Consider the following 57,671-nt stretch of genomic DNA (forward strand, 5'->3'; position numbering starts at 1 on the left):
TGCTTTCCAACGGGCAATGGCCTCATCTATATAGTCAACCGGCTTTCTCCCTGCAATAATATTGGCGATCGCTTCATTAAAATCAGCTGCCAGATCTTTTGAACGCTCTTGGAAGGTTGGCGAATCAATCGTATAAGGATCCCCTGCATCCGTCCAGACTGATGGATATTGATCAACCGCTTTCTGAAATTCAGCATCATATTTTTCTTCTTCTGGAGTCCAGCCGTGAACATTAAATTCATCATCGTTTGCCCGGAATAACCAGTTATTTAATAAACTGATTTGTTCCTCATAGGTTTCTCCTTTTTCTGTTAATACAATTTCATCTTCTGCATTTTTCTCCCAAATCTCCCCTTCTGGTCCATCTTTCATAACCACAGTCCCTTCATCCGTAATCCACCAATCGAGCCATTCTAAAATTCGATAAATTTTCTCTTCATCCATTTGAGCGTTTAGAACAAGCTTACCTCTCCCTTGGACAGGCACGATTAGGCCAGATTCCCCATTAGGCCCTGTTGGTGGATATGGAATCATAACAAACTCCGCATTTGGATCAATCTTTTTTAATGCTTCTTCCCGTTTTTGAATCTCACCTGGACTAGCGATCTCCCAGCCAAGCTTATTACCCTCCACTAATGCCTCGATGTCACTTCCAATATTTGTGGCGAAATTATGATCAAATACTCCCTCTTCATAAGCTTTGCTTAAAAATGTTAATAATCCTTTCCATTCTTCGTTTTGTTCCTCTAGTTTTATGAGTCTGCCATCCTGTTCCTTCCATTCATAAGCAAGACCGTATGCAGCTTGAAGAAATGCATTTCTATTTTTCCCTAAACCAGTGGAGGTTCCAAATTCATTCGTAAAACCGACTGTATCGTCTTTTCCCGTTTCATTTGGATCTTGTTCGACAAAAGCTTTTGATATTTCGTAAAACTTCTCAATCGTAAATTCCTCTGGACTTGGAATCGATAACCCCAACTTGTCCAACCAATCTTTTCTAACCCACAGACTGTTACTATATTTCATCGTATATTTGGGAAAACCATATATTTTTCCTGGTTCATTAAATACTTCAACTGCTTCTTGTGGGAACTCACTTGCTAATTTTGGAAATTCTTTTAAATAGGGCTTGAGATCAACAAAAGCTCCTTGCTTTTGCCACTTCCTAAATTGAACCGGTTCATTGACCATGTAAATGTCAGGTAGATCCTTTGAGGCAGCCAAGCTATTTAATGTATTTTTATAATCATTGCCTCCTGGTACCCAACGGATATCTAAGTCAATATTAAATTTATCTTCAATATACTTGATCGTAGGATGGTCTTTGTCTTCCCATCCTCCCCCTTGCTGTACTGGTACAATCATGGAAATGGTCATTTTTTTGCTACCATCATCGACTTCTTTTCCACTTGGTTCTTTCCCGCCAGAAGAATTTTTCGAACAACCCGCCACTATGATAAGACCGAGAATAATGATAAAAAACAATGATAACTTTTTTTGCACTAGAAGCCCCCCTTATATAAAAAAGCGAAAAGACTATGAATATAGTTAAAATCAGAGGTCGTATTTTATTGCTTATCATAGTAGTAGATTTTATAGCCTCTCCATTGTATTTCTTATAGAAATATATTCAGCAAGGCTTGTTTAAGAACCCCATTTTGAACAAAGAGCGACCCAGAAGGCAATCCATCCTTATTAAAAAGCTGCACATTGAGTTTTTATTGCTTTTTTCCTATCAGTTATTACGTATTTTCTAGCCTAATCAATTAAAAATTTGCTTGACAACCGCTAAAAGTGAGTGTAATCTGTAAATCGTAATGATTTCGATTTAGGTTAAATAAGAAAGGGATGGATATATTAGAGAGATTCACTTTTGTACATATTTTGCTAAAGTATTAATTTAGCAATCTGTCAAAATACAGGTGAACAAACAGCTTCTTCTGATCTAACCTTAATCAGATAAGCCTTACTTTTATTATTAATTTTTTAACAAAGGAGAATCTATTTATGAATCGAAAGTGGCTTTATACTTTATTGCTCTCTCTTATTTCGGTGGTAACCCTCGTTGGATGCCAATCAAAAGATACCGCTGGGAAAGATACCGCTAGTAATGAGGAGAGTGAAATTTCTGTTATTACTTCCTTTCTACCTATGTATGAATTCACACAGCAGGTAGCTGGAGATCGGGCAGATGTACAACTTATGCTTTCAAATGGTCAAGATCCGCACCAATATGAGCCTAGTGCAAAAGATGTTGCGGCTGTCAATGAAGCAGATGTGTTTGTATACAGTAGTGAACAAATGGAGTTTTGGGTAGAAAGCTTATTAGATACCGTTGAAAATGAGGAGCTTGTTGTCGCTCGGACCGCAGATGGACTTGAGCATGAGGAACATGAACATGAACATGATCATGAACACGAACATGATGACCATGATCACGGGGAAGCAGATCATGATACTGCAGCAAGTATATCAATTGAAGGAAAAGCAGATCACTATCATACTGGTGGCGAGATTGAATTGACAGCTAATTTATCGGAAGATGTCGATTATGATCACTGGCATTGGTATCAAAGAGCTAACGCTGATGAGGAATGGGAAGTGATTTCGGGACAAGGTACGGAAACATTAACCCTTGAGGTGCCAGAAGAGAGCTTCGAAGTGCGCGCCGTACTTTACGATGAGGACCATAACACCTATGCAGAATCTGAACCTATCGAACTTACAATTGATAATCATGATGATCATGGCCATGGTGAAGAAAGTGATCATGCAACTGAAGAACATGACCATGGAGACCATGCTGAATCAGAAGGTTCTGAAGCAACAGAAACAGTAGAGATTGTTGGACTCGCGGATCATTATCATACGGGTGATATCGTGTCACTAGCTGCTGAGTTGGAAGAAGAAACCGATTATGATCACTGGCACTGGTTTATGAGAGAAGACGCGGATCAGGAATGGGAAGCTGTACCAGATCAGATGACCGATCATCTTGAATATCAAACAACCGGGGAAAGCTTCGAAGTACGAGCCGTGCTTTATGATGAAGACCATAACGCCTATGCAGAATCTGACCCCGTTTCGGTAGTCATTAACGATCACGGACATCATGATCCTCATATTTGGCTTGATCCGGTTTTGGCACAAGATCAAGTCCTTATCATTCGTGACGCCTTAATTGAGGCAGATCCTGATGGAAAAGAGATTTATGAAGAAAATGCCGAGAATTTTATAGAAGAACTACAGGCTTTAGATGAAGACTATCAGACCGCCTTTGAAGGAGCAGAAAACCGATCCTTTTTCGTACAGCACGAAGCATTTGGCTATCTCGCAGACCGCTATGATCTAGAACAAGTAGCCGTCGGTGGACTGTCTACTGAAGTCGAACCAAGCCCCTCTCGTATTGCCGAGATTACAAAATTAGTACAAGAACATGATGTACCAGTTATCTATTATCAGCAAGGAGCAAACTCCTCCATTGCTCAAACTGTCGCGGAAGAAACTGGAACCGATACAGCTGCACTATATGATTTAGAGGTACTTTCTGATGAGTTAAAAGAAGAAGATTTGGGATATATAGAAGCAATGCGTCATAACTTAGAGACATTACAAATCAGTATTCACTAGTAAACAAAAAGGAACAAGCTCTATAAAGTGAAACTTCAATCAGTGGGTCTTCTCACCCCAGTTGATGGAAATCTCAATTTATAGGGACTTGTTGCTTTTTCCTTGTATTGTAGGAAAGTATTAGGAAAGGTAGATAGAACATGTACTACATTAAAGTAGATGACCTTGCTTTTCATTATGAAAAGGAACCTGTATTAACAAATATATCTTTTGAAGTAAACCCCGGTGATTTTGTGATGCTGACAGGTGAAAATGGGGCAGCCAAAACTACCCTACTCCGCAACATCTTAGGCTTGCTTAAACCGACAACAGGCCAAGTCACATTACCGGACAAAAATTGCTTTGGAAACAAATTAACTGTTGGCTATGTGCCTCAGCAAGTTGCTTCCTTCAATGTTGGCTTTCCCAGCACCGTATTAGAACTCGTCAAGTCTGGTCGTTATCAAAAAAATAAATGGTTTAGAAAATTAGATAAAGCCGACAACGAACACGTCAGACGCTCCCTTGAATCGGTAGGCATGTGGAATATGCGTCATAGGAAAATTGGAGAATTATCAGGCGGGCAGAAACAACGGATATCGATTGCTCGTGTATTTGCCACCGATCCAGATTTATTTGTCTTGGACGAACCTACTACCGGAATGGATATCCATTCACGGGAAGAATTTTATAAGTTGTTGCGGCATAACAGCGAACAGCACAGCAAGGGAATCCTAATGGTCACACACGATCACGAAGAACTGCGGCATTATTGCAATAAACATATCGAACTCGTACGAAAGGAGGGATTGCCTTGGAGATGTTTTTCCATGGATTCATGCAAAGAGCTTTCCAAGCCTCATTTTTCATCTCTTTAATCGCACCTTTATTAGGGTTGTTTTTAATATTACGAAGGCAATCACTCATGGCAGATACCTTATCACACGTTTCCTTAGCTGGTGTGGCATTAGGGCTATTAATCAGTATTAATCCGACATGGACCAATATCTTAATGGTAGTTGTCATTGCTGTTTTGCTGGAATACTTGCGCATGCTCTACCGCAGCTATTCCGAGGTATCGATTGCAATCCTCATGTCAACGGGAATGGCCTTAGCCTTGTTTTTGATGAGTTTAAACCAAGGAAGTACCACTTTGAATATTAACCAATTCTTATTTGGGTCGATTGTAACAATTAGTACCGAGCAAGTTTGGATGCTGCTCCTGCTGACTATCCTCATTATCGGTTTGTATGCCATCTTCCGCAGAGCAATGTATGTTTTAACATTTGATGAGGATACGGCTTTTACGGCAGGCTTACCAACCAGGACCATGTCTATCCTATTTAATGTTTTAACTGGTGTTACCATCGCTATTATTATGCCAATTGTAGGTGCACTGCTCGTTTCGGCGATTATAATTTTACCTGCAGCCATCTCGATGCAAATAAGCAAAAGCTTTAATGGCACCATCTTGATCGGTATCCCCCTTGCTTTAATCGGTATGTTTAGTGGACTGGTCACTTCTTATGAGTACGGGACACCGCCTGGGGCAACGATAACATTAATCCTTGTCACTATATTCATCCTCACAATCGTCTTTAAGAAAATAAATAAAGGAAAACAAAAAGAAGCAACCAGCGAATAGACTAGAAGCTTTGCCTGCATGGCTATAAGCTCCTTCCCCTCTACTTTTGTCAGCCGCACAAAAAAATATCCTTCTAGCTTATTTGCGAGAAGGATATTTTTAAATCAGATTGTTGTTCCAATTATACCTCATATTCCCATTCGTCTTTTAAATGTAAATAAATAATCAATAGCATATTTTCTAATTCTTGTTTATCTTTATTTTGCCATTCTAATCCTAATTTAGGAAAGATGATTCCAGCAACTTGTTCAGTCAATTGTAACCGATCTTTGACGTCTAATTGTTTAAGGCGGTTTGCATATGTACGAACTAAATTCCAATCCTTCATTTCGATTGATTTTAAATTCCAAGTATCTATGGTCACACTTTCTTTGGTTAGACCTCTCTCCTGAATTTCCCTTTCAATCGCTGATTGCTTCTGTTTGGACTGACTACTTTCATCATAAACCACAATTGTTCCTGCTAGTAAATCCCCTAACCGTTTCTTTTTTGGATGAAAGAAAACCATTAAAAGTCCTACTAAATAATAAGGTAATGAATCAATCAGTAACAATAGATTACGAATGAAGCTAGATAAAAAAGTGATGCTTTGGCCATTCTCCTGTATGACTCTAATCCCCATGATCTTTTTTCCGATTGTTTTCCCTCCCCAAAAGAATTCAAGAATCATAAAATAGCCGTAATTGAGGAGAAACACACCGATTAATATAAAAGCAACAAGATAAGATTGAGCCGTTCCCATAAAAGCTATATCAGGAAAGGCGAACAATAAAAGAACGCTTATAAGCGTTATAATCATCATCACAAACATTAAAATAACGTTATCTATAATGAAAGCAACAGTTCTTGATCCTAATCCTGCTAGTTGAAATTGCAGGGATATATATTCAGGCGTTTTCACGCCGACTTTTTCTTGGTCCAACGAGATCCCTCCAAAGACTTTTTTTGTGAAAGTGTTTCTATTTAGATCAAAGATTATTATAATAAGAAGCATTGATCCAATTGATTGAGATAATAGGCAGGTGTCATAATGAATATTAAACAGTTTACGCAAAGGTATCGTGAAAACTGGAAAGAACTTGAACATTTAACAACTATAATTGGAAAAAGCAAAAAAAATGTGACCGCAAAATCTATGAAGCAATTTTACCAGCTATACCAAAAAGCTTCACAGAATCTCTCTTATAGCCAAACAAATTTCCCTAACGAAAAATTAACAGGCTATCTTAATGAGTTAGTCGCAAGAGCTCATAATGTGTTATATAAAGACCAAACGACGAGTGTGGGACAGTTCCGTCACTTTTTTACTACCACCTTTATTGGTCTATTACTAGAACAATGGAAAGCGATAGTAGTAGCTATGAGATTATTTGTTTTAGGCATGGCAGGAAGCTTTTTCTCTGTGATCGCTGACCCACTTCATATTTACACAATTTTACCGAATGATATTGTTCAATCGGTTGATCCTAACCAACTAGGAAGTAGTGATGGAACGGTTGATTCACCGACTATGTCAGCCTCGATTATGACGAATAATATTCAAGTTGCTTTTCTAGCTTTTGCAGGTGGCATAACGTTTGGTTTACTGACAGTATATGTAATGGTCTATAACGGTATTATTGTTGGCGCACTTGCCGGACTCTTTTGGGCACATGGAAAATCCTTCGATTTTTGGGCTTATATTGTTCCACATGGTATGATCGAATTAACCGCTATATTCATTGCCGGCGGAGCCGGTCTATTAATGGGTTATAAGCTATTTGTACCTGGTCAATATTCAAGAGGATTTCAACTAAAGACACAATCGATCCGCTCTGTACAACTGATTATTGGGACGATCCCGTTATTTATTATCGCCGGAGTAATAGAAGGTTTTATCACCCCGGCCGCGTTTTCCTTAGAAGTAAAATATTTTGTTGCTTTTCTCACGATTATTGGATTAATTCTATATGTTTTAATCGGAAAACAATTATTAAATCGTCACCAAGCTATAAGAGGTGTCGATTCATAATATCAATATAATGGGAAACAGCGGTTGTTGCTAAATATTCCCCCTTGGCCTCCATCATTTGGAGGCCTTGACTTTCCCATTTATTTTTCTCCTTTTGAATAAAAAGAATTTCTTGTTGGGCAATGCTTTTTTCCATTGCAATATCTGCATATGTTGGTTGCATTGTCGCCTTTTCTACCAATTGTTGATCTTCAATTCCAATCATAAAAAATAAATGGCGTCTACGCAGGCGTTTTAAATAGTTCAAAGCTGATTCTTCATGTAAAAACGTGCGAATATCACTAAATAGCAGAATAAGACTACGTTTTTTTTGCATTGTATCTAGAAAAGAGAACACTGTTCCATAGTTAGATTCAACAGCATCGACATGCAAATTGTAAATAGCATGGAGAATGGTTTGGAGATGCTCCATTCCTTTTGCAGCTGGAATATATTTTTTTACATCCTTTGAAAAAGCTAGGACAGAAACATAATCCCCCTTTTTTAAAGCAGCCGCGGCTACAGTTAAAGCTGCTTCCATAGTTTTTTCAAGCTTATTTCCCTTTTCAAGCTCCGCTCCCATGATCCGCCCACAATCAATCAAAATTGTAATATATTTCCCATGTTCTGGTTCATATTCATTTGTCATCAACTCATGAAGTTTCGCTGTTTGACGCCAATTAATTTTTCGTGGGTCATCTCCTACAACATAATTCCTAATTTGGGCGAAGTCCCCCATCCCACTCTGGAATCTTCTAATTTTTTCTCCATCGTATAATAAAAACTTCTGTGCATCTTCTAAAAAGGCTCTTGTCTCCGTTAAATCTGGGATGACTTTTATATGCTTTTCTAAATCGACAAGCATTTGCTTTTCCCATAATCCCCATGTACTCCGGTAGCGAAAATATAAATATTTCAGTTCGTAATTTCCTCTGACATGCGCCGTTGTTTCATATGTAACCTGATGAACGCTTCCTTTCTCACCCTTCCCTCTCACGGGGAAGGGACGTTGAAACGATAATGGTAAGCTATCAACAAAGGCATATGTAAAAGCATACTGAGTACGATTATTTATTTCGATGATCATCTCGTACGGTAGTCCTCGTTCTAATTCTTCTGTGACGATACGGTTGAAGTGAATTTGTTTCCGTTTAGGGATAAAAAAGAGGTCTATAAAGCTTAGTAACAGCACTAAAGCATTGAGTCCGATGACAAAACGCCAAGAAATCCCCCAAAAACTAAACAGCAATAACACTCCACTTAATATCCCATACACAATAAGTAATCGTTTCGATGGTAAAATACCCTTATCTTGGAACAGGAACCGACCCCACCAGCTCTTGGATGACTTGATCAATGGACGCTCCCTCCAATTCTATCTGTGGAGATAACTGTACTCGATGCCGTAAAGCTGGTTTTGCTACCATTTTTACATCATCGGGAGTAACATAATCTCTTCCCTCCAAATAAGCCCATGCCTTACTTGCTTTCCCGATAGAGATGGCTGCTCGTGTACTAGCCCCAAAACGAATCGATTCAACCTCCCGGGTCTTACGTACAATTTTCATAATATAATCGAGTACACTATCCCCTAATATAATCTGTTCAATTTCCTGTCTAATTTCCAAAAAGGAATCTAATTGCATTACAGCATCCACTGCTGTTTTTAACGGCGATTGTTCAAGCATTTGTTGAAGAACTGCTTTTTCTTCATCAAAAGAAGGAAAGTCAATGTAAAGTTTAAATAAAAAGCGATCTTGTTGGGCTTCTGGTAAAGGATAAGTTCCTTCGAATTCAATTGGATTCTGTGTCGCCACCACAAAAAAGACATCTGGTAATGCATAGGTTTCCCCTTGAATCGTTACTTGCTTTTCCTCCATCGCCTCTAATAAAGCAGCTTGTGTTTTCGCTGGTGTTCGATTAATCTCATCTGCCAAAAGGATATTGGTGAAAATCGGACCACGTATCGTTTCAAATTTTCCTTCTTGCAAATTGTAAATACTACTTCCCGTTATATCACTCGGCAAAAGGTCTGGTGTAAATTGAATTCGATTAAAACGACCATTTAACAATTCTGCTAACGTCCGAACGGTTTTCGTTTTTCCTGTCCCTGGAACACCTTCTAACAAGACATGGCCATCTGTAAGAATAGCAGATAAGAGTAGTCGTAAATTGGTTGTTTGTCCCATTATTTTTTCTTCGTATTTTTCTAATAAGGATGTTAATTCTGGTTTCATCCTTCCTCCACCTCTTTCCTTAAGCGATCAATGTTTTTTGACCAATATAGATATTCTTGGTTACTTATATCCTTTTTGGCTAAGACATATGTTAGTTTGCTTATAAATGTTGTAAGATCTGTACCAGGTATGTTTATATCCCTATATGCAAGATCATCAGAAATATCTGCCCAATCTTTTGCAGTAGATATTCCCCAACGTTCTTGCATCAATGTTCGGACATACTCTGTCTGTGTAAGCAAACTATCTTGATATAGTTTCCCTTTTAAATACCAAGAGGATAATGCTCGTAGCCTTTCATCACTAAAGCGAACAGATTCTTCTCTCAGAATGAAGGTAGGACCAAATCTTTTTCCTGTATACCATAACCATAATATCGCTAGAAATGTTCCTTGAATCATGATTAAAATAAACCATTGAGGGTAAGCATGCGCAGTAGTAAGTGGAGACTGGCTTCCATGTAAGTATTCATCAAATAATACTTCGTCTGGCGCAATATCATTCAACAATGAAATCATGATCGGAATATGGTCCGCAGTTAATATTTCTTCATTAGCTAGCCATTTCGGTGAATTCACGACATACAATTGCCCGTGGCCATAGGAGCGCTTTAAGCCTATCGCTCCTTCTTTGTCATGAAGAAGAATCTGATCAGCCGCTTCTGTTACAAGTCGTAAAGGATTGGTTATGACTGCTTGATGTTCGCTGCCATTTTGATCCGTGACAATGTCAATTTCATCTATTTTGTTCCCGTTTGTTGGCTCGGTCATCAGTTCAAAAAAATCATCAGGCGTTTCCGACATCAACAGAATGGAATTTCCAGCCTCCATATAAGCTTGGTATTCTTCCATCTCCGGACTGTCCGGCATGATAAAAGGTTCAATGATGATAAGCAACTGATTTTGATCCGCCATTGGTAATTGTTCTGAAGAATAGTGAAATCTTTCGACTGAATCAAACTCTTGATCTAAGTATGTATAAAATGCCTTCACTCCAGTTGGAGAGGGTGACTGGGAAACGAAGTCAGGATATTCTTTTTGGTTAGGTGTATAAAAGAGATAGCTTAAGACGACGAAAATAATGAGCAGAGCGGTCATCCATATCCATATTCGTTTTTGACTGGATTGTGGCTGCAATTCCTATTTCCCCCCTTTCTTTCAATCTTCTGAAGCGTGCTGTTTTTCTTCTAGACCAGCTAGAATATCTTTCTTATAATGCTCGTATTCTATTTCTTCAATTTGATGTTCACCATAGGTCACTTTATCGAAAAAATGAGCTAAACTGTAAAATTTTTGCGCCCATGCTGGATGGGTTCTTTTTAATTCTGCATAATATTCCCAATTGGTTTTCCAGATTTTCGCTTCAAGCCAACGACATTGATTGAAATATAAGAGTAAAGCTAAAAATAAATGGCGTGTAGCCTTCCTATAATCCCCAACTTCTTCTAGTTTTTTTGTTTCAGCTAGATGACGCTGATAAGACCATTCCATCTCAGATAAATTTTGTAATGGTTTTTGATGGCGAAACCTTCTTTTTCGTACACGAAGACGGATGAATAATGTGATGGTGATTGCTAATAGCAGAACAACAATCACAATAAGGGTAATAAGTAAAATGTTTGCTGATGTATCTATCGTTTCGATTGAAGGAAACAACTTTTCGAGTTGATCGATTAACCATTGCTTGGCTTTAGACCACCAAATTTGCAATATATTTTGCGTATCTTGGTTGTACACCTGATACTCTTTGCCATTCAGCACTTCTTCTAGATCTTGTCTCGCTTTCTCTGGATCTAACATATTTCCATCACCTAACCTATTCAGGTCCGTTATGGACGAACATTATATTCACTAATTAAACTTTTTAAATCTTCAGCTTCAAATCGTAATTTTAAATCATAATACATAACAGAATAGCCAACTGCAAAAATCATACTGGTAAATAAATTGACAACCCCAGTAATGAGGGTAACCAATACACTATTCCCTAAAATGATCGCAAATGAAAATTCAACCGAATAAGTAATACTGGAAATAATCAGGAAAAAAACAATATAGAGCCCAAATAGTGTCCATACGCGGCTTTTTGTCATTTTCCAAGATTTAGAGAATCCGAGTGGTTCTTCCCCAAGAATAACGGGACCAAAATAAAAACTCCATCTCGTCAGTAGATAGCCTACTCCAATAATCATTCCGAGTATCATTAGAAGGGCAAGGATCACACCAATAGCAGGATGAATGAATCCACTAAGGATTGCGACAGTACTAATGAAGATGATCGGAACAAAAATTAAGCCAAAAGAAATCAGTCCAAACAAAAAACTACTTGCCAATAAATAGCCGTAGCGAGGAAAAACCTTCTTCAACACTTGCCCCAATGTGAATGTTTCATTTTTGCGGATATGATTAATCATTAACATAATTGTTCCTAATGTCACTGGGTATAAAAAAATACTAATAAAACTTACTAGACTAATGCCAAGATCTGCCATTATATTAGCAGGTGTCTCTTCAAAACTCATAATGGTTTGCTCAAACCAGAACTCCCCTTCTCCAGTCCCTTTAAAAAATCCTGCACCTGTCACAAGTTTAATCAAGGCTTGCAATAAAAAAATAGGCCCCATAAAGAGTAAGAAAACGGTGAAAAATTGTGCAAAGTGCTTTTTTCCTAAACTGAATGAATGATCTAAAATTTTTCCAAATCCCTTAGGACTATTAAATTTAGTATCCAACGATATCCCCCTTATTACACTCTATAAAGTAATCATAAGCATTATTTTAACATTAATCGAACTTAAGAAGGGAAAGGTTTTTTATTTTTAGGGTAAAATTCCTGTTTTGAGAATGTTCAAAAAGTCCGGTCGTTTTATAGTCTCGAATATATAGAACAAAAGCGCAAGCGCCCGTTTAGGGACGTACAAACTTTTTAGGGTTCTGACGAGATACAGGAAACACGGCGAAGAATGAGCCGATGTTGACTTATCGTAGGAAGAAGCTGAAAGTTTGCTAGTCGCTGGGCGCTGGAGCTGGATGTCAAACCGCAACGTAAACAGTTATCCACAAGCGACAATTTTATAATTGCCTAAATAACAAAAAATCAGACAGGTTTTTGTTTTCCCCTGTCTGATTTTTTAATAGATAAGCTTACTCATCACCTATGATTTTAACCTCAGTTTCTAAGTCTACGCCAAATTTATCTTTCACTGTTTTTTGCACATATTGAATGAGCTTAATATAATCAGTCGATGTTGCATGATCGACATTGACAATGAAGCCCGCATGTTTCGTTGATACCTCAGCTCCGCCAATTCTAGTTCCTTGTAAGCCGCTGTCTTGAATTAGTTTTCCTGCATAGTGATTAGGCGGACGTTTAAAAACACTTCCACAAGAAGGATATTCTAGCGGTTGTTTTGATTCACGTAAAAATGTATTCTCATCCATTTTCGCTTTAATGGCTGTTGGATTTCCCATTTTTAACTTGAATGTAGCGTCTACAATGATATATTTGTTCTTGGCAAATACACTATTTCGATAGGCAAAATCGAACTGATCTTGTCCGAGCGTTAAGATTTCCCCTGAAGGTGTCACCACTGTAGATTGGATGAGCACTTCCGAAATTTCTCCACCATACGCGCCCGCATTCATAATCAGAGCTCCACCAACTGTTCCTGGAATGCCACAAGCAAACTCGAGGCCAGATAATTGCGAATCAAGAGCGGCTCTTGACACATCAATAATACTAGCACCGCTGCCACAATAAATTTCTTCATCACTTATACTAATCTTGTTAAACTTCTCCAAACTTATCACTATTCCACGAATTCCTGTATCTCTTATAATTACATTTGTTCCTCTACCCAAAATCGTCAAAGGGGTTCCGTGTTGATCTGCATATTGGACAATCGCTTGTAATTCCTCAATTGTACAAGGTATAGCAAAAATATCACTATTCCCACCCGTTTTGATAAAGGTGTGGCTTGATAATGGTTCCGAGCATAAAAACTCAACCAATGGTAATTTTTTTTGTAAATCCTTCATCATATTCAAAATTTCTTCCATTTTATTCTGCCTCTTATAAATTATTTGCGAAAATTCACATCAAAAAAAGTGACCCGCTCGCAACGGTTCAAAATTCATTATACTAAAATGTCGAATTGATTGCAGTATAAAGTAAAACCTTATCCCAATCTGAAGGGGGCTTTCATCCCCGCACCTTCTTGGGCTATCCATTATCAACATATTCAGCACGCTTAAATCCGTTCTAAATAGGGATTTCACCTAAGTTCACATTTGTTTTGGGGCCTGTATTCCCAATAATCTAAGACCTTCTTCTAACACAATTATCATGGACTTAACAAGGGCCAAGCGGGTTGCAAGATAGTGATCATCATGCAAAATCTTAATATGGGCGTAATATTTATTAAAATCTTGAGATAGTTGGATTAAATACTTTGAGATTTCGAATGGTTCATTACGCATATAACTTTTTTCGACGATCGCAGGAAATAACATAAGCTGTTTGACAATCATCCAGCTTTCTTCTTCTAGTTTTCCTGTTATATCCTTAGTGTAATCTAAGCGATCCGCTTTTCTCAAGAGTGAACAGGCTCTTGCGTGAGTATATTGCACATAAGGACCTGTATTCCCTTCGAACTTTAACATTTCCTCAAGAGAAAACTCAATATTATTTTGTTTTTCGTGTTTTAAATCATGAAAAATAATCGCTCCTACTCCGACCATTTTCGCTACTTCTTCTTTCAATGGTAAATTTGGATTTTTTTCTTCAATATTTTTCTGGGCAAGTTGAATGGCTTCTTCCATTACTTTTTCTAATAACACCACTTTGCCTTTTCTAGTGGACATTTTTTTCCCATCCTTTAAAATAAAACCAAATGGGACATGAGCAATATTTTTAGCCCACGGGTGATTCATTTTTTCTAAGACACGGATTACTTGTTGAAAATGCAGACTTTGTTCCTGCCCCACTACATAGTAGGCTTTGTCAAAGTGGTAATGATCGTGACGATAAATAGCAGCAGTTAAATCCCTTGTCGCATATAAAGTGGCACCATCCGATTTCTGAATTAAGCACGGGGGTAAATTGAATTCTTTTAGATCGACAATCTGGGCGCCATCCGAGAGTTCGAGTAGCTGAAGCGAAGCTAGCTTGTTTACCGTTTCTTCCATTTTATCATTATAAAAGGCTTCTCCTTGATAAGAATCGAAACGAACATGTAACAAATCATAAATCTTAGTAAATGCATGAAGCGATTCCTCCCGAAACCATGACCATAGTTGAGAGGCTTCCTTATCACCATCTTCTAGTTTCTTAAACCACATTCTAGCCGCCTTTTCGAGTTGTGGGTCCTTCTCCGCTTCTTCATGAAACTTAACATATAAGGATAATAATTCCATGATCGGCTGTTGTTTCACCTGCTGCTCAATTCCCCATAGCTTATAAGCGACAATTAACTTTCCAAATTGCGTTCCCCAATCACCGAGATGATTAAGACGGATCGCTTTATACCCACACTTTTCGGCAATGTAAGCTAATGAATTTCCAATGACGGTTGATCTTAAATGCCCCATTGAAAAAGGCTTAGCAATATTGGGAGAGGAAAAATCCACTACTACGTTTTTTCCTTTTCCGAAGTTCCATGTGCCATAATTTCTTCCTTCTTGAATAATTTGTTTTAAAATATGCTTAACAACCGTCTCCTTATGGAGGAAAGCATTCACATAAGGACCTTTCGCCTCAATTTTGCTAAATAAAGGATCTGCTAACTTCTCAGATAATTCTCTAGCTATTTCTTGCGGAGATTTTCGCCACTTTTTGGCAAGAACAAAACACGGAAAAGCTAGATCACCTTGTTTTTCATATTTGGGAATTTCGATTAATTCTTCGATTTCTTCATAAGATAAAGTATCATCCAGTTGCTCTGTAATTTTCTTCGCATATTCTTTTGTAAAATATACCATTGCCACTTCACACTCCCCATTTTTAAAATAAAAAAACTCGTCTCTAAAATTAAGAGACGAGTTGAATCGCGGTACCACTCTGATTGTTCATATTGAACCTGCTTTTATGTTATAACGGAAATTCTCCGGCTAAACCCTACTATACCTTCAGGCCGCTCCTCAGAAGTGCGTTTCATGAACAAACAGACTGCTAGGCTTTCACCATCCCTAACTCGCTCATGCCGTATTGATCATTACTCTCTTCATCAAAGGATTTATCCCGAATCAACTGCCAGTTGATCCCCGATTAGTGAAACTTCAATCAGTAGGGGATGAAGAAAATCCCCACTGATTGAAGTTTCACTTTATTAATTAATTTTCGTTATTATAATGGATTATTTGTAGAAAAGCAACCTCTTTCCTCCCAAATTCCACCTCAATATTAATCAAGCAGATTTCCTAATTGGCTATAAATTTCTTTCATTTCTTCAAGACTCATTCGCACAAGACCACTCGTTGAAGGGGCCACAAAATCAATCACCCCAGGAATCGTTTGATCTGGCTGACTCCCCCATTCTGCTTTTCTTTTCCCTGAAAATTGTAAATAAACTCCTTTTCCTACGAAACAGACGATTTTCGGTCGATAAAAGCGAATTTTTTCTTCTAATAGGTCTTTCCCTTTTCGATATTCTTCCTTTGTAATTTCTGCAGCATTCCTCGTTGGTCTCGGAACAATATTTGTAAATCCATATCCTTGTGCAAAAAGGGCGTCCCCTTCACCTGGGAGGTATCTTCGTTCCGTAAGTCCTGCTTCAAATAGAAGCTTCCAAAACTTATTCGTCGGATTGGCATAGTGATGACCGGTTTCACTTGAACGAATACTAGGATTAAACCCAACAAACAGAAGTTTTAATCCTTTTTTCAGATGATCTGGTACAGGTTTTAGTGACACGATGCATCATTCCCTCCTTAAGATCGGTAAAGTGCAGCATCGAAAAGAGCCTCCTGATTTAATGATTTCAGATAAATCGATTTCTATTACCATATACCCTTTATTTCTTAATTGTTGATTGACTTTTTGATTAACAGGTAAGCTAAAGAGCCTTTTGCCTCCTATTGACAGAACATTTGTCCCAAGTGTAAATTGTTCATCTTCCGTTACTTCAATCAAATTATATTTTTCCTTTAACATCGCAATCGTATTTTCATCAAAAGCTTGAGGAAAATACAACGCTTCCTCATTAGACAAAATATTAAAGACACAATCTAAGTGTAAATACTGATCTTGAAACGGAATGGGAACGATATGATAATCAGGAAGAGCATTTTTTAAAAAGGATATCGCCTGTTTATTGGTACGACTGCTTACTCCGACATAAACAGTGATCCCGTCTATCATGACATCGCCACCTTCAATCCTCCCTTCCTGGATGTCCAGATAAGACAATTGATGATGGGTTAGGCTATTTTTTAATTCAATTTCTTCTCCCTGACGAATAGTTCTCGCCATTTTCGAGACACAAACTTGGTGACCAATGGTAAACCCAATATCCCTTGTAAAAACTTGTTCAGGGTATTCTTTTTTAGGTGGAATCACGAAAACTTCTACTCCACATTCACGTAAAGAAGTGATAAATTGACGATGTTGTTCTTCCGCAAGATGATGATCAATTTGCCGGTTATTATAATGCTTCTGAGTTTCGTTAATAATCTCGCGAATCGCCATATATTTTGGTTCACATAAAATGACTTTTTTTAATTCTCCATACTCATTGTTGCAAAATACATTCTCTCGTTTGTCTTTAATTGCCATCATTTTTCTCCTTGTTTTGGCGAATAGTGCATGTTTTCAACACTCGCCATAATGCAAAATAGTAACTAATCAGCTTATGGACTGGACTAGTTACTATCAGCGTTTTATCCCGAATTAACTGGCAGTAAGCCCCCCCACTTCAAGAATTCGAGTTTATACGAGAATTGTAAGTGGGGGACCAACTGCCAGTAAATACCCGATTGGTTCAACTAACATTCAGTGGGGGATAAAGCAAGCAGACTAAGTTCGCGACATCTTGTCGCAACGTCTGCACTAGCACATCCTAAGCATCGAAATCCCCACTGAATGAAGTTTCACCTTATTCTACTTTCATCACCCAATTTAACGGATCTGCTTCTTTTCCAGTTTGGATACCTGTTAAAGTATCATAGAGCTTTTTTGATACTTCTCCAGTTTCTCCATTATGGATGGTGATTTTAAGATCATGCCAGAAGAGCTCTCCAATTGGTGAAATAACGGCTGCTGTACCAGTACCAAAGGCTTCTTCTAGTTTACCTTCTTTATGCGCTTCGTAAACCTCTTCCATCGAAATCTTTCTCTCTACCGCAGGGATGTTCCAGTGCTTTAATAATTCTATAACAGATTTACGGGTAATCCCTTGTAAAATACTTCCATTTATTGCAGGTGTAATAATTTCTCCATCTATTTTAAAGAACACATTCATACTGCCGACTTCCTCAATATACTTATGTTCTTTCCCATCTAACCAAAGGACTTGTGAATAGCCTTCTCTTTCAGCTACTTCTTGCGCTTTCAAGGCACCTGCATAGTTGCCTGCTGTTTTAGCGTCGCCCGTTCCACCCTTCACAGCTCGCACATATTCGCTTTCCACCGCAATTTTTACCGGGTTCATTCCTTCTTTATAATAAGCACCCACCGGGGATAAAATAATCACAAATTGGTAAGTCTTGGAAGGTGCTACACCTAAATAAGGCTCAGTCGCAAAAACAAACGGACGAATATAAAGAGAAGTCCCTTCCTTCGTAGGAATCCAAGCCCGATCAACGGAAATGAGCTTTTTCAATGCCTCTAAAGCTACATTTTCATCGATCGCTGGAATACATAACCGTTGATTGGAGCGGTTCATGCGTTTCATATTTTCATCAGGTCTGAATAGCAATACATCTTGATTTTCTGTTACATACGCCTTTAATCCTTCAAAAATAGTTTGACCATAATGAAAGATCATCGCAGCAGGATCTAAAACAATTGGTTGATAAGGAACAATTCTAGCATCAAACCAGCCCTTGCCTTCCTCATAGTTCATCACAAACATATGATCCGTAAAATAACGACCAAAAGGCAATTGTGCATCGGTTGGCTTTTCTTTTTTCTCTTTGCTTAACTGTACTTTAATTTCTTGCATAGGGCGTTCTCCTTCTCTTTAATTTCGTATTTGTCCATTACCGTAAATAAAGAACTTACTCGACGTAAGGGCTTCTAATCCCATCGGGCCACGCGCATGTAATTTTTGCGTACTAATGCCTATTTCTGCACCGTAACCGAATTCGAATCCATCAGTAAATCGTGTAGAAGCATTATGATAGACAGCCGCTGCATCGACACTATTTAAAAATTGTGCAGCATGTTGATCCTGTCTAGTTATAATGGACTCTGAATGGTGGGTTCCATAATGATTGATATGATCAATCGCTTCTTGGACACTCGATACGACCTTCATACTGATTGATAAACCCAAGTATTCTGTCGTCCAATCCTCTTCTGCTGCCACAAGTATATTATGACACTTCTCTCTAATGATTTCATCACCGTAAATTTCTACGTTGTTATCTTGGAATCTTTGTACGAGCTCTACCCCGTATTCTTCAAACCATTTTTCATGAATTAACAAAGTTTCAATCGTATTACATACAGAAGGCCGTTGAATTTTCGCATTTAAAGCTACGTTCTTCGCCATTTCCCATTCAGCCGATTCATCAATAAAAACATGACAATTGCCCGCGCCTGTTTCAATCACCGGAACGGTTGATTCCCGGATGACTGTTTCGATTAATTGTTTACCACCTCTAGGGATTAGAACATCTAAATACTCATTTAAGCGGAATAGCTCTTTCGCTGTTTCCCTGCTTGTATCTTCCAATAATTGAACTGAATCTTGGGGTAATTGACTATTCTTTAACGCTTGATGAATCACTTTTACAAGCGCCATATTAGAGTATTTTGCAGAGGAACTTCCTCTTAAAATAACCGCATTACCTGTTTTTAAAGCTAATGTTGCTGCATCGATCGTGACATTTGGTCGTGCTTCATAGATCATACCGATCACCCCAACAGGGACACGTTTCTTATAGATGCGCAATCCATTCTCTTTTTCAATTTCTTCGATCGTTTCTCCAATCGGATCTTTAAGCTGGATTAAAAGCTCTATCGCTTGTGCCATCGCTTGGATACGTTCTTCATTTAACATGATCCGGTCCAATATAGCAGTGGAAATCCCATTCTCTTTCCCAAATTGTAAATCTTTTTCATTAGCTGTAAGTAATTCTTGTTGTGATGCTAATAATTCATCTGCAATAAACTTTAGTGCCTGATTTTTTTCCTCTGTGGTTACATTCACTAAAGCATAGCTTGCCTGCTTTGCTGCAAACCCCTTCGTTTTGACTTCGCTCATAAATATATTCCCCTTTCTTTTTAAAATTGTACCCAACGATTACGATGGATCACTTCTATGGTTGGTTTTATTTTCTTCTCTATCTGCCGCTTCTCAATCGTTCTCTTTAGGTCATCGGATGAATAGCTTACTTCTCCTTTTCCTAATAAACCGCTACTACCAAAAACTTCCACTACATCTCCCTTATGAAATGTTCCTTGTACTTTAGATACCCCTGCAGGTAAAAGACTTTTTCCTTTATGAAGGATCGCTTCTTCTGCACCTGAATCTACATAGATCCTACCTGATAAAGCCGAATGGAGCGCAATCCACTGGCGGTTGGTATTAATGGATGAAATAGAAGAATTGGAAATATAGGTTCCATCTCCATCGCCTTGTAAAATTGTCATCAATTTATTCGGTCCTGTTCCTTGGCCGATAAAAACAGGAACACCTAAGGAATGCGCGGTTTTTGCGGCTAGAAGCTTGGAACGCATGCCCCCAGTCCCTACTTTTGACCCTATTTCATCTACACCTTTCATGAGTTCATCAGGAATTCCCTCTAAGTAATTCAACCTTTTGGCATCTGGATGTATGCGGGGATTGGCTGTATAGATTCCATTGATATCTGTTAAGATTATTAGTTGATCGGCATGGAGAAAGCCACTAACAAGCGCCGATAGCATGTCATTATCTCCGAATGTTAATTCCTCAACCGCAACTGTATCATTTTCGTTAATAATCGGCAGAATCCCTCTATCAAGTAGTTCAGACAACGTTGCAAAAGCATTTCGATACCTTTCTCGATCACTGAAGTCTGATCTCGTTAATAGGATTTGCGCGGGAATAATCTCAAACTCTTTCAACTTTTCAATATATGATTGGATTAAAAGACTTTGACCGACAGCGGCAGCGGCCTGCTTCCCTTTTAAAGTCACAGGGCGACCTGGATAACCCAAACAAGCAAACCCAGCTGCTACTGCCCCGGAAGAGACGAGGATCACCTCATGCTTGGCTTCTCGTAATTTAGCAAGGGCATGGATATGATCATTAAATTTATCTTGATCAATTTCTCCTTTATCATTTGTTAAGGAACTACTTCCTATTTTGACCACAATACGTTGCTTTTTCATTTCAATCACCTATGCATATATAATATAAAAAAAGCTCACTCATCCTTAAAACATTAAGGACGAAAGAGCTTTTGACTTCCGCGGTACCACCATAATTGGATGCTTTCATAGCACCCCACTTTGCCTATAACGCTGAGGTTTGCGCCCATGTTTAACATGAGACTAAAAAGGCAGGTTCTGTGGGATGATTGTGGCGAAATCTTCCAGCTTGTAAATTTCACTCTCTTGCACATCAAAGACCACTTACTAATCCTTTTTTACGTTCAATGATTTGCTAACATTATGACGAAAATAACCAGAATTGTCAAGGGTCGAACAGACTACGTAAGCTGCCTAATCCTCTTTAAAATGCTGATTGCAGAAATTAAGAACGAGCTCTTCCTCCTCGTCTTCAAGAGCAAAGTCTAAAATGGTGTTTGAGTTTCTTTCCATAAATTCATAATGAAGAATGTTTTTTCCTTGACTGCCGTCAGCAAAAATCACTCTTAACAATAAACCATTTTCGGAAAATAATTCATCCTCTTCTGGTACTTCGATTTCCAAAAAGAACTCATATCTGATTCCTTCAAGAATGCCAGTTGGATCATGTAATGCTTCTACTGTATATCCAGTTATATTCATCATTCATACCTCTCTCATGTCTGTCTTTTCTTTAAGAAGATGCCGAACACAATCATTAATGATATAGCTAATCCAATATATACGAAAGTAGAGTATACGTCCATTATTTCAACAATTTTTGTCCAGGATTCCCCCACTGCTGCACCAATACTTACTAAAATAACATTCCAAATCAAAGTCCCAAGTACTGTCAATAGAAAGAATGGAACAAAATGCATTCGTGCCATTCCCGCGGGGATTGAAATTAAACTACGAACTAACGGGATAAATCGGCAGAAAAACACAGTCCATCCACCATGCTTTTGAAACCAGAGCTCTGCTTTTTGAATATCTTCCTTTTTTAAACGCAATAGATATCCCCAACGATCAATTATTTTTTCAATACGTTCGGGATTGACCAAATAACCAATTCCGTATAGGATCACAGCTCCAATCGCTGACCCTAAAGTGGCGAACCAAACGACCCCCATCAAGCTTAAACTGGAGGTGGTGGTCATAAACCCACCAAAGGTAAGGATTACTTCAGAAGGGATTGGTGGAAAAATATTTTCTATCGTAATTAAAAAGAGAATGCCAATATAACCGAATTCTTCCATAATCGTAATAATCCAATTATCCATATGAACACTCCTAAAGATTAAAAACTTGTCTATTTTATCATACAAGCATTTTCAGTTAAATATCACTGAAATTATAGCTGAAATTACACGTTCTGTCTTGTCTTAATAGGCGATGTATAAATATACATACCATTTTACTGTTCAAAAGAATAAATATAAGGGATCAGCAGGGATTATTTCCCAAAAGCCTTACACCTGGTACTAATACCGCTTGCAACTACTAGTACCAGGTCCTAACAATTTTAGTCAAACGCTATAATATCTGGAGTCGCCCACCTTTCGAAGTCTTCTCGGAACACTTTTTTAATATAATGTTATTTGCGCATAAAAAAACAAGCATCTAAATCGATGCTTGAACGATTCCTAGAAAGTTTAATAGACATTTGCACATTCTTCCCTATAAAACCAATGGAGTTACATCGCCCACAAGTGGTTGGTCATACCAAGGCTACCTATTGAAATATTTTCGTGCTTTCTTGGCGATATCCTCTGGATATTTATAGCTTAATGGTTCTTGATGTAACACTTGAAAAGAATTGATATCACTTGTATTTAGTCCTCCCAGAGTAAATCGAGGAATGATTCGAACATGGGGAGTTTGCAGTCCGTTTGGATCGATTGATAGATGTGTTAGCAAATTAAAGCTGGTAAATCCCTGTTCTGCAAACACTTTGAAAACCAATTTAAGACCAGTTGCAAAATCGCTCCAATCCTGTTTCGATATGTCAAACATCGATTGTTTATTTTGGAATATCGCTAGAAAATCATTATGCCCTTTTGGTGCAAAGGCGTGCATCCAAGCGATCTCGCCGGTTTCTCCAATCCATCTTTCTCCTAATTCCTTCTCAAGGCTACTTAGCTTTTCAAAATAATCGCAATCATTCACTTGCCTAAAGGCTTGGACTGCATTATTCACCTGTCGCTGATAATTCGTTGCTACTTTCGAAGCAATCACATGTAAATGCGGATGAAGAATACTCCCTCCTGAATGAGGTAAATAATTCCAATTTATCGATGCATATTTTATAGCAGGATCTGTTTTAGCTATTTTTCCAATATAAAGTTGGGCAGCAAAAAAAGCATTCTTAATCATATCAGTCGTGAACTCGTGCAGTTGAACATAGTGTTGACCCGAGAATAAGACAACACCATTCTGTTGACTGTAGGGAAACAAGTTTGGAAAAACGATCGCATCTCCTTGGATAATCCGTCCTTTATCAGCAATGTTTTTAGGAAAAAGGGGCGTCATTGTATAAATGTTCTCTGGACAGAACGGGCAGTTCTTTCCTCCTGTCAGTTTGGCCGCTTCAGAATAATCAGCTGGTGTGACGGAAAGTCCGGCATCAAAGATGATTCGCGATGTTTCACTTGTCAGTGGATCAAAGCGAACCTCCGTTTTACGGTTAATTGCTTCTCCTTTCCCATCATAAAATGAAAACAATTCTTCCTGTTTATTAAATTTTATTTCCATTTCACTCTCCCTCTCATTTTTCCATAAGAAATAAAGTTACCTCTAATCTCTACAATATAACAACTATTTTCAGTATTTTCAAATAAAACATTGATCGTTAGCGAGATGTGCAATTTAGCTTCAACGCTTTAATTTAATGAATACGAGCTTTTCCCATAAGCGCCATGAGATTAGTTGCTTCATAAGTAATAATCCTTTTACACCTTTTCCAATTGGATAGCGAAATTTATTCAGTTTTTGTTTTGTACAAAGATTTACAATCAGCAGAGCGACATTGCGTGGATCACCATAGCTTGAACTCCCACTTTCCAATTCAGCTTCAAGCGCTGTCATCATAGACGCATAGGGAGATGTAGAAAGCAAAGATGATTGAGCTACTCTCTTTCCCTTTGTCCAAATATTTGTTTGAAAAGATCCAGGTTCAATGAGAGCAACATCAATTCCAAATGATTTAACTTCTAATCTTAGGCTTTCTGACCAACCTTCAAGGGCATGTTTTGAGGCTACATAAGGAGACAGTCCAGGAAAAGCTATTTTCCCAGAAATGCTGCTCATATTTATAATCTTTCCATTTCCTTGTTTACGCATATAAGGGAGAACAGCTTGTGTAACTGCAATCGTACCAAAAAAATTCGTTTCAAATTGCTCTCTATATTCACGTAAACTGATTTCCTCAGCAAATCCACCTAAGGCAAAACCAGCATTATTAATGAGAACATCAATAGAAGGCAGATCAGAAAGAAAAGAGCTAAGCTTTTGTATGGATTGAGAATCCGTAATATCTAATGGAAAAAACTCAATAGAGCTATCATTCACGCCTTTTTGTTTACATAACTTTATTATGTTATCCTTGTTTTTCAAATCCCTCATGGTTGCCAGGATATGGAAATTCCTCTTTGCTAGCGCGATTGTCGTGATCAATCCAAAACCACTTGATGCCCCTGTAATCAGCACTGTTTTTTTATTCATCAGTCTATCTCCAACATAATAGGACAATGATCGCTCCCTATAATATCACAATGAATCTGAGCATCTACAAGGCTCGTTTTTAATCTTTCAGATGTAATAAAATAATCAATTCTCCAGCCGATATTTCTTTCCCTTACTTTGTTCATATAGGACCACCAGGTATAGGCCCCTGTTTGATCTGGGTAAAAATATCGAAATGTATCAATAAATCCATCCTCAAGAAAAAGGGTCATTTTTCCACGTTCTTCTACAGTGAAACCAGAATTTCCCTGATTTGATTTAGCATTCCGCAAATCTATTTCTCTGTGAGCCACATTTAAATCCCCACAAAGAATAAGTGGCTTAATTCGATCTAATTGTAAAAGATATAATCGCATCCTCTCTTCCCATTGTAGACGATAAGGAAGTCTAGCCAAGTCTCTTTGTGAATTGGGCGTATAAACATTAACAAGGAAAAAATCTTCGAATTCAAGTGTGATGATGCGCCCTTCCTCTTCTCCCTCTGCCTCACCTACTCCATATTTAACGGAAAGAGGTTCGATTTTTGTAAAAACTGCTGTTCCAGAATACCCCTTTTTACGTGCGTAATTCCAATATTGATGATAACCATCTAAATCTAATTCGATTTGCCCTGCTTGTAATTTCGTCTCCTGCACACAAAAAATATCCGCATCGACCTCATGGAAAAAATCCAAAAATCCTTTACGGACACACGCTCGTAATCCATTTACATTCCAAGATACAAGTTTCATTGTTTTTACCCCTTTAAAGTTTAAATTTTACCGGACTTTTTGAACACTCTCTTAAACATAATATTTTTATTGTGACATTTTTCTCTCTATCAAACAAGTGATCGGCTTGTTATAATGAGAAGATCGTGAAGAAAAGCGCAAGCGCCCTAATATAGGAAGAAAGACTAAATTCGCGCTGTCGGACTTGAATCCTACGAGCCTCTCGGGACTAGGCGCTGAAGGTAGATCCTAACACTAGCAAAATCTTATTCTTTTAGAAAGGACAGAGTATCATGGACGGAAAAACACATTTTATCGCGGGAGCTTTGATCGGATTTGGCGTTGCCCAGTATACCCATGTTGACTTGGTGACAACGGCTTCCTTTACCCTTTTGGGAGGATTTTCTGGCTTAGTGCCAGATTTAGATGTTTCAGGTGTTTTAGCTAGAAAGCTATCGATTAATAAAAAATGGGCAATTCTCGTTCTGGGGTTCATTGGTCTATATTTGATGTCCTCGAGTTTTTTAAACCCCAATACATATTGGTCAAAGAAACAAGGAATTTTACTAGGATCTGGCTTCCTCATTTTCCCGCCCCTTTTTATGAAGCAAAAATGGATGTTAACCTTAACAGGTATACTGGTTGGAGTGCTAGGTTTCTATTATAGTAGCGTATGGATGATCATGTTTGGGATCTATATTGGTATTGCTTCTCTTTTGCCACATCGTTCGCTGACTCACTCCCTTTTGGGTCTATTCTATTTTGCTACATTGGGCCATTACATGGAGAGAGAAGTCCTCGTAGAAGGACTGATGTTTGTTTGTACAGGAGCTTATGCAAGCCATCTTATTTTAGATATGAAGTGGATTCCAAAAAACCGAAAAGGTGTAAAACTATTTTTACCTTTTTCAAAAGTTGAGCTATAAAGCGAGACTGCTAATCTCTGAGAAACATTCCGCAAAAAGAAAGCCGCATTCGCTAAAGGAATGCGGCTTTTTACACAATGGTGTCCTTATTTTTTCAGTGCTTGAAGCTGTTCTTCTCTAATTTCCTTTGCCACCTCCACCATAACTTTTAAAGCAGCAATGGTTTCTTCTTCTTTTCTTGTTTTTAGCCCACAGTCTGGATTAATCCAAAATTGCTTCACTGGAATCGTAGCAAGAGCTCGATACACATTATTTTTTAACTCTTCTTTAGCCGGTACACGTGGACTATGAATATCGTAAACACCCAAACCAATTTCCTTATCATACGTATTTTCTTCAAATGTCGAAATGATTTCTCCGTGGCTCCTAGATGTTTCAATCGAAATCACATCAGCGTCTAGACGATTGATCGCATCATAGATATCACCAAAACTGGAATAACACATATGCGTATGAATTTGCGTACTATTTTTTACGGTTGCTGTTGCTAGTCTAAAAGCATGAACAGCGTGATTTAAATAGGCTTCCCAATTTATTCTCTTTAATGGAAGTCCCTCGCGCAAGGCTGGTTCATCCACCTGAATGATCGTGATATTATTTGCTTCTAATTCTTCAATTTCCGCACGGAGGGCAATAGCGATCTGGTTTAGCACCTCAAATTCAGAAATATCATCACGCGCAAATGACCAATTCAAAATTGTAACAGGACCTGTTAGCATTCCTTTTACATGCTTATCTGTCAATGATTGTGCGTAGACACTTTCTTTGACGGTCATTGGATTTTCGAAGGAAACATCTCCGAAAATAAGTGGAGGTTTAACACAACGCGACCCATAGGACTGTACCCAACCATATTTTGTCACTTGAAAACCATTTAACTTTTCACCAAAATACTCTACCATATCCGTACGCTCAAATTCACCGTGGACTAATACATCAAGGCCAATATCTTCTTGAATTTCAATCCATTTCTTTGTTTCTTTCTCAATAAATTGCTCGTAGTCTGCGGTGGGTAGCTCGCCTTTTCTCCAACGCAATCTTTGTTTACGAACTTCAGCAGTTTGTGGCAAGCTGCCGATTGTCGTAGTTGGTAATAATGGAAGTTGTAATGCCTCCTGCTGCTCTACAATTCTTTCTGAGAATGGAGATGTTCGATCTACTTGTCCTTGTTCCAAATTAGCATAATTCTGCGCATCCCCACGATAATCAGACTGGTTTAATCTTTGAATCGCTGTAGTACTTTCATTGATTTCTTGACTAATTTTCTCTTTTCCATTTTTAAGTCCATCGGAAAGTATCGCAATTTCTGTTAACTTTTCATCCGCAAACGACAAGCCTGTTTTAATGATGGGGTCTAAAGTTTGTTCTAGTTCCTTGGTTATCGGTACATGTAGCAATGAGCATGATGGCTGAAGGATGATCCGGTCCTTCTCGACAATTTGTTGAATGATTTCTAAAACTCCCCATGTTTGCTCTAAATCTTTTCGCCAAACGTTTCTTCCATCAATAACACCAGCAAACAGCACCTTATCTTGTGGAAAACCAAATTGACGAATAACTTCTAATGTATCCCCATGGACAAAATCAAGTCCAAAACCAGCAACAGGGAGATTAATCAACTCTTCGTAATGATGGATTGACTCAAAATATGTTTGCAAGGCAATGTTTAGATTCGGCACAGCCTCCGTGATCGCCTGATATGTCTGTTTAATAAGAGCAATTTCTTGTTCAGCTAGCTCTGTTACGAAAATAGGTTCATCGATTTGTACCCATTCTACCCCTTCTGCCTCTAACTCTTTTAAAATTTGAATATATAAAGGGAGAAATTCCTTTAACAGGGTGTTAAATTCTGTTTCTTTATACCCCTTACCAAGCTTCAAAAAGGAAATTGGTCCAAGAATGACTGGTTTCCCTTTAATCCCTAATTCCTCTTTTGCTTCTTTATAGAAATGAAGTGGGCGATTATCTACCAAAATCGGTTTCGCATTATCAAATTCTGGTACGATATAATGATAATTCGTATTGAACCATTTGGTCATCTCTGAAGCATATGCTTCCTTTGTTCCTCTCGCGATAGCAAAGTATGTGTCTAATGAAGAAGCAGATAAATCATTATTTTGAAAACGTTGAGGTACAATACCAAACATAAGGGCAGTGTCCAATACATGATCATATAAAGAGAAATCTCCTACTGGAATTAAGTCAATCCCTGATTCCTTCTGCTTTCTTAGTCCATTCAAACGGATCTCCTTCGTAGTGTCTAATAACTCTTGTTGGGAAATGCCTCCATTCCAATATTTTTCTAATGCCTTTTTCCATTCACGCTGCTCCCCAATTCTCGGATAGCCAATATTAGATGAATTTATTTGTGTCATGTCAATCTTCCTTCCAGTTTGTTTTTTTAGTGTGTGTTCAAAAAGTCCGATAAAGTGAACCTCCAATCAGTGGGGGTTTTCTTTCATCCCCCACCTATGCTTCTCCGTATTCTCTAAAGCCGGGGGTATTACTGCCCGTTAATGCGGGATAAAAAGGACCAAGTCGCCTAAAAGCGCTGACGTTCTGTCATCAACGCCGACATTTTTTGTGCTTTTTGAACAACCTCTTTAATGTAGTATTTCAACATTTTGCGTTTTTTCTTGAATATAGGTTGCTAATTCAACAGATAATTCGTATTGAATAAATGGAGTAATTAAATAGAATCCCTTAAAGTAATCATAGGCGACATCAATTAATTCTTTTGCAATGGCAAGCCCTTCTTGTTTGGCTCTCTGCGGATCTCCTTCTGTTTTGGCCATTCTGCCTCTAATATTGTCCGGAAGCTTGATACCAGGCACTTCGTTATGCAAAAATTCTGCATTTCTGGCTGAAACAAGTGGCATAATGCCGATATAAATAGGAGCTGTCATATGTTTGGTTGCTTCCCCTACTTCTATCATTTTTTCTGGAGAAAAGATTGGCTGCGTTAAAAAATAATCGGCACCATACTTTACTTTTTTCTCCATGCGCTCAACTGATTTCCCAAGATTACGAACATTCGGATTAAAGGCGGCTGCAACATGGAATTGGGTCCTTTGTTTAAGGGATTTTCCTGAAAAAGAAATGCCTTCATTAAATTGTTTGATCAGCTTGATCAATTCAAAAGAGGTTGCATCATAGACAGATGTTGCTCCAGGAAAGTCGCCAATTTTAGTCGGGTCACCAGTAATGGCCAATATATCACGAATTCCTGCTGTATGTAGCCCCATAAGATGTGATTGTAATCCGATTAAATTCCGGTCCCGACAAGTCACATGAACCAATGAATTTAGATCAACTTCCTTTTTAACTAGAGACGCCATTGTTGCATTACATATTCTGGGAGATGCTAATGAATTATCAGCTAATGTCAACCCATCCACTCCAGCTTCTTTTAAGGCGTGTGCCCCTCTGAAAAAAGGATTTGTATCTAGATGCTTTGGCGTGTCTAATTCCACAATAACGGATCGCTCCGTTTGAATTTTTTCAAATAAAGATGGTTCCTTTTCAACTTGTTGGTCTTGGATAAAAATCGGCTTTTGTTTGATTACTTGCTTCTCTTCAAGCGGCACTAAATGTTGGCGTCCTTTTACCAAAGCTTGGATATGCTCTGGTGTTGTTCCACAACAACCTCCAATTAATCGAACACCTTGATCACGGAAACGTCGAACAAATTCTGTGAAATAAGTTGGTTCGGTTTTGTACATAAATTTCCCATCTTCATATTCTGGCAAGCTTGCATTTGGATAGGCTGCTAAATAAGCCGATTTTGAAAGTGGAACAGACTCTAAGGCTCTGACCATATGATAAGGACCGAGACGGCAATTGATCCCAACAACATTGGCACCTAAATCATCAAGCTGTTTTAATGCCTCTTCAAGTGGTGTTCCATTTTGCAGTACGCCAGGCTCATGCATTGTGACGTTAGCTACGATCGGTACATTCGTTTCGTCACGAGCTATTTTTAAAACGGTCTTTATTTCTTCTAAATCATAATACGTCTCTAAGATAAGGCCATCTACACCCTCGAGTAGCAATGCATATAGTTGTTCTCGAAAACTGCGTTTTATTTCCTCTGTTACACTAGAATGTAATCCAGCTCCATGAATCCCCCCAATGGTTCCGAGTACAAATGTTTCTTTACTTGCTGCTTGTTTCGCAAGACGAACAGCGGCTCTGTTTATCTTCGTTACTTCCTCTTCTAAGCCATATCTTGAGAGTTTCAAATAATTAGCACTGTACGTATTCGTTTGGATTACGTCAGCACCAGCTTCAACATAGGCTTGGTGTAACTGCAATACTTCATTAGGGTGTGTAAGATTTAATTGATCAAAACAGCGATCAATCCCATAGCAATATAACAGTGTTCCTGCAGCGCCATCCCCGATTAAAATTTCTTTTTTGAGACGTTCTAATAATCCCAATAAACTACCCTCCCTATATATTTTGGAAAACTATTTAGAGTGGTGGCTCTTTTTGGTCGCATACAAATCGACATAGAGAGAGCAATCTGCTTACCTCTTATTCTTCCAAACAAAAAGAGCCTACTCCGATAAGAAGAAGGCCCTTTTTTATAAAAAGGATTCTTCTTATCTTTCAAGTTGTTTCCAACTTGTGGATTTAGCACCTTTCCATAAAATGGTGGTTGCTGAGGCGTCTTAGGGCCATTCCCTCGACCTCTCTTGATAAGAATGAAATCTTTATTTAATTTTCTTGTTTCACTCACCTGTTAGAATTAATTACTAACTATATTAACATTATATGGTTAGTTGGTTTAAAAAACAAGAGGAAATTAGGTTTTTTTCAAAAAGTTTTTATTACTCCTTTCTATTCATCATGAAAATCAAGACCTGAGTGGACCTCTTTCACATATCCTGAACGAATGACAAAGTCGCCAAATCGTTCTTTTTCTTTACGTTCCTTCGCAAAATGACTTATGATTGGCTCTAATTCACTTAATATTTCCTTCTCCCCAATATTTTCGCGGTACAGCTTATTTAAACGATCTCCTGTAAAACCGCCCCCTAAATAAACGTTATATTTTCCCGGGGCCTTCCCTACAAAACCAATTTCTGCTAAGGCTGGTCTTGAACAACCATTAGGGCAACCAGACATACGAATGACGATTTCCTCTTCACGGAGCCCTGCCTTATCTAATATTAAATCAATTTTATCAAGCAAGGAAGGTAAATATCGTTCCGATTCTGCCATTGCAAGGCCACATGTTGGAAAAGCAACACAGGCCATCGAATTTCTACGTAAAGCGGTATGATGCTCTCCGTCGGTTAATCCATATTGTTGAATAAATGCTTCGATTTCCGGTTTTAAAGCTTCTGATATGTTTCCAATGATTAAGTTTTGATTAGGAGTCAAGCGAAAATCTCCTGTGTGAATTTCAGCTATTTTTCTTAAGCCTGTCATCAATTTATAATGTTCCCAGTCCTTAATTCGGCCATTTTGAATAAAGAGAGTAAAATGCCACTGATCATTCAAACCTTTTACCCAGCCATAACGATCCCGATTGTGTTCAAACTGAAAGAATCTTGCTGGTTGTAACTCCCAACCTAGTCTTGAATGCAATTCCTCAATCAACCAAGGCATGCCGCGCTTATCAATTGTGTACTTAAATCGGGCATTTTTCCGAACAGACCGATTTCCATAATCTCGTTGAATGGTGACAATTTTTTCCGCAACATCAAGCACTTCTTCAGGCTTACAGAACCCAATCACTCTTCCTACTTGAGGATACGTTGCTTTATCCCCATGGGTGGAGCCCATTCCCCCACCAACACTTACGTTAAAGCCTTGAAGTTGTTGGTTTTCTACCACAGCAATAAAGCCAAGATCCTGGGAATAGACGTCCACATCATTAGAGGGCGGAACAGCAATACCTATTTTAAATTTCCGCGGTAAATAGGTAGGACCATAAATCGGTTCAACTTCTTCCGTATTCTTTGAAGTGTCAACGATTTTTTCGTTATCCAGCCATATTTCATGATAAGCCTTTGTCTGTGGAGAAAGGTATTGACTTAATTTATTCGCCCATTCGTATACTTCCATATGAATTTCTGAAGCATACGGGTTGGGACTACACATCACATTTCGATTAACATCTCCACAAGCCGCAAGTGTTTCCAATAAGGCTTCATGAATCTCTTTAAAAGCTTTTTTCATATTCCACTTTAAAATTCCATGCATCTGAAAGGATTGTCTTGTCGTGAGTTTCAGACTTCCATTCCCATATTTATTTGCTAATTTATCCATTACAAGCCATTGATTGGCTGATACAACTCCACCGGCTGCTCTAACTCGTACCATGAATTGATAAGCCGGCTCCAATTTTTGTTTCTGCCTTTCAATTCGAAGATCTCGATCATCTTGTAAGTAGCTTCCATGAAATTTCATTAAGCGATTATCATCATCAGGAATCCCTGCACTTATCTCATCTTTTAGCGTTTCGGCAAGTGATCCTCGCAAATAATTACTGTCGCTTTTAATCCGTTCCACATCGCTAGGTGGTCCATCTTGTGTAGGTGGCAAACGATCTTTTGTCAAGTGATCCTCTCTCCCTTCGGATTTTAATATACATCACGTTGGTAACGTTTTTCCTTTAACATTTGGGCAAGATATTCCTCTGCCTCCTCAGAGGTCATACTACCTTCCTCCTGACAAATCGTAAGAAGTGTTGTATGAACATCATGAGCCATATGTTTCTCATCACCACAAATATAAAGATAAGCCCCTTCTTTTAACCACTTAAATAGTTCTTGCTTTTTTTCAATCATCCGATGTTGCACATAGACTTTTTCTTCCGCATCGCGAGAAAAGGCTATATCCATCCTCGATAGAATGCCTGTTTTCAGCCATCTCTGCCAATCGATTTGATAGAGAAAATCTGTCACATAATGTTGATCTCCAAAGAACAGCCAACTTTTTCCTGTCGCTTCGATTGCTTCTCTCTCTTCAAGAAATGAACGATACGGAGCAATCCCTGTGCCAGGCCCAATCATAATAATTGGTCTACTCGGATCTTCCGGCAGGTGAAAATTAGGATTTTCATGAATATAGACCGGCAAATAATCACCTGGATGGACTCGTTCTGCACACTGGATGGAGCAAACACCATGGCGTGCACGATTATGGGCTTCATACCGGACTGCTCCAACAGTGAGATGGACTTCTTCCGGATTTGCTTCATAACTATTGGCAATCGAATATAAACGCGCTGGCATTTTCCTCAAAATAGCAACAAATTGATCAGCTGGTATGTCCGAAGGTGTAAAATCACGAATGACATCAACAAGATCTCGTCCTTCAATATACGCTTTAAGCTCCTGTTTATTTTCTGATTGCAGTAACTCCGTTAATCTTTCATTAGGATGAATCTGTGCTAACTTCTCTAGTAATGGTTTCGTCAGCACTGTCAGTTCGTAATGATGTGTTAATGCTTCATGAAGAGGACATGTCTCTCCTTTTTGGTTGAACGGGACAAGTTCATTTCGCTCCCATCCCATTTCTTCGATAATAAGATCAACAATTTCAGGAGTGTTTTCTGGGAAGATGCCTAAGCTATCTCCTGGTTTAAAGGAAAAACCGGATCCTTCAATCGATAATTCAAGATGTCGTGTTTCTTTATTTGACCCCCGTCCATTTAAGTTGATGTTCTCTAATACTTCTGCCTTAAAGGGATTTCTGCGTGAATACGTGGTACTCGTTCCAGGTAAAGCGGAAATTGGACTTAGGGATTGAGTTGTAGCACCCGCTCCTTCTCCCGTTTCATTTAAATATTTTACGACTGTTCCTAGCCATTCAGCTGCTGCGTCATCAAAATCTAAATCACAATCGACTCGTGGGGTTACTCTGTTCGCGCCTAGTTCCTCTAATCGTAGATCGATTTTTTTTGCCTGTTTCACAGAAAAACTCGTATGAACTATCTCCGAGAGAAAGGACTGAAAAAGATAAATCATTCAATTTTGGTGCTCTTCGACTAAATAAAAACTCGTAAAAAGAGATGGCATTATCTGGAGGATCCCCTTCCCCCTGAGTGCTAATAATAAGAAATAAATAAGATAACTTCTTTAACTTTGTCGATTTAAATTCATTCATAGAAGAAAGTGTTATTTTATATCCTTGACTTCCCAATGTTTCCGACAGCTCTCCTGCCAGCCTCTGACAATTCCCTGTTTGAGAACCATAAAGAATGGTTACTTCTTTGACGTTTGTTAGCTTCTGAGTTGTTGCTGCCTGCTTTACTTCTAATGCTGCATTTCCACTATACGCAGTTAAATATCCACTTAACCATAATTGTTGTCCTTCTGTTAAAGTCGGTAAAACCTGATTCAACACCTCAATCTGCTCCTGACTAAAAGGACTATTGATTGCTTGAAGTTGCAAAAAACATCCACCTCACACCATAAAATCAATCGTTCCCTATTTCAAGCGAACTTTTTCATTTTTTTCAATTTGTACTACATGTTGATCCTGTACAACTAATGTTATAGATCCATATTTCATCGTATTAAGATATTCTTTCACTACCTCAATCGCTGTTTCCAAATTTTCTTTCTGTTTACTCATTGGAATCACTCACCCTCTCTAAAAAAACTTTTTGCTTTTCCGTTGAGTTTCGATAATCTTTGTGTGTGATTTCTTTTAGTAACTGTCTTCTTCGGTCTATCTCTGTTACATGCTCTTTTACTATTCGCCGAGCAAGTGAAAGAAACTGAAGATAGTCCTTCATTGATTGATCATAGATTTCGCCAATCTCATCACGGATTGTTTTGGAAAGATACGGACTGGCACCATTTGTTGATACCGTAATGACCAATTCCCCTCTTGATAATTTTGCTGGAACATGGAAGTTTCCAGCTCCTTGTTGATCAACCACATTCAGTAACTGCTGATTGGAAACAGACATATTTACTTTTTGATTTACCTCCCTTTGGTCAGTGGCTGCGATTACTATAAAAGCATCTGTTAGGTCAGCTGGAAGAAATTCCCTTTTGCTCCACTTGATTTTCTGGGTTTCATAATAGGTATATAATGTAGGGTCAAGGGAAGGGCTTACGACTGTTACACTAGCATCCGCTTCTAATAAATCCATTACTTTCCTTAATGCAACGGAACCACCACCAATAACTACAGCTTGCTTACCTGATAATTGAAGCATGATCGGATAGAACCCCATTCTAGATCACCCACTGCTTTTCTTTATAATGAAGTAGTTCATTTATTCGTTCTGAGAGAATGTCCGGTACAGCTGGGTGATGACCTAATGTTTCGCAGAGAATTATTTGTTTAGATTCATCCTGCATTTGCTCAATTTTCCGCTGTATACCATTCATTAATAAGCCACTAAATAATAAATAGGGAAGAATGAATATTTGTTTTCTTTCCCCTTTTAGCAGACTCATTAATGCTTCATCAAATTTCGGACTTGCCCCATAAAGAAAACAAGTATGAATCTTGGGTACGTCGTGCATCTGTTCAAATTGTCTTGCAATTTCAGTTAAATCAGATTTGACCTCGGGATCACTACTCCCTCTGCCAACAATAAGGAGCGTTGAGTTTGTATGAGCCTCACTTTTTTGTTCTGTTAATTGATCATACAGGCATTCTATTAGTTTAGGATGAACCCCGAGCGGAGTTCCATACGTGAACTCAGTTTGAGGATAGAGTTCTTTCGCTTTTGCTAATGCGTACGGGATATCCCTTTTTGCGTGTACAGCTGTTAGTAGCAGGACGGGGACAACCGTTATATGAGTTGCTCCGCGTTTAACACAGTTTGCAATCCCTTCCGATATATTCGGTTTTACAAGCTCTAAGAAACAAATTTCTTGGAGCTTTACATTGATTTTTCTTTGGCATTGGTCGATAAAGTGGAGGGCTTCCTGCACCCCTTCTTTTGAACGACTGCCGTGGCTAATATAGAGGACAGCTTGCACAGACATCTTTCCTCCTTCTTATCCCATGACTGGTAATTGATTATAGGAGATGTTCAAAAAGTTCGGTAAAATTAACACTGCGAGATAAAGGATCTTCTACTAAAACCGCCCACGTCCTGTGGGCAACGTAAAAGTCAGCACATCCTGTGCAAGTCCGCTGCTCAAGGCCTACGCCGCCTCGAACTTTCGACGTACAGGAGGTGCTAGTGTCAGCGTTGCTTACAGGACGTCAGCGCCTTTAGCCGACTTGGTCCTTTTTACCCTCCCTTTTTGAACACGCACTCATAGGGCTGTAAAGTTTGTTCGAACCATCGAATACTTTCACGTAAACGAACGACTTCACCGACGATAATCATACTTGGATTCTTCATTTTCTCACTAACAGCTATCTCTTCTATTGTCGCAAGTGTTCCAGTTATTGTTTTTTGTATGTTGGTTGTACCCCAATAAATCATCGCCACTGGTGTATGAGGAGACCGCCCAGCCTTGATTAATTGATTACTAATAGTAGGCAGTTGGCGAACCCCCATATAAATAACGAGTGTATCTACGCCAAGGGCAAGATTTTTCCATTGTATCGTATCATCATTACCCGGCTTTGTATGACCAGTGATTACGGCAAAACTAGAGCTAAAATCACGATGAGTGACAGGGATTCCTGCATATGCGGGGGCCGCAATCCCAGAGGTAATCCCAGGAACAATTTCAAATGGGATTCCGTGTTCAGCCAAAGTTTGTGCTTCTTCAGCTCCCCTGCCAAAAATAAACGGATCTCCGCCTTTTAAGCGAGTCACAATCTTTCCTCTTTTGGCATATTCAACGAGCTGTTGATTGATTACTTCTTGTTTATTTTGATGAAATCCTGGGATTTTACCGACAAAAATCAGTTCCGTCCCTTTTTTTGCATGCAAAAGTAGTTCTTTGTTGATAAGGCGATCATACAAAATCACATCTGCCTTTTGAATACAATTGAGTCCTTTTACCGTGATCAGGTCTATATCTCCTGGACCTGCTCCGACAATATAAACCTTTCCCATCTTCGCTAAACCTCCTTTCCTCTCGTTAGAAAGACTTTCCAATAAAAAGTGTTAGAATAAGAGGGATTCATATTTTAGTAGACTCAACCCTTTAGCCATTATGACTTTTTTGCTTATAAACCCGATTAATGGTTACACCACTTTTTCTCGCAGCCCCGAAATTAAAACTTCAACAACTTCCGGGCGACTAAATGTGGATGGAAGCGATTCTCCGTTTCTTAATTTTTCTCTTACTTTTGTGCCAGATAGGATTTCATGGAAACTTGCATCATGTGGGCATGTTTTGGAAGTTGCCATGCTTTCACATTTTTCACAGAAAAAACTATGCTCAAAAAATAATAAAGTAATACCTAATTCCTCTTTGGAAAAATGACTAAATATTTTTTGCGCATCATAAGTACCATAATAATTGCCAACTCCGGCATGATCACGACCAACAATAAAATGTGTACACCCGAAGTTTTTCCTTACCATTGCATGGAACACAGCTTCTCTGGGACCTGCGTATCTCATGGCTGCGGAAAAAACGCCCAAAAATACGTGGTCCCTTGAATAATAGTGATCTAGTAAAACTTGATAGCTTTCCAAACGGACATCTGCTGGAATATCATCCTGCTTCGTCTCTCCTACAAGTGGTTGTAGAAAGAGGCCATCGACAATTTCTAATGCTGACTTTTGAATGTATTCATGTGCACGATGAACTGGATTTCTTGTCTGAAAACCGACAACAGTATTCCAACCTCGTTCACGAAATTGCTTGCGTGTTTCAACTGGATCATAAAGATAATCGGTAAATAGCCCCTTTTCACTTCGCTTAATAAGTATGATTTCCCCACCAATATAAATGGGATTTCGTTCAAATAGTTTCTTTACCCCAGGATGTTCACGATCAACTGTTTGATAGACAAGCTCAGCTTCCTTTTCCTTATCTGGTTGATAGATATCTGTTACTTGCACGACACCATAAACTATTTGATCTTTCTCAAGCCTTACGAATTGACCGATATTAATATCTTGAGCATTTTTTTCTGTTGTTGGTAGTGTAATTGGTATGGACCATGGCTCCCCTGTTAATAATCTCATGTCCGTTAAAACAGATTGATAATCCTGCTCACTTAGAAAACCACTTAGAGGGCTATATGCTCCTACACCTATTAACTCCAAATCACTTAAAGCGGTATCATCTAATTCAATTGCTTGTTTAATGTGAGAAAGATCATATGATGGCTCCCAACGGTTAATCAGCTTTCCGCCATGTGGTTGACTTAAACTCATTTTGACATCCTCCTAGCATGTTATTTTTCCCAGTGTCTTCATCCATAACCCTCCACTTCAAGACGATAAGACGTAAAAAAAGTCTAAGTGGGGAAACGGATGCTAATACCCCAATAAATCTCGCTCTATTCAGACTAAGTTCGTGACGACAACCTCTAAGTCTGTACTAGCACATCCTATGCGTCGAAAAAAACACTGATTGAAATCTCACTTTATTGATTATCATTTTTATTTAGGTGTAAACCACATTCCGTTTTACCTTGATCTACCCAACGCCCTGATCTTGAACCAGTTTCCATATCGCCTTGTATTGTGCATGGCCAACACCCAATGCTTGGATATCCTTGGTCATGGAGCGGATTATACTGTAATTGTTGGTCCTCCACATATTTCCAAATATCCTTCCACGACCAATGGATCAGTGGACAAATTTTTATCGATTGGAATGTTTCATCTTTGTTAATAAAGTTGGTATTTCTCCTAGTAGGGGATTGTTCCCTTCTTAGTCCAGATATCCAAGCCGTCGATTTTGATAATGTTTTCCTTAGTGGAAGAACTTTTCGCATATAACAGCAACGATCAGGTTGTCTTTTCCAGAGTTCATCTCCAAATTGGTCAGCTTGTTCTTCTACAGATAAATCTGGTTTAATCATTTCGATTCGGAGAAGTGGATACTTCTGCTTTATCGTTTCAATTAGCTCATACGTTTCTGGAAAATGGAGCCCAGTATCCAAAAATACAATTTTAGCTGTCGGGTTAACCTTTGAAATCAGATCAATTAGAACAATTCCTTCAATTCCAAAACTACAAGAATAAATAAGCTTTTCGTCATACATTTCATATGACCAATTTAGGACATTAAGTGCTCCTTTATATTGAGCATCCACAACAAACTCATCTGTTGGCTCAGCCCATGCTTCGTAAGTCAATAATTTTTTCACGGTTTCACCTCCATTAAATTTTAAACAGAAAGTGATATTTAAAATTATTGCCTCTATATTCATAGTCAGCAATCAGTAACTATATCATTTTTCCTATAGGTTAAGTGTGAATTAAGCACAAAGTTTTACCTTTGATTCTCTGATCCTATATATCCTTTGTTTTGCAAATATTTCACAATTAGTTCAACTGATTCTGCAACACCTAACTGATTCGTATCTAGAATAATTTCCGGATTTATTGGTTCTTCATACGGAGCATCTATACCAGTAAAATCTTTAATTTCTCCCTTACGAGCTTTCTGGTATAATCCTTTTGAATCTCTTGCTTCACATGTTTCTAAAGTTGCCTTTACATAGACTTCAATCATTTCATTTGCTTCAACCATTTCCCGAACTTGATCACGATCTGCTCGATAAGGAGAAATAAAAGCTGTTAAAGTAAACAATCCAGCATCAACTAGTAATTTCGATACTTCACCAATTCTCCTAATATTTTCTTTTCGATCTTCCTGCTTAAATCCCAGATCTTTGTTTAATCCGTGTCGAACATTATCGCCATCTAAACGATAAGTATGAATGCCCTTATTAAATAATTCCTTTTCTAAAGCTGAGGAGATTGTTGATTTCCCTGCTCCTGAAAGTCCAGTAAACCAAATAATTGCACTTTTATGATGTTTTAACTGTTGTCGATTTTCCTTAGACACTTCCGATTCATGCCAAATTATATTCATTATTCACTCTCCCATAACCAACAATAAATAATATTCGGGTTAGTCCTTTCTATAAAAAAAGGCATCTTTACAAACTGATCGAGACCAATTTATAAGGATGCCTTTAGTTGACTAATCAGCATAATTATTTTTTTAAATATTAAAGTTGTCATTCATATTACAGGGTGAAAAGGCGATTGTCAATAATTTTTTGAATTTATTTTTAAACTTATCATCTTACTTGGTTTTATGGCCTTGAAATGTGATAAAGGTCCAAAGATCAACTTTACCTTCTCATCTCCGCTTCTTTCTAATTCACATTCTATGAACACCCAATAATAAATGTGCCTGGTACAATTATGAGGTCAATTTAAAAGGTTTGTCAGACAGAAACTTAATATGTATTTGGATAATTTGCTGGTTCGGATTACACACTAAGGGACTTTTTCAGTGACCTTTCAAACTCACCCCTTTCTTAAGGACCTCTGTGTTTATAAATCCTTTTTTAAATAGTAATGCTTATGATCTCTCCCTACATTTTCTAAAGTCCCAAACACTGTATAACCATTTTTGACATAAAAGTCTAATGCTTGAAAACTCAAAGTATCTAACTTGACAAAGTCACATTTCTTATCTAAAGCTATATTCTCTGCTGTTATTAATAATTTAGTTCCAAATCCTAGTTTCCTTATATCTTCATCTACATATAAATTATAAATCTCTAACCAATTCCAGCAAATTGAACCGATTAATCCACCATGTACAATGCCGTTGTCATCCTTAATGAATAAACCAATATCTTCGTATCTGTCTTTCAAATCCTCTGAAAAGTGTTTTAAGTTAAATTTATAAAGCTCATCATCTATGTTGTTTAGATTTTCTATCCACTTCTTTAGTAATATAGAAACTCATAATTCATTTCTCCTTTTATACTCTTGTTTACTAATTCTAGATTGATTTGGAATTCCCCCTTTTAAATTTCAATATTTCGCTGACATGAGTCAAGTTTAAAAAGCCCAATTTCTCACTACTAAAAATTGAGAAATTGGACTTTTGTGTAGGGTTCAGGAAAATCACAATAGGCTTGGGCTTTTTATATTAAGGTATTACCAATTATATGGCTTTAGCTTGGTTTTTCTTAATTTGCTTGCTTCTTAATTGTCCACAAGCTGCGTCGATATCCGATCCTTGCTCATGACGAACGCCGCATTGAATGCCATTTTTCTTTAAAGTATCATAGAAGGCCATAATATCTTTTTGTTCGCTTCTTTCATATTGAATATGCTCATTTACGGGATTATAAGGAATAAGATTTACATATGTTAAATGACGTTTGTCTTGAAGTAATTTTGCCAATTGCTTAGCTTCTTCGACATGATCATTTACATCCTTTAATAAAATATATTCAATTGTCACCCTACGATTATTTCGTTCCAAATAGTAGTCTAAAGACGCCATTAATTTTTCAATCGGGAACGCTTTGTTAATCTTCATAATTTGTGTTCTCAACTCATCATTTGGTGCATGAAGTGACAAAGCTAAATTCACCTGTAAGTTTTCATCAGCAAATTCACGAATCTTATGGGCGAGACCACTTGTTGAGACTGTAATATGTCTTGCACCAATGGCTAGTCCTTTTGGATGATTAACTACACGTAAGAAGCTCATAAGATTTTGATAATTATCAAATGGTTCTCCGATCCCCATCACAACAATATGGCTAACTCGTTCATCTTTTCCTTTTGCATCAAGATGCTGTTGTACTTTCATAATTTGTTCAACAATTTCACCACTATTTAAATCCCTATTTTTCCTTAGCAACCCACTAGCACAGAAGCTACAGCCAATATTACAACCGACTTGGGTCGTGACACAAACAGACAAACCATAAGAAAAACTCATTAAAACTGTTTCGATTAAATTTCCATCTTGCATCTCAAATAAAAATTTAATCGTTCCATCCGCCGATTCTTGTTTAACCGATTGCTTCAATGTTTGTATTGTAAAATGCTCTTCCAATAATTGTAAGCATTCTTTATTAATATTCTTCATATCAGAAAAATCGGTGACTCTTTTGCTATATAACCAATCCCATATTTGTTCAGCACGATACTTTTTCTGTCCTTGCTCCAATAACCATTCCGTTAATTGATCGATCGTTAAACTGTAAATCGATTGTTTCACTATAAATACCTCTTTTCAAAAATTACATGTAGTTATTATAATACTAAGGTTTGGAAAAGGAAACAACCTTTCTATAAAGTAAAACTTTAATCAATGAGAATTTTTTTAAAAAAATCCTTTCCTATTAAAATAAACGATGCGGGTGTGACACCCGTATCGTTTATTTCCACTCATATGGAGTTTCCTGATAAACATAATAATTAAGCCAATTTGAAAAAAGTAAATAGCTATGTGAACGCCATGCGTGGAGAGGTTTTTTTGTATGATCGTTATTTGGATAATAGTTTTCCGGTGGATGTATGGAAATCCCTTTATTCAAATCCCTTTCATATTCTTCTGCTAGTGTGGTAGCGTCGTATTCTAAATGTCCTGTAACCATAATATTTTTCTCGTCTTTCGACATGATTAGAAACGGACCAGCTTCCCCTTTTGAAACGAGCAGTAACTCTGGATGTTCTTCAATTTCTAGCTGGCTTACACTTGTATTCCGCGAGTGTGGTGCTAGATATATGTCATCAAATCCTCGTACCAATTTTAATTTTGGATACAGAAGTTCATGTTCATAGATCCCCGAACATTTTTCCTTTAATTCGTATTTGTCGATGCCATAATGGTAGTATAAGGCTGCTTGCGCTCCCCAGCAAATATGCATAGTCGATGTGACCCGGCTTTTGGTCCACTCCATGATCTCCTTTAGCTCTTCCCAGTATGTCACCTCTTGAAAAGGTAAATGCTCAATAGGGGCGCCCGTGATAATCATCCCATCAAAATATTTATCTTTCACTTCCGAGAACGTTGTATAAAATTCGTCCAGATGTGTTTTACTCACCGTTTTTGATTGATGTGTAGCCATATGTAAAAAGGATACATTTAGTTGCAATGGTGTATTTCCTAATAGGCGTAATATCTGGACTTCGGTTTTTTGTTTTTCCGGCATCAAATTTAAGATTAAAATATTTAATGGACGGATATCTTGCGCAACGGCTCTGTCTTCATCCATGATAAATATTTTTTCTTCCTCTAATATTTCCCTAGCAGGCATTCTCCCTGGTATATTTATAGGCAATTCATATCCCCCCTAACTTAAAAACCTAATATGCATTATTATAGGGTTCACTTGCCATTTCGGCAAGTGAAGAAGAGTAAATTAATTTTTTAGTTTGCTTATTTTTGTTCATAAAAGATAAGTTTATTGCCAAAGGGATCATGGACGGTGAATTCTGTTGCCCCCCAAGGTGTTTTCTCCATCCCTGGACGTGCATAAGTATAGTTCTCTGCTAAAAGCTTTTGGTGGAACTCCTGGAGCTCTCGTACTCCTATTCTTAAACTTGTTCCAGGCGAAGCATCCCCATGATGTTCAGATAAATGGAGAATGCATGTCTGTTGTGATACTTGCATATACAAGGGAGCATTTTCGTCGAATCGATGCTGCCAATCTATTTTGAAACCTAAAAAGTCTACATAAAATTCTTTTAGCTTTTGTACATCAAAAACTCTTAAAATAGGAATGATTTCATTTGTCAATGAAAATTGAGCTTCCATTTTAGGTGTTCCTCCTTCATATTCGAGTATTGCCCTTTTTTAAAAAATAAGAAAGAAAATTTTTCTTAAGATTGCTTTAAGGCTAGGCAGTTGTTGTCCAGCTCCAGGCGCCATCGGCTCGAGGCTCGTAGGAGGCGAGTCCATCGGCGTTGCGACGTACAGGATGTACTAGTGCAGGCGAAGCGACAGGACGTCGCGGTTTGAGTCTGCCGCCAGGACGTGGCGACCTTAGCCGATGTTCCGAGAAATAACCTGAGCCAATAAAAGTCAAAACCGGACTTTTTTTGTCTTAGAACATTTGCTTGTCGGAGCTGACCAAGGCGCTTGCGCTTTTCTTAAGACCCAACTTCTTCGCGGATTTGGCTATGGAATAGGTCATAATAGAAACCTTGTTGTTGAAGCAATGTTGCATGGGTTCCTTTTTCAATTAACTGTCCTTGATTTAATACAAGAATTTGATCAGCATTTTGGATGGTATTCAGTCGATGAGCGATAACCACACTCGTTCTCCCTTCCATCAACCGCGTAAGTGCTTCTTGAATCTTCATTTCAGTAATCGTATCAATATTACTTGTCGCTTCATCTAAAATAAGCAAAGAAGGATTGGACAGCATTGCTCTTGCAATCGATAAAAGTTGTCTTTGACCTTGACTAATACCACTGCCATCCTGCTTAAGAATCGTATCGTATTGATTAGGTAATTTCATTATAAAAGAATGGGCATTCGCCATTTTTGCAGCCTCTTCCACTTCTTTATCAGATGCATCCAGTTTTCCATAGCGAATATTTTGCCGAATCGTTCCTTGGAAAAGATAAGAATCCTGTAGAACAAATCCCATATGACTGCGTAAATTATTTCTTTCGATTGTTTGGATATTCATACCATCAATGGAAATTTCTCCACTACTTGTTTCATAAAAACGGGCAAGCAAATTGATAATCGTTGTTTTTCCAGCCCCTGTTGGCCCAACAAGCGCAACCGTCTCACCAGGTTTAGCCTGAAAATTTATCTGTTGAACGGTTTGTTCTTCTCCTTCTGGCTCATACGAGAAGGACACATCTTTAAATTCGATCTCTCCATGAATATGATCAATTTTACGACTGGATTCACCGTCTTTTTCTTCCGGTTCATCCAGTATTTCGAACACTCTTTCTGCACCAGCTACGGCTGAAAGTAAAGTATTGAATTGATTAGCTAATTCGTTCAATGGGCGTGTGAACTGACGAGAGTATTCCGTAAAGACAACGATCGTCCCAATACTGACATATCCTTTAAGCGCTAAAATTCCACCTGCAGCCGCGATCACAGCAAAGTTTAAATTATTCAGCATGTTCATTAACTTTGGAATAAAACCGGAATACACTTGGGCCCAGTAACCAGCATTTCTTAATCGTTCGTTTTTTTCTGTAAATTCGGCTATAATCTTTTCTTCTTGAGAAAAAGTTTTCACAATCGTTTGTCCGGCAATCGTTTCTTGGATAAATCCATTTAAATCACCAAGATGCTTCTGCTGTTCTTTAAATAGCCTTCCTGTTCGGTTGGTGATCCATTTCATTCCAAAATACATAATCGGAACAACAAACATTGTAATCAACGTAAGTAAAGGACTTAATATTAACATAACCGTAATCGTACCGACGAGAGTCATAACACTAGAAGAAAGTTGAATCACAGACGTATTTAATGTTTGACTGACATTATCAATATCATTCGTCAATCGGCTCATTAAATCTCCATGTTGGCGTTTATCAAAAAACTTAATCGGTAATTTGTGTAACCGATTAAAAAGTTGTTCCCTCAATGTAAAGACGGTTTTTTGACCGATTCCAATCATCCAATAGTTTTGCATAAAGCTAGTGAGTGAAAAGAAAAAATAAACGCAAGCTATCATAACAAGAATAAAAAGCAAAGTATTTCCATTGTTTTCAGTAATGTATTTATCAATCGTTTTCCCAATTAAAAACGGTCCTAATAGGCCGAGCCCAGAACTTGCTAACACCGTAAACAAAACGAGGAATAATTGACCGCGATAAACATCAAGGTATCGCCAAATACGAATCAACGTTTTTTTCCAATTTTTAACTTTTTCAACCTTCAAGGGCTGGCCCATCTTCCTATTGGCCATCTGCTATCCCCCCTTTAGTAAATTGAGAATGATAGATTTTTTGATAAAGGGGTGACGTTCTCATTAACGTTTCATGATTCCCACATGCTACTAATTTCCCCTCGTCTAATAAAAGAATTTGATCAGTTTTCATAGCTGTAGTAATTTTTTGCGTAATAATAAAAATGGTTGAATCATATTTTTCCAGGGCACTTAATAATTTTGTCTCTGTTTTCATATCAAGAGCACTTGTACTATCATCTAAAAATAATAGTTTAGGTGTTCGCACTAAGGCTCTAGCGATGGACAGTCTTTGTTTTTGCCCCCCAGATAAATTGACCCCTTTCTGACCAACTTTTGTTTGATATCCTTTAGGTAATCTTTGAATTGTTTCATGTATTTGGGCATCCTTTGTACTTGTCATCATTTCTTCGTGCGATGCCTCTTCTTTCCCCCAAGCAATATTACTCTCAACAGAGCCTGTAAATAAAATCGATTCCTGAGGAACAAAACCAATTTGTTTTCTAAGTGAATGGAGGGTCATTTTTTTAATATCTTGACCATCAATCTTTATTTGACCTTCATCCACATCATAAAGTCTTGGTATTAGTTGAAAAAGTACTGATTTCCCTGCTCCTGTTGCCCCCATAACCGCAATCGTTTCACCAGCATTTGCTGTAAAAGATATATTCTGAAGCACATGCTGATCTGTCCCCGGATATTTAAAATAGACATTTTGGAATTCTACTTTTCCATTTTGGATTTTTCTATCGGATGAGGTCGATTCATCATCCTCCAAATCTACAGAGGTCGCTAGAACTTCTGTAATCCTCGCCGAAGAGGCAAAACCTCGAGAGAAAGCCATAATGATCCAAGATAGCATGGATAAAGCCATTGTGATTCGAAAACCATAATTGACCATCGCAACAACTTCACCCACATTCATCCTTGACTGATGGACATCTGTTGCTGCGAACCATAAAATGAATAAAATAGCTAGGTTCATAATAAATAAGAGAAGTGGACCAAGCAATTCCACAAGTCTCAATGTTTTTGCCGTTTGATTTCGTAAATCTTCGTTAGCTGTTCCAAAACGTTTCTCTTCAAATTTTCTTCTAATAAACGCTTTGATTAAGCGAATCGAGGTTAAATTTTCTTGCATGACATTGTTGACCTTATCCAGTTTATCTTGTACTAATCGAAATAACTTCCCCGTTTTTCTCATCACCCAAATTAACGCAAACACAAGAATAGGTATAGGTAGAACTAAAATAAGCGCTAACTTAGCATTGACAAAAAAGGCCATCGTTACCCCACCAATGATAAGCAAAGGGTTTCGCAAGGCAACGCGTAAACTCATAAACAACGTATTTTGAATTTGTGTAATATCATTTGTCAAACGAGTGATGAGGGAAGATGTTTGAAACTGAGCTAAATTATTGAATGAGAACGATTGCACCTTTTTAAACACTGAGGAGCGTACATCAAATCCAAATCCTTGACTAGCATGGGCAGAAAAAAAAGAATTGGTAATCCCAGCAATAAATCCAAGCAAGGACATTCCTACCATAATGCCTCCCCATTTCATCACAGCATTTAGATCTTGTTTTAATATTCCTTCATCGATAATATTGGCCATAAACATGGGATGCCATAATTCTACTACTAGTTCCACAAGCATCAGCATCCAGGCTATGCCCATAGCCCAACGATAAGGTTTTAAATATGAGGTCACTTTCTGCATTTGCATTCCCCCGGATCATTCGTAAGCCTAAATATATTTTCATTACCTATCTTAAAGTAAAAACAAGAAAAAGTCATCTGATCAAGCTGATTATTCAAAATCTTGCTAAAATATAATGGTTATGGAAATACCTCAAAAAATATGATTAAATATAGGAATTAACTTGTTTGGAAGGGAACATATATACAATGGAGAAATTAGAAAAAGCAACATTTGCAGGGGGATGCTTTTGGTGTATGGTTAAACCCTTTGATCAATGGGACGGCGTAGAGGGTATTGTTTCTGGTTACTCCGGAGGAACATTTGTAAATCCAACCTATGAGGATGTCAAATCAGGGGAAACAGGGCATTATGAAGTTGTGCAAATTACCTTCAATCCAAAACAAATGTCTTATGAGACATTACTTGAAATCTATTGGCAACAAATTGACCCAACTGACGCAGGCGGTCAATTTCATGATCGTGGCGACTCCTATCGAACAGCGATATTTTATCATAATGAAACACAAAAAATAGCTGCTGAAAAATCTAAAAACAAATTGGCTGCTAGTGGCAAATTCAACAAACCAATCATCACCCAAATCAAGCCAGCCCAAACATTCTACCCAGCCGAAGACTATCACCAAGACTTTTATAAAAAAAATAAAACAGACTACCAAACAGACAGAGAAAAATCAGGCCGCGACCAATTTATACAAAAACATTGGAAACCACGGGGTCAGTCCCCCGCCGCAGAAACGCGTTAACGTAACGGGGGACTGACCCCGTTAGGTGTCTCCGTTAAGTATTTTTAAAGGTTTTTCGGCGGGGCCTTCTAGGACTTCTCCTTTGTAGGTAAAGCGTGAGCCGTGGCATGGGCAGTCCCAAGTTTTGTCGCCGCTATTCCAATTTACTTCGCAGCCCATGTGGGTGCAGGTTGTGTCGACTACAAAGAGTTGGCCTTTTTCGTTTTTGTAGGCACCAGCTCGTTTGCCTTTGATGGCGATAGCTGCTCCTTCTCCTTCTTTTATATCTTTTAGTTCTTTATCGGGGACTTCTAGTTTGCCGCCCACTAATTGAGCGGCCACATTTACACTTTCTTTCAGGACCTTCTTTATGCTTGGATCGGCTTTAAATCTAAAAGGAGTGTATAGGTCTTTATAAGGATTATTTTGGTCGATAATTAAGTCTCTAATTAATTGAGCTGCAACATAACTGGTTGTCATTCCCCATTTGCGGAAACCAGTTGCAACAAATACATTACTTCCTTTTGATAGTTCCCCAATGTAAGGGACCTTATCTGGTGTGACAAGATCTTGTGCAGACCACCTGTAGGCAACCTCTTTAACTCCGAAATGTTCTTTGGCAAATTTTTCTAAGGCCTGATAATGTTCTGATTCATTTTCACCCTGCCCAGCTTTATGGCCATCTCCACCAAATAATAGCATTTCTTCTCCTTCTATCGTAACTGGACGAATAGAACGGGTGGGTTGCTCCGCACTGATGTACATGCCTTCGACAACAGGCTTTTCGGGCTTTGCGGCAATCACGTAAGATCGTTCTGGATAAAGACGTGCAAAAAATCCTTTGCTGTCATGAAAAGGGAAATGAGAAGTAGAAATCACAAAGTTGGCTTCCACCCTTTTTCCACTCTTAAAATGAATAATCGGTGAATCACTATCTTCCATATGCAAAGCAACGACATTTTCATATATTTTTACACCAAGCTTTTCCAATTGCTCAACCATCTTAGCTAAATAGTGAAGAGGATGAAAATGGGCTTGGTTTTTCATAAGGATTGCCTTTTTATAAGGCAAATCGATTGGAATTTGCTTAGTGATTCCGCCTTCAATCCCTAATTTTTGATAGGCATCGGCTTCTTTTTTTATTTTATCTACATAACTGTCTTCATTTGTATAGATAAATGCATCTGCTTTTTGAAAATGACATTGGACATCATGGGCTTTTATCCAGTCTTCCATTTGTTCTTTTGCCTTTTGATTAGCCTGATAATACAATTTAGCTTTCGCTTCCCCAAAATGTTGGATCAATTCATTATAGATTAAACCGTGTTGTGATGTAATTTTTGCTGTAGTATGCCCGGTTGTCCCATTAAATAAAGAATCTGCTTCAAATAAAGCAACCTGCAACCCCTCTTTCGCCAACATATACGCCGCTGTTATGCCTGTAATTCCACCACCAATAATTGCTACTTCTACCTTCATATCGTCTTCAAGGCTCGGAAATTTATGTACTTTTGTGGAACGAATCCACCATGACCCCGGGGATATTGGAAAGTTTGTTTTGTTGTTGGTCTCGCTCATCAGAGCACTCCTCCTCAGCTATTTCTATTATTATTGATAATTCCCCAAAAATCGTTTTATATGCACACCCTTTCCACGAATCCATCGCCAGAAATGAAAAAAGGGGATTGTCCATATACTACCAAAAGGACAATCCCCGTTTTACATTAACTTATAACAGGTAAAACTCTTACTTCTTTTTCCATTTCCGATTTACAAATCGGACAAATCGTTTTTTCATCATTAGAAAAGGCATCCCTCATCCAACATGAGCATTCTTCATTCGTACATGACCAAACAACCGTTTCTTTCTCCGGGGTTGGTTCCTTAGGTCCCCTTCTGTAAGCCATGGCAAGATCCCCTTTCACATTTATAATTATATTATACGCCATTAAGAACAATAAACCAAATCACCTTTGACAGCTCAGCACCCGCCATTAGGAATATTTTTGAGTAAGAAGCTGCTCAGATTTTTGTATAATGGATTGCAGTTTTTCCGCATTTTTCTTGTACATATGTTTTGCCTCTTGTGAATCAGTTTCAAGGGAAAATGACTCTAAATCAGCTTGGCATTTTTTCAAGGATGTTAATAGAGATTGCCTTGGTTTGGTTTCAGGAATTTGGATCTTATCATCATATATATCCACAGTTAACTGACCATATGTATCTACTTGACCTAAATAAACATTATCAAGGGCTACACCTAATTTTTCTAGCTCTGTATCAAGCCAAGATCTGTTTAGTCCTCTTGATGATAGACCCATATCAATTATTTTCCCTTCCATAATAACAGTCTGAGGCATTTTTTCTGGAGCGACTTCTAATTGAAGATCAGAGGGAGTGATAGGTTGCTTATCCTTTTTTAACATCACATTTAAATCCCCATTTGGTTCCAAAATGGCAAATTCCACATCCGCAACCTGAAAGGCGTCCTTTTTTCTTAAGAGCTGTAATAATTCTTCAACCGTATACTGTTCCTTAGATAGGTTTTCCTCTTGGATTTTCCCATTTTTTATGACAACAGTGGATGAACCTTCTATAAAGTTACGAACTTTTTTATTTTTTAGCCCGATAAGCCCTGCTATAAAAGGAATGGCTGCCCACACTAAAAGACTGTATACCCCATTTACGTAATGAGTTTCTAAGCCTGTAGATAATTCAGCGGCAATACTACCGATTGTAATCCCTGCAATATATTCAAAAAAGGATAGTTGCGATAATTGTTTTTTTCCTAACCACTTAGTTAATAAAAATAAGATAATGACCATAGATGAAGAACGAAGGATGGTTTCGAGCCAATTAGGAATATCCACTTCATGTTCCTCCTTTACGAATTTCTGTGTTGCTGTTCTTCAGCTTTCATAAATTCAATACGCTGTTGTAAATCAACAATGACTGAATTCATATCTTCCATACATTCATGAAAAATTCTTTTGGCTTCCTCGTCAGAGGTTATTTCAGCTAAACGACTAAATTCAGCTTGAATGGCTTTTGCGGACGCAAATGTTCCTTTTACATTAGCAAAGACAGTCATGTTCTTATCCTCCTGGTAATAGGAGGAACAGAGAAACTCTGTTCCTTTTTAATTATTGGTTATATTGCGGTTCTTCTTGCAAAATTTCTTGAACGCGTGGTTCCAGCGAATCAATAATCGTCTGAGTTTGCTGAGCGCATGATTTGTAAAGTTGTTTTGCTTGTTGATTGTCGGTATCTAATGCGAAGCCCTCAAAACTAGCCTGAGCTGTTTTTAATCCAGTTAATGTTTGTTGAACTTTTGTAATAACAGTCATATTTTTTTACCCCCTCAATCTTTTTTGGAACGTTCATATTATGTGATTTTTTGGGGATTCCATACATTGAAAAAATTGGGATTAGAAAAAAACAAATGATTTTGACATCTGAAATTATGCTAAAAAAACAGCATTGCCTATCTGGCAATGCTGTTTTTTTATTTCTTAAAAGATAAGAAAGCATAAAATTTTCCTTAAGATTGCTTTAAGGCTGGGCAGTTGTTGTCCAGCTCCAGGCGCCATCGGCTCGAGGTCAAATAACCTGAGCCAATGAAAGGCAAAGAACGCCTTTCTTTGGCTCAGAACATTTGCTTGTCGCCGATAGGCGGGCGCCTTGCGCTTTTCTTATTAGACACTTGGTTCTAAATCATGTTTTAGCTTATCTACTCTCTTTTTCACTTCATCTTCACTGAGATTATGTTCTTGAATATATAAATTTCTTGGGTGGACACGGCATTCAGCTGTGCAACTTCTCATATATTTATGTTCATTCTCCACTGAGCACAAAATTTGTTTATTACATTCAGGATTTGCACAGTTCACGTAACGCTCACATGGAGTGCCATCAAAATAGTCACGTCCAACAATAACATGTTCTTTTTGATTTACTGGAACAGAAATTCTCTGATCAAATACATAACATTGACCATCCCAAAGCTCGCCTTGAACTTCTGGATCCTTTCCATATGTGACAATGCCTCCATGCAGTTGGCCTACATCTTCAAAGCCTTCTTTCTTAAGCCATCCAGAGAACTTTTCACAACGGATTCCACCCGTACAATACGTAAGGATTTTTTTTCCTTGCAATTGTTCTTTATTTTCCCGAACCCAATCTGGCAATTCACGGAACGTTTTAATATCGGGACGGATAGCGCCACGAAAATGACCAAGATCATATTCATAGTCATTGCGAGCATCAAGGACAATGGCTTCTTCATCTTGCATTGCTTGGAAAAATTCAGCTGGCTCAAGGTATTTTCCAGTTACTTCATGTGGATTTATATCATCTTCCAACCGAAGTGTGACAAGTTCTGAACGGTGACGAACATGCATCTTTTTAAATGCATGTTCATTAGACTCGTCTATTTTAAAGACCATCGTTTCAAAACGAGGATCTTTTTTCATCTCATTCATATATGTTTCTGTTTGTTCCCATGTACCAGAAACAGTTCCATTCATTCCTTCACTAGCTACTAAAATTCGCCCCTTTAATCCAATACTCTTACAAAACTTTAAATGTCTTTTGGCAAATACATCTGGTTCTTCAATTTCAACATACTGATAGTACAACAATACTCGATAATTAGGTTTTTTTTCCACAAAAAATACCACCTATCCTGTTATATTTGCAAGATATAAACGTGTTTAGGAGGATTCAATTTCGGTTTCCCGAATAGATACACTTTACTCTTACCTTTTTATTTTACCGATTCTCAATAAGAAAATCAATGTCAACCTGCTGCTTGGACCATTATCTAACTTATTAATAATGTGAAAGTATTTTCAAGACTCCTAATTAAGTTTATAATAAATTATGTTATGAGTAGCAATACCTATTGGGAAAGCTTCAAATTCATTAATGAGCTAATATCCAGATACAATAGCAAGTCTTACAAAATCGATTCCAGAAAGGATGATGGGATGCTACAAAGCCAGATTGAAATCAAACAACATCATAAAAAGTTAAAAAGAAGAATTATATTTTGGCGTATTTTATTGGTCACGCTTGGCGCTGTCTTGATGGCGACTGCTTTAGAATTGTTTCTAGTTCCAAATAATATATTAGATGGTGGAATTACTGGGATATCCATTATTCTTTCGTATCTAACTGGCTGGAGAGTGGGATTTATACTCTTCTTATTAAATCTTCCCTTTATTTACCTCGGTTATAAACAAATTGGAAAAACATTTGCCTTAACGACCTTACATGGCATCTTTGTTTTATCTCTCACATCCGTGCTCTTACATAATGTATACGTCGTGACAAATGATCTTTTATTAGATACAGTTTTTGGTGGAATTGTTTTAGGTATGGGAGTTGGGATCGTTATTCGTTTTGGAGGCTGCCTTGATGGAACAGAAGTCTTATCGATCCTTCTTAATAATAAGATTCCATTTTCAGTTGGAGAAATTATTATGTTTTTTAATTTCTTCATTTTTACTTCTGCTGGTTTCATTTTTGGCTGGGAACGTGCGATGTATTCTATTATTACATACTTTATTGCTTTTAAAGTCATTGATGTCGTTGTAGAAGGATTAAATGAATCCAAGGCTGTATGGATTATCAGTGATCAAGCAAAAGAGATAGGAGAAACGATTTTAGCAAGACTAGGAAGAGGCGTAACCTATTTAAGCGGCGAGGGAGCCTATACAGGAGACGATAAAAAAGTGATCTTTTGTGTCATTACAAGACTTGAAGAATCGAAATTAAAATCAGTTATAGAAGATCATGATGAATCAGCCTTCCTTGCTATTGGGAATATTTCGGAAGTACGCGGAGGACATTTTCGTAAAAGACGTATCCACTAATGAAGTAGTGGAAGCACGTACATTAAGGAATCCGCTATTTTTTTAAAGATTAATTTTCTCCTGATCGCTATAGTGTTATTGATTGAAAGATGATAACATAATTATTTGAACATTAAACAGAGATTTAATGATGAAAGGACTTATAATCATGGAGAAATGGATCTACGGCATCCTTCTAATTCCTTTGCTCTTTTTATTCCCTCCATCTACATTGGCAGAAGATATACCTAAGCCAAGTGGTGATATTTATATTCAGGATTCTGCTGACTTATTACCAAAAAAAGCAAAGAAAGAGATAACAGAGCTTGGAACATATCTTGATAAACATCTTGGCGCACAGTTAAGTGTTCTAACCATTCCTTCTCTCCAAAACACATCCGTAAACGATTATGCTAAAGATGTGTTTCGCGAATACAAGCTTGGGGGTGAGGATAAACAGAATGGTGTTTTGTTACTATTCGCAGTTCAAGATCGAAAAATCTACATAGAAGTTGGAAAAGGTTTGGAAGAAACCTTTCCTCCCGGAAAAATTGGGGGAATTTTAGATGCCTATAGCCTGCCCTATTTGGAAAAGAATAATTTTCAAGTAGCTATAACAAATACATATAATCAGTTATTTAATGAAATCGCGATTAAATATGAGCTTGACAAGAGGGCTTCCGCAAAAGGATATGAATATGGACAAGGTGGACCATCCCTTCTCACTATTTCTATTTTTATACTTGTTTTCTTGGGAATTATTTTCTTGGACTTTAAATTTTTAGGTGGTGCCTTGTGCTTTGCTGTTCTTCGCATTTTAACCTCGCCCCTCAGGCGACGCAAAATTAAGAAAAAACAAGGTAGGCATCCTGCAAAAAGAGTAAAGGTAAGAGAACGAAGATAAAGCTATCCAGGCTGATTTGATCAGCAGGATAGCTTTTTCCTACATCTCACCTCTCATTCGTTTAATGACTTAAGTAATAACTTCTTTAGTAGCGGAAAGAGCAGTTCTGGCAAAGTTTCAATGGAAGGTGATACTAAACTGTAAGCCCCATAGATATTTTGGAAGACTTTTCGTTGTTCATCCGCTACTTCATTGACAGATAAATAAATATTAATGACTTCAATTCCTTTTTTTCGAGCATCTATTACGGCCATATGCGTGTCAATAATCCCATTTTGGTCATATCCGAAAGCGGCTGGTTCCCCATCAGAAAACACAATCAAAAACTTTTGCTTTTCTCCCCTACTTAATAATCTTTCGGTCATTATTCTAATCGCAAAACCATCCCTGTTGTCTTCTTCGGCTTTTAATTGCATAATTTCGGGGCCTGCTTTCTTTTTCAGTGAATTTGAAAAAGTAATGGGTTGAGAAAAATAATTAGGCTGTCTTTCTCTTGTCGCATCGTTCGCATCTTCCCAAAAACCCGTTATTTCGTGCGGCACACGAACAGATTTTAATGCTTCATGAAATAAGGTAATCCCCTTCTTTGTCTCCTCCATTTTATCTTGCATGGAGGCAGAGCAATCAATTAACAAACTAAAAACGGCATCTATTGCAGTTGATTTTTCTGTCTTTTTATAAAATAATCTTTTTTCATCATCTGTGAAAAAGTGTATTAATTTATTGTTCAGACGACCTATTTGTAAACGAGTGCGTGGCAGCTGCTTTTTATGTTCAAGCGTCATATCGATTGTTCGTTTTAATTTCTTTTGGTACAAAGTCATCGACTTTTTATATAGTAGATATTGATGAATCTCTTCATTTTTTGGAACTGTTGGCGAAAGAAAAATTGCCTCTGCATGGCGATTTTCTACTCCATATGGAGCATGAATAGAATCAGCCTTATCATTTTTCCTTCCTAGATTTTCCATATCGGAATAATCCTTGTATTGACTCTTCCCTGCTTTTCCTTTTACAATCGCAAGTGCTTGATCACCAGCTTCTCCCTCCCTCGCTTCATTTGCAAGGATGTCTGTTTGTGTACCTTGATCAAGATCAAATTGTAAAAAATTTTCTCCCGGTTCACTGGTTTCACGATGCCAGGTTTTCATCTCTTCCTTAAAAAACTCCTCATCGCCTGTTGCTTTTTCTTCCGATTGATCATTATTAATGAGCTTATCTTTTCTTAATAAATCTCGATAATCTACATGTTGACCCTCATCTTCATCATGATGAAGATGGAAATAATCATTTAATAAATCTCGTTGTACAACATCTTCTACTAATGTCACAATTTGCATACAGTTTTTCGCTACATCGTCTGTTGAGCCTGCATCAAACAAGCGTTCTAACTTTTCTCGATATAACACTATAACTGGGTCGATATTAGCATGGATTCCTGGGATTTCGAAAAGCGGCGTTTCCGTATTCCAAACGAGATAAGCAAGATTAAAAAGCACATCCGTAAACAAACTTCTCTCCATATTAACTTTCCACTGATTCTGAAAAAAACCTAAATAAAGCTTTCTTCGCTGACTAAATTCTCTTCTCATCCCCGGCCTTTTTCTTTTACAAATTTCTTCTATTCTTAAATCCTCAGCGAGCGAAAATAATTGTCTCGCAAAACGAGGAACGTTTGTGTACGTAGACCACTCCACAAATTTACGAATTACTTTTTGATCGGTAAAATGGTAATTTCCCAATGCCCGTAAATAAACGTCACTCTTCATCCCTAGAACCCTATCCTTTTCAGAACGATGATTCCAAAAATGACTTGCATATATTTTTTTGTCCGCAGTGTCTATATACGAATGAACACGGAGGTCAACTTCATATTCCTCATCTTTTACAAGGGTTTTGGCAAGATCAGATAATTCCATCATAAATAGAGAATCAATTTTCTCATCATTAAAATCGATGAAACGATACATTCCTTTCACTCCTTATACTAAGAAAAGCGCAAGCGCCTTGATCTAGGAAGAAAGGCTAAATTCGCACCGTCCTGGTGCAACGCCTTTCTGACCAACATCCTGTTGGCCTCCGACAAGCAAATGTTCTGAGACAAAAAAAGTCCGGTTTTGACTTTTATTGGCTCAGGTTATTAAGCGGAACATCGGCTAAGTTCGCGCCGTCCTGGCGGCAGACTCAAACCGCGACGTCCTGTCGCTTCGCCTGCACTAGTACATCCTGTACGTCGCAACGCCGATGGACTCGCATCCTGCGAGCCTCGAGGGGCTAGGCGCTAGAGCTGGATCTCAACGCTAGCCAAATTTTATACTTTCTTATCTTTTAAGAAA

The 57,671-nt window shown here is 38.0% G+C and carries 49 protein-coding genes, 2 pseudogenes, 1 riboswitch and 1 other annotated feature; of the genes and pseudogenes, 8 read left to right on the forward strand and 43 right to left on the reverse strand.

All coding sequences use genetic code 11. The features are described 5' to 3' along the window. Positions 1-1,503, reverse strand: a 1,503-nt coding sequence (locus IPU53_RS19020; protein WP_207452579.1) for an extracellular solute-binding protein, incomplete at its 3' end; no start/stop codon positions are given. Between the two features lie 504 nt (positions 1,504-2,007). On the opposite strand from IPU53_RS19020, the gene IPU53_RS19025 reads away from it, so the two are divergent. The 3 genes from IPU53_RS19025 (at position 2,008) to IPU53_RS19035 (ending at position 5,254) form a co-directional block, all read left to right on the forward strand. After that, positions 2,008-3,630 carry a metal ABC transporter solute-binding protein, Zn/Mn family gene (locus IPU53_RS19025; RefSeq protein WP_207452580.1) on the forward strand — a complete coding sequence of 541 codons (1,623 nt, stop codon included), beginning with the start codon at positions 2,008-2,010 and terminating at the stop codon, positions 3,628-3,630. A gap of 140 nt (positions 3,631-3,770) precedes the next feature. After that, the gene (locus tag IPU53_RS19030; RefSeq protein ID WP_207452581.1) at positions 3,771-4,487 is read left to right on the forward strand and encodes a metal ABC transporter ATP-binding protein; all 717 of its coding nucleotides are present in this window, start codon (positions 3,771-3,773) and stop codon (positions 4,485-4,487) included. Continuing rightward, on the forward strand, positions 4,424-5,254 hold the full coding sequence (locus IPU53_RS19035; RefSeq protein ID WP_207452582.1) for a metal ABC transporter permease: 831 nt from the start codon (positions 4,424-4,426) through the stop codon (positions 5,252-5,254). Before IPU53_RS19030 ends, IPU53_RS19035 begins: the two co-directional genes overlap by 64 nt. Positions 5,255-5,375: 121 nt before the next feature. On the opposite strand, the gene IPU53_RS19040 is transcribed toward IPU53_RS19035, so the two are convergent. Further along, positions 5,376-6,176, reverse strand: coding sequence for an RDD family protein (locus IPU53_RS19040; protein WP_207452583.1), 801 nt, complete (start codon positions 6,174-6,176; stop codon positions 5,376-5,378). Between the two features lie 108 nt (positions 6,177-6,284). Here IPU53_RS19040 and IPU53_RS19045 point away from each other — a divergent pair, with 108 nt between their 5' ends. After that, entirely contained in the window at positions 6,285-7,265 is a 981-nt protein-coding gene (locus IPU53_RS19045) for a stage II sporulation protein M (RefSeq protein WP_207452584.1), read from the forward strand. On the opposite strand, the gene IPU53_RS19050 is transcribed toward IPU53_RS19045, so the two are convergent. The 17 genes from IPU53_RS19050 to IPU53_RS19130 form a co-directional block, all read right to left on the reverse strand. Beyond that, a complete protein-coding gene (locus tag IPU53_RS19050) occupies positions 7,243-8,601 on the reverse strand; it encodes a DUF58 domain-containing protein (protein ID WP_207452585.1) in 1,359 nt (452 codons plus the stop codon). The genes IPU53_RS19045 and IPU53_RS19050 overlap by 23 nt on opposite strands. Beyond that, a complete protein-coding gene (locus tag IPU53_RS19055; protein WP_207452586.1) occupies positions 8,552-9,481 on the reverse strand; it encodes an AAA family ATPase in 930 nt (309 codons plus the stop codon). Before IPU53_RS19055 ends, IPU53_RS19050 begins: the two co-directional genes overlap by 50 nt. Beyond that, entirely contained in the window at positions 9,478-10,617 is a 1,140-nt protein-coding gene (locus IPU53_RS19060) for a DUF4350 domain-containing protein (protein WP_207452587.1), read from the reverse strand. The genes IPU53_RS19055 and IPU53_RS19060 overlap by 4 nt, the downstream gene beginning before the upstream one ends. A gap of 21 nt (positions 10,618-10,638) precedes the next feature. After that, complete coding sequence (locus IPU53_RS19065) at positions 10,639-11,280, reverse strand: DUF4129 domain-containing protein (RefSeq protein ID WP_207452588.1); 642 nt, start codon at positions 11,278-11,280, stop codon at positions 10,639-10,641. A gap of 29 nt (positions 11,281-11,309) precedes the next feature. Continuing rightward, on the reverse strand, positions 11,310-12,212 hold the full coding sequence (locus tag IPU53_RS19070; RefSeq protein WP_207452589.1) for a hypothetical protein: 903 nt from the start codon (positions 12,210-12,212) through the stop codon (positions 11,310-11,312). Positions 12,213-12,624: 412 nt separating this feature from the next. Next, positions 12,625-13,527: a UDP-N-acetylmuramate dehydrogenase gene (murB, locus tag IPU53_RS19075; protein ID WP_396019964.1), complete on the reverse strand. Its 903-nt coding sequence runs from the start codon at positions 13,525-13,527 to the stop codon at positions 12,625-12,627. A gap of 237 nt (positions 13,528-13,764) precedes the next feature. After that, positions 13,765-15,459 carry an arginine--tRNA ligase gene (argS, locus tag IPU53_RS19080; protein WP_207452643.1) on the reverse strand — a complete coding sequence of 565 codons (1,695 nt, stop codon included), beginning with the start codon at positions 15,457-15,459 and terminating at the stop codon, positions 13,765-13,767. Positions 15,460-15,508: 49 nt separating this feature from the next. Further along, positions 15,509-15,717 (reverse strand) — a binding site (T-box leader). Between the two features lie 163 nt (positions 15,718-15,880). After that, entirely contained in the window at positions 15,881-16,390 is a 510-nt protein-coding gene (locus IPU53_RS19085; RefSeq protein WP_207452590.1) for a mismatch-specific DNA-glycosylase, read from the reverse strand. A 6-nt stretch (positions 16,391-16,396) separates the two neighbouring features. Beyond that, positions 16,397-17,254, reverse strand: a complete 858-nt coding sequence (locus IPU53_RS19090; protein ID WP_207452591.1) for a dimethylarginine dimethylaminohydrolase family protein — start codon at positions 17,252-17,254, stop codon at positions 16,397-16,399. Positions 17,255-17,570: 316 nt separating this feature from the next. Next, complete coding sequence (locus tag IPU53_RS19095) at positions 17,571-18,638, reverse strand: branched-chain amino acid aminotransferase (RefSeq protein ID WP_207452592.1); 1,068 nt, start codon at positions 18,636-18,638, stop codon at positions 17,571-17,573. 18 nt (positions 18,639-18,656) lie between these two features. After that, positions 18,657-19,904: a glutamate-5-semialdehyde dehydrogenase gene (locus IPU53_RS19100; RefSeq protein ID WP_207452593.1), complete on the reverse strand. Its 1,248-nt coding sequence runs from the start codon at positions 19,902-19,904 to the stop codon at positions 18,657-18,659. A gap of 20 nt (positions 19,905-19,924) precedes the next feature. After that, positions 19,925-21,016 (reverse strand): glutamate 5-kinase, encoded by a 1,092-nt coding sequence (gene proB / locus IPU53_RS19105; RefSeq protein WP_207452594.1) that lies wholly within the window; start codon positions 21,014-21,016, stop codon positions 19,925-19,927. Positions 21,017-21,349: 333 nt separating this feature from the next. Further along, positions 21,350-21,640, reverse strand: a complete 291-nt coding sequence (locus IPU53_RS19110) for a DUF6509 family protein (protein WP_313886530.1) — start codon at positions 21,638-21,640, stop codon at positions 21,350-21,352. A gap of 11 nt (positions 21,641-21,651) precedes the next feature. Beyond that, positions 21,652-22,257, reverse strand: coding sequence for a DedA family protein (locus tag IPU53_RS19115; RefSeq protein WP_207452595.1), 606 nt, complete (start codon positions 22,255-22,257; stop codon positions 21,652-21,654). A 448-nt stretch (positions 22,258-22,705) separates the two neighbouring features. Beyond that, positions 22,706-23,728, reverse strand: coding sequence for a hypothetical protein (locus IPU53_RS19120; protein ID WP_207452596.1), 1,023 nt, complete (start codon positions 23,726-23,728; stop codon positions 22,706-22,708). A 120-nt stretch (positions 23,729-23,848) separates the two neighbouring features. Then, on the reverse strand, positions 23,849-24,697 hold the full coding sequence (locus IPU53_RS19125) for an SDR family oxidoreductase (protein WP_207452597.1): 849 nt from the start codon (positions 24,695-24,697) through the stop codon (positions 23,849-23,851). Then, on the reverse strand, positions 24,697-25,449 hold the full coding sequence (locus IPU53_RS19130; protein WP_207452598.1) for an exodeoxyribonuclease III: 753 nt from the start codon (positions 25,447-25,449) through the stop codon (positions 24,697-24,699). Before IPU53_RS19130 ends, IPU53_RS19125 begins: the two co-directional genes overlap by 1 nt. A 272-nt stretch (positions 25,450-25,721) precedes the next feature. Here IPU53_RS19130 and IPU53_RS19135 point away from each other — a divergent pair, with 272 nt between their 5' ends. Continuing rightward, positions 25,722-26,354: a metal-dependent hydrolase gene (locus IPU53_RS19135; RefSeq protein ID WP_207452599.1), complete on the forward strand. Its 633-nt coding sequence runs from the start codon at positions 25,722-25,724 to the stop codon at positions 26,352-26,354. Positions 26,355-26,440: 86 nt separating this feature from the next. Here the strand turns inward: IPU53_RS19135 and metE are convergent, their stop codons facing one another. The 17 genes and pseudogenes from metE to IPU53_RS19220 all read right to left on the reverse strand — a co-directional run bounded on the left by metE (position 26,441) and on the right by IPU53_RS19220 (position 47,851). Then, positions 26,441-28,729, reverse strand: coding sequence for a 5-methyltetrahydropteroyltriglutamate--homocysteine S-methyltransferase (gene metE / locus IPU53_RS19140; RefSeq protein ID WP_207452600.1), 2,289 nt, complete (start codon positions 28,727-28,729; stop codon positions 26,441-26,443). Positions 28,730-28,957: 228 nt separating this feature from the next. Beyond that, positions 28,958-30,793 (reverse strand): bifunctional homocysteine S-methyltransferase/methylenetetrahydrofolate reductase, encoded by a 1,836-nt coding sequence (locus IPU53_RS19145; RefSeq protein WP_207452601.1) that lies wholly within the window; start codon positions 30,791-30,793, stop codon positions 28,958-28,960. Between the two features lie 162 nt (positions 30,794-30,955). After that, a riboswitch (SAM riboswitch) is annotated at positions 30,956-31,061 on the reverse strand. Positions 31,062-31,196: 135 nt separating this feature from the next. Further along, entirely contained in the window at positions 31,197-32,924 is a 1,728-nt protein-coding gene (cysI, locus tag IPU53_RS19150; RefSeq protein WP_207452602.1) for an assimilatory sulfite reductase (NADPH) hemoprotein subunit, read from the reverse strand. Positions 32,925-32,947: 23 nt separating this feature from the next. Next, positions 32,948-34,763 (reverse strand): annotated as a pseudogene (locus tag IPU53_RS19155) (assimilatory sulfite reductase (NADPH) flavoprotein subunit). Between the two features lie 36 nt (positions 34,764-34,799). Then, positions 34,800-34,946, reverse strand: coding sequence for a YezD family protein (locus IPU53_RS19160; RefSeq protein WP_207452603.1), 147 nt, complete (start codon positions 34,944-34,946; stop codon positions 34,800-34,802). Then, positions 34,939-35,556, reverse strand: a complete 618-nt coding sequence (locus IPU53_RS19165; protein ID WP_207452604.1) for an NAD(P)-binding protein — start codon at positions 35,554-35,556, stop codon at positions 34,939-34,941. Before IPU53_RS19165 ends, IPU53_RS19160 begins: the two co-directional genes overlap by 8 nt. 1 nt (position 35,557) lies before the next feature. Then, a complete protein-coding gene (locus IPU53_RS19170) occupies positions 35,558-36,319 on the reverse strand; it encodes a sirohydrochlorin chelatase (RefSeq protein WP_242698425.1) in 762 nt (253 codons plus the stop codon). Positions 36,320-36,570: 251 nt separating this feature from the next. Continuing rightward, on the reverse strand, positions 36,571-37,350 hold the full coding sequence (gene cobA / locus IPU53_RS19175; RefSeq protein ID WP_207452605.1) for a uroporphyrinogen-III C-methyltransferase: 780 nt from the start codon (positions 37,348-37,350) through the stop codon (positions 36,571-36,573). 132 nt (positions 37,351-37,482) lie between these two features. Continuing rightward, positions 37,483-38,625, reverse strand: a complete 1,143-nt coding sequence (gene sat, locus IPU53_RS19180; protein WP_207452606.1) for a sulfate adenylyltransferase — start codon at positions 38,623-38,625, stop codon at positions 37,483-37,485. A gap of 212 nt (positions 38,626-38,837) precedes the next feature. Then, positions 38,838-39,566: a phosphoadenylyl-sulfate reductase gene (locus IPU53_RS19185; RefSeq protein WP_313886531.1), complete on the reverse strand. Its 729-nt coding sequence runs from the start codon at positions 39,564-39,566 to the stop codon at positions 38,838-38,840. 125 nt (positions 39,567-39,691) lie between these two features. Continuing rightward, positions 39,692-40,297 carry an adenylyl-sulfate kinase gene (gene cysC / locus IPU53_RS19190; protein WP_207452607.1) on the reverse strand — a complete coding sequence of 202 codons (606 nt, stop codon included), beginning with the start codon at positions 40,295-40,297 and terminating at the stop codon, positions 39,692-39,694. A 470-nt stretch (positions 40,298-40,767) separates the two neighbouring features. Next, positions 40,768-41,188 (reverse strand): annotated as a pseudogene (locus IPU53_RS19195) (GNAT family N-acetyltransferase). A gap of 201 nt (positions 41,189-41,389) precedes the next feature. After that, a complete protein-coding gene (gene rlmN / locus IPU53_RS19200; RefSeq protein ID WP_207452608.1) occupies positions 41,390-42,460 on the reverse strand; it encodes a 23S rRNA (adenine(2503)-C(2))-methyltransferase RlmN in 1,071 nt (356 codons plus the stop codon). Positions 42,461-42,620: 160 nt separating this feature from the next. Continuing rightward, a complete protein-coding gene (metA, locus tag IPU53_RS19205; RefSeq protein WP_207452609.1) occupies positions 42,621-43,526 on the reverse strand; it encodes a homoserine O-acetyltransferase MetA in 906 nt (301 codons plus the stop codon). A 98-nt stretch (positions 43,527-43,624) separates the two neighbouring features. Continuing rightward, positions 43,625-44,002, reverse strand: a complete 378-nt coding sequence (locus tag IPU53_RS19210; protein WP_207452610.1) for a glyoxalase superfamily protein — start codon at positions 44,000-44,002, stop codon at positions 43,625-43,627. Positions 44,003-44,337: 335 nt separating this feature from the next. Next, entirely contained in the window at positions 44,338-46,128 is a 1,791-nt protein-coding gene (locus IPU53_RS19215) for an ABC transporter ATP-binding protein (RefSeq protein ID WP_207452611.1), read from the reverse strand. Next, on the reverse strand, positions 46,118-47,851 hold the full coding sequence (locus IPU53_RS19220) for an ABC transporter ATP-binding protein (RefSeq protein ID WP_207452612.1): 1,734 nt from the start codon (positions 47,849-47,851) through the stop codon (positions 46,118-46,120). Before IPU53_RS19220 ends, IPU53_RS19215 begins: the two co-directional genes overlap by 11 nt. Before the next feature lie 188 nt (positions 47,852-48,039). On the opposite strand from IPU53_RS19220, the gene msrA reads away from it, so the two are divergent. Beyond that, complete coding sequence (msrA, locus tag IPU53_RS19225) at positions 48,040-48,597, forward strand: peptide-methionine (S)-S-oxide reductase MsrA (protein WP_207452613.1); 558 nt, start codon at positions 48,040-48,042, stop codon at positions 48,595-48,597. Positions 48,598-48,618: 21 nt separating this feature from the next. Here msrA and IPU53_RS19230 read toward each other — a convergent pair whose 3' ends face one another. From IPU53_RS19230 to trhO, 6 genes are all read right to left on the reverse strand, one after another. After that, a complete protein-coding gene (locus tag IPU53_RS19230; RefSeq protein WP_207452614.1) occupies positions 48,619-50,154 on the reverse strand; it encodes an FAD-dependent oxidoreductase in 1,536 nt (511 codons plus the stop codon). Between the two features lie 146 nt (positions 50,155-50,300). Beyond that, a complete protein-coding gene (locus IPU53_RS19235) occupies positions 50,301-50,483 on the reverse strand; it encodes a cold-shock protein (RefSeq protein WP_207452615.1) in 183 nt (60 codons plus the stop codon). Between the two features lie 87 nt (positions 50,484-50,570). Next, positions 50,571-51,401: a DUF421 domain-containing protein gene (locus tag IPU53_RS19240; protein ID WP_207452648.1), complete on the reverse strand. Its 831-nt coding sequence runs from the start codon at positions 51,399-51,401 to the stop codon at positions 50,571-50,573. Between the two features lie 59 nt (positions 51,402-51,460). Continuing rightward, positions 51,461-51,667 carry a DUF1657 domain-containing protein gene (locus tag IPU53_RS19245; RefSeq protein WP_207452616.1) on the reverse strand — a complete coding sequence of 69 codons (207 nt, stop codon included), beginning with the start codon at positions 51,665-51,667 and terminating at the stop codon, positions 51,461-51,463. Positions 51,668-51,719: 52 nt separating this feature from the next. Then, positions 51,720-51,923 carry a DUF1657 domain-containing protein gene (locus tag IPU53_RS19250; protein ID WP_207452617.1) on the reverse strand — a complete coding sequence of 68 codons (204 nt, stop codon included), beginning with the start codon at positions 51,921-51,923 and terminating at the stop codon, positions 51,720-51,722. A gap of 348 nt (positions 51,924-52,271) precedes the next feature. Continuing rightward, a complete protein-coding gene (trhO, locus tag IPU53_RS19255) occupies positions 52,272-53,243 on the reverse strand; it encodes an oxygen-dependent tRNA uridine(34) hydroxylase TrhO (protein ID WP_207452618.1) in 972 nt (323 codons plus the stop codon). 321 nt (positions 53,244-53,564) lie between these two features. On the opposite strand from trhO, the gene IPU53_RS19260 reads away from it, so the two are divergent. Further along, positions 53,565-54,452: a YitT family protein gene (locus IPU53_RS19260; RefSeq protein WP_207452619.1), complete on the forward strand. Its 888-nt coding sequence runs from the start codon at positions 53,565-53,567 to the stop codon at positions 54,450-54,452. Between the two features lie 148 nt (positions 54,453-54,600). Next, positions 54,601-55,335 (forward strand): TPM domain-containing protein, encoded by a 735-nt coding sequence (locus IPU53_RS19265; protein ID WP_207452620.1) that lies wholly within the window; start codon positions 54,601-54,603, stop codon positions 55,333-55,335. Positions 55,336-55,388: 53 nt separating this feature from the next. Here IPU53_RS19265 and IPU53_RS19270 read toward each other — a convergent pair whose 3' ends face one another. Beyond that, complete coding sequence (locus IPU53_RS19270; RefSeq protein WP_207452621.1) at positions 55,389-57,305, reverse strand: vWA domain-containing protein; 1,917 nt, start codon at positions 57,303-57,305, stop codon at positions 55,389-55,391. Positions 57,306-57,671 lie beyond the last annotated feature (366 nt).

The sequence above is a fragment of the Bacillus sp. SD088 genome, assembly GCF_017355205.1.
Taxonomy (GTDB): domain Bacteria; phylum Bacillota; class Bacilli; order Bacillales; family Bacillaceae_C; genus Lederbergia.

Bases quoted from the DNA above. Each gene is read 5' to 3' on its own strand.
- IPU53_RS19210 (WP_207452610.1), bottom strand. From the start codon at position 44,002: ATGGAAGCTCAATTTTCATTGACAAATGAAATCATTCCTATTTTAAGA.
- IPU53_RS19250 (WP_207452617.1), bottom strand. From the start codon at position 51,923: ATGACTGTTATTACAAAAGTTCAACAAACATTAACTGGATTAAAAACA.
- IPU53_RS19215 (WP_207452611.1), bottom strand. From the start codon at position 46,128: ATGGCCAATAGGAAGATGGGCCAGCCCTTGAAGGTTGAAAAAGTTAAA.
- IPU53_RS19055 (WP_207452586.1), bottom strand. From the start codon at position 9,481: ATGAAACCAGAATTAACATCCTTATTAGAAAAATACGAAGAAAAAATA.
- IPU53_RS19160 (WP_207452603.1), bottom strand. From the start codon at position 34,946: ATGAGTAAACAGAAAGAAAATTTGGAAACAGCGATTGAGGTAGTGAAA.
- IPU53_RS19260 (WP_207452619.1), top strand. From the start codon at position 53,565: ATGCTACAAAGCCAGATTGAAATCAAACAACATCATAAAAAGTTAAAA.
- IPU53_RS19120 (WP_207452596.1), bottom strand. From the start codon at position 23,728: ATGGAAATAAAATTTAATAAACAGGAAGAATTGTTTTCATTTTATGAT.
- IPU53_RS19065 (WP_207452588.1), bottom strand. From the start codon at position 11,280: ATGTTAGATCCAGAGAAAGCGAGACAAGATCTAGAAGAAGTGCTGAAT.
- IPU53_RS19265 (WP_207452620.1), top strand. From the start codon at position 54,601: ATGGAGAAATGGATCTACGGCATCCTTCTAATTCCTTTGCTCTTTTTA.
- IPU53_RS19110 (WP_313886530.1), bottom strand. From the start codon at position 21,640: ATGATGAATATAACTGGATATACAGTAGAAGCATTACATGATCCAACT.
- IPU53_RS19045 (WP_207452584.1), top strand. From the start codon at position 6,285: ATGAATATTAAACAGTTTACGCAAAGGTATCGTGAAAACTGGAAAGAA.
- argS (WP_207452643.1), bottom strand. From the start codon at position 15,459: ATGGTATATTTTACAAAAGAATATGCGAAGAAAATTACAGAGCAACTG.
- IPU53_RS19130 (WP_207452598.1), bottom strand. From the start codon at position 25,449: ATGAAACTTGTATCTTGGAATGTAAATGGATTACGAGCGTGTGTCCGT.
- IPU53_RS19135 (WP_207452599.1), top strand. From the start codon at position 25,722: ATGGACGGAAAAACACATTTTATCGCGGGAGCTTTGATCGGATTTGGC.
- sat (WP_207452606.1), bottom strand. From the start codon at position 38,625: ATGAGTTTAAGTCAACCACATGGCGGAAAGCTGATTAACCGTTGGGAG.
- msrA (WP_207452613.1), top strand. From the start codon at position 48,040: ATGGAGAAATTAGAAAAAGCAACATTTGCAGGGGGATGCTTTTGGTGT.
- IPU53_RS19115 (WP_207452595.1), bottom strand. From the start codon at position 22,257: ATGGATAATTGGATTATTACGATTATGGAAGAATTCGGTTATATTGGC.
- IPU53_RS19230 (WP_207452614.1), bottom strand. From the start codon at position 50,154: ATGAGCGAGACCAACAACAAAACAAACTTTCCAATATCCCCGGGGTCA.
- IPU53_RS19240 (WP_207452648.1), bottom strand. From the start codon at position 51,401: ATGGTCATTATCTTATTTTTATTAACTAAGTGGTTAGGAAAAAAACAA.
- IPU53_RS19025 (WP_207452580.1), top strand. From the start codon at position 2,008: ATGAATCGAAAGTGGCTTTATACTTTATTGCTCTCTCTTATTTCGGTG.
- IPU53_RS19170 (WP_242698425.1), bottom strand. From the start codon at position 36,319: ATGTCTGTGCAAGCTGTCCTCTATATTAGCCACGGCAGTCGTTCAAAA.
- metE (WP_207452600.1), bottom strand. From the start codon at position 28,729: ATGACACAAATAAATTCATCTAATATTGGCTATCCGAGAATTGGGGAG.
- proB (WP_207452594.1), bottom strand. From the start codon at position 21,016: ATGAAAAAGCAACGTATTGTGGTCAAAATAGGAAGTAGTTCCTTAACA.
- cysC (WP_207452607.1), bottom strand. From the start codon at position 40,297: ATGAATATAATTTGGCATGAATCGGAAGTGTCTAAGGAAAATCGACAA.
- IPU53_RS19125 (WP_207452597.1), bottom strand. From the start codon at position 24,697: ATGAATAAAAAAACAGTGCTGATTACAGGGGCATCAAGTGGTTTTGGA.
- cobA (WP_207452605.1), bottom strand. From the start codon at position 37,350: ATGGGAAAGGTTTATATTGTCGGAGCAGGTCCAGGAGATATAGACCTG.
- IPU53_RS19235 (WP_207452615.1), bottom strand. From the start codon at position 50,483: ATGGCTTACAGAAGGGGACCTAAGGAACCAACCCCGGAGAAAGAAACG.
- IPU53_RS19095 (WP_207452592.1), bottom strand. From the start codon at position 18,638: ATGCAAGAAATTAAAGTACAGTTAAGCAAAGAGAAAAAAGAAAAGCCA.
- IPU53_RS19030 (WP_207452581.1), top strand. From the start codon at position 3,771: ATGTACTACATTAAAGTAGATGACCTTGCTTTTCATTATGAAAAGGAA.
- IPU53_RS19220 (WP_207452612.1), bottom strand. From the start codon at position 47,851: ATGCAGAAAGTGACCTCATATTTAAAACCTTATCGTTGGGCTATGGGC.
- IPU53_RS19165 (WP_207452604.1), bottom strand. From the start codon at position 35,556: ATGGGGTTCTATCCGATCATGCTTCAATTATCAGGTAAGCAAGCTGTA.
- IPU53_RS19100 (WP_207452593.1), bottom strand. From the start codon at position 19,904: ATGAGCGAAGTCAAAACGAAGGGGTTTGCAGCAAAGCAGGCAAGCTAT.
- IPU53_RS19090 (WP_207452591.1), bottom strand. From the start codon at position 17,254: ATGATGGCAATTAAAGACAAACGAGAGAATGTATTTTGCAACAATGAG.
- IPU53_RS19270 (WP_207452621.1), bottom strand. From the start codon at position 57,305: ATGTATCGTTTCATCGATTTTAATGATGAGAAAATTGATTCTCTATTT.
- IPU53_RS19245 (WP_207452616.1), bottom strand. From the start codon at position 51,667: ATGACTGTCTTTGCTAATGTAAAAGGAACATTTGCGTCCGCAAAAGCC.